The organism is Streptomyces sp. PA03-6a, assembly GCF_033792765.1.
Classification (GTDB): Bacteria; Actinomycetota; Actinomycetes; order Streptomycetales; family Streptomycetaceae; genus Actinacidiphila.
In genome coordinates this window covers 1-55,548 of sequence record NZ_JARAVK010000020.1, presented here as the reverse complement: position 1 = coordinate 55,548, position 55,548 = coordinate 1, and the positions used below count along the sequence as shown (strand labels likewise).

Below are 55,548 nucleotides of genomic sequence, written 5' to 3'. Positions count from 1 at the left end.
GTTCTCCGGCTCGGACGGCGACATCGTCAACGCGGCGATCAAGGCGCTGGGGATCGGGCCCGTGGTGGGCACCAGGACCTGGGGCGGCGTCATCGGCATCGACTCCCGCTACCACCTGGTCGACGGGACGCTGGTCACCCAGCCCAAGTACGCCACGTGGCTGGAGGGCGTGGGCTGGGACGTGGAGAACCACGGTGTCGACCCGGACGTGGAGGTCGTCCACACCCCGCAGGACTCGGCCGCAGGGCGCGACCCGCAGCTGGACGAGGCCGTGCGCATCGCCCTGGAGGCGCTGGAGGCCAACCCGGCCCGTACCGCGCCCCCGTTGCCGTAGCGGCGTGGGCGGGGCGGGGCCCGGCGCGACCCGGGCCCCGCGACGGCGCGCCGCCGCGAGGGGCACCGGTAGCATGCGGGACGTACTGATCAACCCCTGGACGGAGGCGTCAGGTGGCGGGAGAACCGCAGGCGGACTGCCTGTTCTGCAAGATCGTCGCGGGGAGCATCCCCGCGACCGTCGTGCGGGAGACCGAGACGACGGTCGCGTTCCGCGACATAAACCCCCAGGCACCGACGCACGTCCTGGTCATCCCCAAGGCGCACTACCCGGACGCCGCCTCACTGGCCGCCCAGGCGCCCCAGCTCGCCGCGGACGTGCTGCGGGAGGCGGGCGAGGTCGCGGCCGGGGACAAGGTGGACGGCACCGGCTACCGGGTCGTCTTCAACACCGGCGCGGGGGCGGGCCAGACCGTCTTCCACGCGCACGCCCACGTGCTGGGCGGCCGTGGCCTCGAGTGGCCTCCCGGATAACCACCGGTGTCCGCACGTGAATTGGTCGTGCTCGGCACGGCCAGCCAGGTCCCGACCCGGCACCGCAACCACAACGGCTACTTCCTGCGCTGGGACGCCGAGGGCATCCTCTTCGACCCGGGCGAGGGCACCCAGCGTCAGATGCTGCGGGCCGGTGTGGCGGCGCACGACCTCACCAGGCTGTGCGTGAGCCACTTCCACGGGGACCACAGCCTGGGCCTGGCCGGGGTGATCCAGCGGATCAACCTCGACCGGGTGCCCCACCCGATCACCGCCCACTACCCCGAGTCGGGCAGGCGGTTCTTCGACCGGCTGAGGTACGCCACCGCCTACCGCGAGACCGTGCGGCTGCGCGAGGAACCGGTGGCGGGCGAGGCCGCGGTGCTGGTCGACTCCGAGGCCTTCCTGCTGGAGGCGCGCCGGCTGTCGCACCCGGTGGAGGCGTACGGCTACCGGCTCGTCGAGCCCGACGGGCGCCGCATGCTGCCGGAGCGTCTGGCCGCGCACGGCATCACCGGCCCGGCGGTGGGCCGGCTGCAGCGCGAGGGCGAGGCGGACGGGGTGACGCTCGCCGAGGTGAGCGAGACGCGCCCGGGTCAGCGCTTCGCCTTCGTGATGGACACCCGGCTGTGCGACGCGGTGTACGCCCTCGCCGACGGCTGCGACCTGCTCGTCATCGAGTCGACCTTCCTGGACGAGGACGCCGCGCTCGCCGAGGAGCACGGCCACCTGACGGCCGGCCAGGCAGCCCGGGTGGCGGCCGAATCGGGCGTACGGCACCTGGTGCTCACGCACTTCTCGCAGCGCTACACCGACCCGGCGGACTTCGAGCGCCAGGCCCGGGACGCGGGTTTCCAGGGCGAGCTGACGGTCGCCCAGGACCTCGGCCGGGTCGCCGTGCCGAAGCGCCGCCAGGCCTAGCCGGAGCCGTCCGTACGCCTGTGACCTGTACGGTTGCGGGGTGAGCATCCCGAAGGCCGAACTCCATCTGCACATCGAAGGCACCCTCGAACCCGAGCTCGCCTTCACCCTCGCCGAGCGCAACGGGGTCGACCTGCCCCACGCCTCGACCGAGGAGCTGCGGCAGGCCTACTCCTTCAGCGACCTGCAGTCCTTCCTGGACCTGTACTACGCGCTCATGGCCGTGCTCCGCACCGAGCAGGACTTCGCGGACCTCGCCGACGCCTACCTCGCCCGGGCCGCCGCGCAGGGCGTGCGGCACGCCGAGGTCTTCTTCGACCCGCAGGCGCACACCGCGCGCGGCGTCCCGATCGGCACCGTCGTCGAGGGCCTGGCGCGGGCCCTGGACGGCAGCCGGGAGCGGCACGGCGTGAGCACGCGGCTGATCATGTGCTTCCTGCGGGACGAGCCGGCCGAGTCCGCGCTGGAGACCTTCGAGGCCGCCCGGCCCCACCTGCACCGGATCAGCGCCGTCGGCCTGGACTCCGCCGAGGTCGGCCACCCGCCGTCGAAGTTCCGCGCGGTCTACGAGGCCGCCGCCGCGGCGGGCCTGCGCCGGGTCGCGCACGCGGGTGAGGAGGGCCCTCCGGCGTACGTGTGGGAGGCGCTGGACGTGCTCGGCGTCGACCGGATCGACCACGGCATCCGCAGCATGGAGGACCCGGAGCTGGTGGCCCGGCTGGTCCGCGACCAGGTGCCGCTGACCGTCTGCCCGCTGTCCAACGTGCGGCTGCGCTGCGTGGACACCCTCGCCGACCATCCGCTGCCCGCCATGCTCGACGCGGGGCTGCTGGTCACCCTGAACTCCGACGACCCCGCCTACTTCGGCGGCTACGCGGGCGACACCTTCGACGCCGTGGCCGGTGCGCTCCCGCTCGGCGAGGACGCCCTGCGGCGGATGGCCCGCAACTCCTTCCTGGCCGCCTTCCTCGACGACGACGAGGAACTGCGCGCCCGGTACCTCGCCGAGGTGGACGCACACATCTTCTGAGCGCGTTCTGAGCGCGTTCTGAGTGCGTTCTGAGTGCGTGCGCGCGTGCCGGCATGAGTACGCGCACTCATGCGGGCCGCACCGCGCGGGCGGAGCATGGAGTCATGCGAAGGCACCTGATACGGCCCGCTGCGGCCGTCACGCTGATCGTGACCACGCCCGTCGCCACCTGGGGGCTTATGGGCCGGCAGGACGCGGCCGGCTTCGAACCCGCCGAACTGGACTACCTGGTACGGCCCTTCGCCATCCCGGAGGGGGCGGAGACCGCGATCGGCGTGGCCGCGGCCGTGCTGGCCGCCGGCGCGGCCGTGCTGCTGGGCCGGGCCTCCCGTCCCGGGCCGGACCGCTTCGACGGCCGGTGGTGGGAGGTCATCGGGCCGCTGCTCGCGGCCGGACTGCTGGCCGGAGCGATCTGGCGGACGGTGACCGCCGGGGTCATCGGCGCCAACATCGGCGCCGGGCTGGCGATCCTGCTCGGCGGGCCGGTGGTCGCCGGGCTGGTGCTGTGGTCGCTGGGCCGGGGCCTGTGGCTGGCCCGCTCGCGGCGCCGCGGCACCCGCCCCCCGCGCGGGGGGACGGGCACCGCGGGCTGGCGGCCCGCCGCCGGTCAGGGCACGTAGTACATCGGGTTGGGGAGCTTGAACGACTTGTCGGCGTGCCCGCCGTTCAGGTCGCTGTACTGGTCGCCGAAGTTGGCGACGATGTCGTACCCCTGCGCCTCGATGTGGGCCCGGGTGCCCGCCTTGTAGTCGACGGTGGAGCAGGTCCACGTCGGGGCGGAGCAGGGCAGGTAGCCGGTCGCGACCTTGTTCTTGAGGAAGAAGTGGGCCGGGTCGGCGGTGGAGGTGTAGCCGGCGGTCCCGAGGTTGCGGACGCTCGCGGCGCGCTGCGTCTCCGGGCGGCCGGTGATCCAGAAGACCGTCACGCCGTGGTCGGCGGCCCAGTTGGCCAGCTGGGGCATGCCGAAGACCGGGGCCATGTCCTTGTTCTGGATGTAGGCGTCGTTCGAGGCCGGCGTGTAGTTGAAGCCCACCTCGAGCTCGTAGTTGTACGTCAGCAGGGACGTGTCGTCGACGTCCAGGACGATCGCGGGCTTGCCGTGGCGGTGGTGCGCGGACTTCGCGAGGGCGTCCCGCAGGTAGTCCTGGGCCTTCTTCTCGATGCCGGCGACCTGCTTGGCGTAGTTGCCGTCGGTCGCGGCCTGGTGCTCACCGGAGGCGTCGACGGTGTCGCCGTAGTACGCCTTGATGTCGTTGACCACGTCGGTCAGGTTGGGGATCTGCTTGTCGCTGCGCGGCACGGAGGTGTCCGCGGTCGCCGCGCCGACCCCGTAGAGGGTGGCGGCCGCCGCCACCGCGGCGACGGCGGCGGCGAGGGTGCGGGTGCGCCCGCGGGTGAACACGGACGGTCTGGCAGCGGGCATCTGGGGGGCTCCTTCGATCCGGCCGGAGGGCACGCACGGCCGGGCCCACGCGCTTGGGGGGAACGCCCGGCCCTGCGGGGCTCGTTGACGCGGCGACGCTAAGGGCCCCGATCATGCTGGTCAAGGGCTGTCTACGCGCGATGACCCCGAATCGCCGCCCGAGGACGGATCAGCCCAGGTCGCCACGTGCGGAAAGGACCGGCAAAGCTTTGGTATGCCGCCGCGACCGGGCCCCGCGCCGCCGTGCCCGTACCCGTCCGAGGGTCAGTGGCGGTGCCGTCCCGGACGCCGCCGCCCCGACGTGGCGCCCCTCCTGCGGGTAGCCCTCGACAGGGCCGCGCCGCCCGCGAAGAGCACGACGCCCACCGCGAACGCGGTGAAGCCCAGCGGTGCCTTCGGCAGCCCCCACAGGGTCTCCGCGAAGGGGTCCGGCGGGGCCTGTGCGCTGCCCACGCCGCCCAGCAGGCTGAGGATCAGGGAGACCCAGACGGCGAACCCGGCGAGCGCCACCAGCACCCCGGCGGCCATGAGCACCCGGCCCGGCCCGCGCACCCGGAACAGCCCGCTGAAGGCCTCCTCGGCGGCCCCGGGGTCGTCCGCCTCCCGCCGGTCGCCGCCGGCCGCGTAGTGCCGGCGCCCGGCGAGGTACTGCGCGCGCCCGGACGGGTAGCGGCGGGTGGGGCCGGGCCCGGACCGGCCCCGGGTGTCCCCGAGGTCGTGGAGCACGGTCAGCGGCGGGGGAGTGCCACCCGTGGCATCCGCGGCTTCCGCGGCCTCTCCGGCTTCCGGGGGGTCCGCCCCGTGCCCGGGGTCCGCCTGCCGGGCCGACTCCACCGACAGCCGCAGCTCGACGTGGCCGATGCGGAGCAGATCACCGTCGTGGAGGGGGCGCGGTGCGTCGAGCAGGGTCCCGTTGAGGTAGGTGCCGTTGGTCGAGCCGAGGTCGCTGAGCACCACGTGGCTCCCGGCGCGGTTCATCGCGGCGTGCCGCCGGCTCACGCCCTCCGCGTCGAGCCGGATCCCGCTGCCGGCGAGCCTGCCGATCTCGCAGTAGCCGGCCGGTACGGGGTAGGCCCGTCCGGTGTCCGGCCCCGTGGTCACGATCAGTTGTGGCGGTGCGGCCGAGTGTCCGGGCATCTCCAGCCCCTGGGGGTCATCCGCTTTCCCTCAGGATCCGTCCGCGTCCCCGTGCGGACAAACGCTGGTCACGGCCCCGGGCGCGCGTACGATCGGTCGGAACGACACCAGGTCGGGAGGAGCCCGGGTGGAAGACCAGCCCGTCCTCGATCCGCTCGCGGCGGTGCGCGGGCCGGACGACCCGGAGACCGATGTGTACCTGACCGGCACGGTCTTCCTGGACATCATCTTCACCGGTCTCGACAGCGCGCCCGTGCGCGGCACCGAGTCCTGGGCACGCGGCATGGGATCGAGTCCCGGCGGCGTGGCCAACATGGCGACCGCCCTCGCCCGGCTGGGGCTGCGCACCTCGCTCGCGGCCGCCTTCGGCGACGACGTGTACGGGGACTACTGCTGGGACGCCCTCGCCGCGGGGGAGGGCATCGAGCTGGGGCTGTCCCGCAAGATCCCCGGCTGGCACTCGCCGGTCACGGTCTCCATGGCGTACGAGGGCGAGCGCACCATGGTCAGCCACGGCCACGAGGCGCCGCCGCCGGAGGAGCCCGCGCCGCCCTGCCCGCCGCCGAGCCGGGCGTGCGTGGCCTCGCTGGTGCCCGGGGTCCCGCAGCAGGAGTGGATCGGCACCGCCGCCGGGCGGGGCAGCCGGATCTTCGCCGACGTCGGCTGGGACGACAGCGGCCGCTGGGACATCGCGGACCTGGCGGACCTGGCGCACTGCGAGGCCTTCCTGCCGAACGCCGCCGAGGCCATGCGCTACACCCGCACCGACTGCCCCCGGGCCGCCGCCCGCAAGCTCGCCGAGCTGGTCCCGCTGGCGGTGGTGACGCTCGGCGCCGAGGGCGCGTACGCGGTCGACTCCGCCGCCGGCCAGGCCGCCGAGGTGCCGGCGCTCTCGGTGGAGGCCCTGGACCCCACGGGCGCCGGGGACGTCTTCGTCGCGGGCTTCCTGACCGGCACCCTGGCCGGCTGGTCGCTCGCCGACCGGCTGGCCTTCGCGTGCCTCACGGCCGCGCTGTCGGTGCAGGAGTTCGGGGGTTCGCTCTCGGCGCCCGGCTGGATCGAGATCGCGGCCTGGTGGCAGCACGCCAAGGCCTACGACGACCAGGACCGCTCGGCGCTGCGCCGCTACGCCTTCCTGGACGACCTGCTGCCCACCGGCACCCGCCGCTGGCCCCTGCGCCGCGCCGTGCCGACGATCGGCTTCCGTCCGCCGCCCTTCCGCTGACGCGGTGGCGCTCAGGAGGCCGGCGGTACGCCGTCGCGAACGGTGAGGTGCTCCACGGAGAACTCCGCCGGCGCCGGACGGCCCGTGCGGTCCCGGATGTCGTCCGCGGTCGGCGTGCGTGCCTCCTCGGTCAGCTGCCGCAACAGGTAGGCGTCGAGGGACAGGCCGGCTGCGGCCGCACGGCGCCGGAGCGTGCGGTCCACGTCATCGGGGACGTTCCGGATGCGGATGGAGGGCATGCCCCCGGCATGCCTCCGGCGTGCCGTCGTCAGACCCGGCGCTCCAGGATCCGGCCCGGCCAGGGGGCGCCCTCGGCCTGGGGCACGGTGAAGGGCTGGGCGAGGGTGAAGCCCAGGGCCTCGTACTGCCGGACGAGCCGGCCCTCGCCGCCCGCGTAGCAGTCGACCCGCAGCAGCGGGATGCCGCGGCGCCGCGTCTCGGCGACGGCGTCGTCCACCAGGGCCGCGCCGATGCCGCTGCCGGACAGCGCCCGGTCGGTGACGAGCAGCCGCAGGTACAGCTCGCGCCCGTCCACGGGCGGGGCGTAGTCGGGCTTCTCCTCGGCCAGCACGCACACGCCCACCACCCGGCCGTCGGCCACGGCCGCGCGCAGCAGGTACTCCTTCGCGTACCGGGCCACGCGCTCCACCGCCGGGGGCCGGGAGGACCAGGGGCGGGTGCCCCACTGGCCGGTGTGGCCGCGGGCGGTGAGCCAGGCGACGGCTCCGTCCAGCAGGGCGAGCGTCGCGGGCAGGTCCTCGGGTCCTCCGGTACGGATCTCCATCCCGCAGTTCTACCCGGTGCGTGACGCAGCGTAAAACCCCTCGGCACCCCAGCCGCACCGACGTACCCTTGAACCCCAAGCCCAGTGGCATGTCGAACAGCAGAAGGCGGGATGAGCAGGCCGTCGAGCCTGGCCCATGACTCAGACACCGACAACGCAGCAACCGCAGGCGAGCGCCCACTTCGTCGTACCGGCCAAGCACCCCATGGTGACGGTCCTGGGGTCCGGTGACTCGCTCCTGCGCGTGATAGAGCAGGCGTTCCCGGCCGTCGACATCCATGTACGAGGCAATGAGGTCAGCGCGAGCGGTGAATCCGCGGACGTCGCGCTGGTCCAGCGCCTTTTCGACGAGATGATGCTGGTACTGCGCACAGGCCAGCCGATGACGGAGGACGCAGTGGAGCGGTCGATCGCCATGCTCCGCCAGGACAGCGGAGCCGACGGCCTGGAGGAGACCCCCTCCCAGGTGCTCACCCAGAACATCCTGTCCAGCCGGGGCCGCACCATCCGCCCCAAGACCCTCAACCAGAAGCGCTACGTCGACGCGATCGACAAGCACACGATCGTGTTCGGCATCGGCCCTGCCGGTACCGGCAAGACCTACCTGGCCATGGCCAAGGCCGTCCAGGCGCTGCAGTCCAAGCAGGTCAACCGGATCATCCTGACCCGCCCCGCCGTCGAGGCGGGCGAGCGGCTCGGCTTCCTGCCGGGCACGCTCTACGAGAAGATCGACCCCTACCTGCGTCCGCTGTACGACGCGCTGCACGACATGATCGACCCCGACTCGATCCCGCGCCTCATGGCGAGCGGGACGATCGAGGTCGCTCCTCTGGCGTACATGCGCGGCCGCACGCTCAACGACGCCTTCATCATCCTCGACGAGGCGCAGAACACCAGCGCCGAGCAGATGAAGATGTTCCTCACCCGGCTCGGCTTCGACTCCAAGATCGTCATCACCGGTGACGTCACCCAGGTCGACCTCCCCGGTGGCACGAAGAGCGGACTGCGGCAGGTCGTGGACATCCTGGACGGCGTCGAGGACGTGCACTTCTCGCGCCTGACGAGCACGGATGTCGTACGCCATAAGCTGGTCGGGCGCATCGTGGACGCCTACGAGCGCTACGACGACCTCAACGGCAACCGAAAGTAGCCTCCGAAGCACTATGGCGATCGACGTCAACAACGAATCCGGCTGGGATTTCGACGAGGCGGCGGTGCTCGACATCAGCCGCTACGCCCTGCAGCACATGCGCATCCACCCGCTGTCCGAGCTCTCGGTCATCGCGGTCGACGCCGACGCCATGGAGCAGCTGCACATCCAGTGGATGGACGAACCGGGCCCCACCGACGTCATGTCCTTCCCGATGGACGAGCTGCGTCCCGGGAAGGAGGACGAGGAGCCCCCGCAGGGACTGCTCGGGGACATCGTCCTCTGCCCCGAGGTGGCGAAGAAGCAGGGCGACGAGGCCGTGACCAAGCACTCCATGGACGAGGAGCTGCAGCTGCTCACCGTCCACGGGGTGCTGCACCTGCTCGGTTACGACCACGAGGAGGCCGACGAGAAGGCCGAGATGTTCGGTCTGCAGAAGGCCATCCTCGACGGCTGGCGCGCCGAGCGCGGCATCCAGGGCCCGTCGCCGGCCCCGACGACCACCCACTGATCGCGATGGTGGTCTTCGCCGTCCTGCTGGTCGTCGTCGCCTGGCTCGCCGCCTGCGCCGAGGCCGGCATCGCCCGTACCTCGCGCTTCCGGGCGGAGGCCGCGGTGCGGGCCGGCCGGCGCGGCGCGGACAAGCTGCTGGCGGTGTCCTCGGACCCGACCCGCTACCTCAACGTCGCGCTGCTGGTCCGGGTGGCCTGCGAGATGGCGGCGGCGGTGCTGGTCACCGTCGTGTGCGTCCGGCACTTCGAGGAGACCTGGCAGGCGGTCCTGGTGGCGGTCGCCGTCATGATCGTGGTCTCGTACGTCGCGGTGGGCGTGTCGCCCCGCACCATCGGCCGCCAGCACCCGCTGAACACGGCCACCGCGGCGGCGTACGTGCTGCTGCCGCTGGCCCGGGTCATGGGGCCGATCCCGGCGCTGCTGATCCTGCTCGGCAACGCCCTCACCCCCGGCAAGGGCTTCCGCCAGGGCCCGTTCGCCTCCGAGGCGGAGCTGCGCGCGCTGGTGGACCTCGCGGAGAGCGAGTCCCTGATCGAGGACGAGGAGCGCCGCATGGTGCACTCCGTCTTCGAACTCGGCGACACCCTGGTGCGCGAGGTGATGGTGCCGCGCACCGAGCTCGTCGCCATCGAGCGCTTCAAGACGATCCGCCAGGCCATGACCCTCGCCCTGCGCAGCGGGTTCTCGCGCATCCCGGTCACGGGCGAGAGCGAGGACGACATCGTCGGCATCGTCTACCTCAAGGACCTCGCCCGCCGGGTGCACATCAACCGGGACGCCGAGACCGACCCGGTCTCCTCGCTGATGCGCCCGGCCTTCTTCGTCCCCGACACCAAGAACGCCGGCGACCTGCTGCGCGAGATGCAGCGCGAGCGCAACCACGTCGCCGTCGTCATCGACGAGTACGGCGGCACGGCCGGCGTCGTCACCATCGAGGACATCCTGGAGGAGATCGTCGGCGAGATCACCGACGAGTACGACCGCGAGGTGCCGCCCGTGGAGGAGCTGGGCGGGGGGCGTTACCGCGTCACCTCCCGCCTCGACCTCGGAGACCTGGGCGAGCTCTACGGCGTGGACCTGGACGACGAGGACGTCGAGACCGTCGGCGGCCTGCTCGCCAAGACCCTCGGCCGGGTGCCGATCCCCGGCGCCTCCGCCGTCGTCGGGCTCCCCGAAACCGCCTCGGCCCCGCACGCCCCCGCCGCGCTCCGGCTCACCGCGGAGGCCCCGTCGGGCCGCCGCAACCGCATCGGGGCGGTCCTCGTCGAGCCGGTCCCGGTCGTCGCGGAGGACCCCTCGGGCCCGGAGCCGGACGGGGCGATGCACGGCGGGTAGCGCCGGTCAGCCCTGGTCGACGAGTGGGACGCCGGGGGCGAAGTGTTCCAGCGCGGCGGCCAGGCGTCGCCGGTCGAGCCGCCAGCCGTTCACCTGGCGGGACGCCATGAGCAGGTCGAACGGTACGGGGGCCAGGGCCCCCGCGGCGGCGCGTGCCAGCGCGCCCTGCCCGGCACCGGGCAGGGGTGGAGCGCCCTCGCGGCGTGTCACCCCGATCCAGGGCAGCCGGTGGCCGTGAGGGACCGGCTGCTTCCACAGCACCACGGCGGTGACGTCCTCCCACGGCACGTGCACGGTGGTGGCCCGGTGGCGCAGGGGTGTCCCGCCGAGGAGCACGCCCGTCGCGTCGACGCGCAGGGCGACCTTGCGGGTCAGCGAGTTCGCGGCGATGAGGAGCCCGCCGCCGCCGAAGAGGACGCCTCCCGCGATCCGCATCGCGGGCGGGGCACCCGTGCCCGGCATCACGAGGACCGAGGTGAACACGACCGCCGCCAGCAGCACGGCGACCGTTCGGCGGTCGAAGCCGTAGCGCGCCTCGTAGGCCGGCGCCGCGTTGTCATCCATGCCGAGATCATGACAATGCCCTGCCCCGGAGGGGAACCATCGAGGACGGATACGCTGACCGCATGAGCGACGAGCTGCACCCGGAAGACCGCAAGATCATCACCCTGGCCCGCTCCGCCCGCGCCCGCAACGGCGTCGCCGAGGGGGCGGCCGTGCGCGACGAGACGGGGCGCACCTACGTGGCGGGGACCGTGGCCCTTCGGTCGTTGTCGCTCAGCGCGCTGCGGACGGCGGTGGCCATGGCGGTCGCCAGCGGTGCCACGTCCCTGGAGGCGGCGGCCGTGGTCTCCGAGGCGGACGCGGTGCCGGACGAGGACCGTGCGGCCGTGCGCGACCTGGGCGGCGCGGACACGCCGGTGCTGCTGGCCGGCCCCGACGGCGTCGTCCGGGCGACGGTCGAAGCGGGCTGAGCCGGCGCCGGCTCAGCCGCCGGGCCCCGCGGAACGGGCCGCGCGCAGGGCGTGCTCCCAGTCACCGACCAGGGCGCGTGCGGCGGGCAGCAGCGCCTCGCCCTGCACGGTGAGGCCGACGCCGCGCGGCCCGCGGTCGAAGAGGCGGAAGCCGAGCTGCCGTTCCAGGGCGCGGATCTGCTTGGAGAGCGCGGGCTGGGAGATGCGCAGCCGCTCGGCGGCCCGGGTGAAGTGCAGCTCGTCCGCGACCGTGACGAAGTAGCGGAGGTCACGCACGTGGACGTCCATATCCATCGGTTATAGCAGCGGATCGTGGCCTGCGCCGTGCCCGCGGGGGAACACCGGGCGACACCCGGGGGAACGGCCGCTCCGGTCCCCCGGGCGGCGCCGCCGCCCGGGGCGTCAGCGGGGCCCGGTGGATCAGGGACAATGGTCGCCATGAGCGTTCGCACCGAGACGACCCCCGCCCCCGCCCACCGGGCCGGCTTCGCCTGCTTCGTGGGCCGCCCCAACGCGGGCAAGTCCACCCTGACCAACGCTCTGGTCGGCACGAAGGTGGCCATCACCTCCAACCGGCCGCAGACCACCCGGCACACCGTGCGCGGCATCGTGCACCGCCCGGAGGCCCAGCTGGTCCTGGTCGACACCCCCGGTCTGCACAAGCCGCGCACCCTGCTCGGAGAGCGGCTCAACGACGTCGTCCGCACCACCTGGGCCGAGGTCGACGTGATCGGCTTCTGCCTGCCCGCCGACCAGAAGCTCGGCCCCGGTGACCGCTACATCGCCAAGGAGCTGGCCGAGGTCCGCAAGACCCCCAAGGTCGCCATCGTCACCAAGACCGACCTGGTGGACTCCAAGCGCCTCGCCGAGCAGTTGGTCGCCATCGACCTGCTCGGCACCGAACTGGGCATCGAGTGGGCCGAGATCATCCCGGTCTCCGCCGTCGGCGACAAGCAGGTCTCGCTCCTGGCCGACCTCCTCGTCCCGCTGCTCCCGGAGGGTCCGGCCCTCTACCCGGAGGGCGACCTCACCGACGAGCCCGAGCAGGTCATGGTCGCCGAGCTGATCCGCGAGGCCGCTCTCGAGGGCGTACGGGACGAGCTGCCGCACTCCATCGCCGTCGTGGTCGAGGAGATGCTGCCGCGCGAGGGCCGCCCGGCGGAGAAGCCGCTGCTGGACGTGCACGCCAACATCTACATCGAGCGCCCCAGCCAGAAGGGCATCATCATCGGCCCCAAGGGCTCCCGCCTGAAGGAGGTCGGCACCAAGTCCCGCCGCCACATCGAGGCGCTGCTCGGGACGCCGGTCTTCCTCGACCTGCACGTGAAGGTCGCCAAGGACTGGCAGCGCGACCCCAAGCAGCTGCGCAAGCTCGGCTTCTAGGACGACACGGCCCGGGCGACCGGGCCTAGGCCGTCGCACCCCCGGCGGCCCCGCCGCTGAAGATCCCGTGGAAGCCGAACGGCACCGCGTGCGGGACCTCGGCGCGGGCCAGCTCGCGGAACGTGACGGCGTCCAGGACCAGCAGGAAGGACGAGCCGGCCGCGGCGTCGAGGACGACGGAGAGCACCACGCCCTCGCCCTCCGCCCCGGCCTCCGGAGCAGCGACGAAGACGGGCTCCCCGGGATAGCAGTCCTCCTGCGACCAGGTCACGGTGCCGCCGTCGGCCGTGTCGAGCCGCACCAGCTGGTCGGTGAAGTGCTCGCCCCGCCCGTCGCGGCTGCCGACGCCGTACGCGAAGCGGTAGGGGCGTCCGTTGCACCGCCCGTAGTCGATGCGGGGGAGCTCCATCGGCTCCTCGCCGAGCCGCTCGCCCGTCACCGCGCCGTCCCCGCCGATCCGGTACCGCGTGGGCCGGGCCTGCGGGACGCCGCCGCCGTCGCGCAGCCGGTCGAGGTAGAGGGCGTCGATGACGGACGGGTCCTCGTAGGCGCACAGGTCCAGCACCAGCGCGTCGCCGTCCTCGAAGGCGTTGACGTGGTGGAAGGCGAAGAAGGCCGGGCCCTTGGCGACGCGGCGGACGGTGCCGTCCCTGCGGTCCATGACGATGAAGCGGGTGCCGCGCTCCGGGCGCCAGCGGTAGTTCTCGATGAAGGGCCGGCCGCTGAGCAGCAGTGCCGGCGGGTTGACGACGAGCGGGAACTCCACGAGCACCACATGGCGGTCGGTGATCGCGAAGCTGTGCATGTAGCCGGGCCGGGTGACGGGCAGGCTGCCCAGGAGCCTGCGGCGGGCCGTGCCGTCGGAGGACTGGCGGTAGACGCGGTACTCGCTGCGCCGCGCGAAGTGCGCCACGAAGTTGACCAGTTCGCCGGTGACCGGGTCCTGGTGCGGGTGCGCCGTGGTCCACTGACCGGCCAGCGCGTCCTCGTAGCCGACGACGCCGACCGTCTCCAGCGTCCTCGGGTCGAACTCCACCGGCATCGGGGTCTCGGTCAGCGCGACGAAGCGTTCGCCGAAGCGGGCGACGCTGACGTTGGCGTTCCCCGAGGGCTGGCGGAGGAACGGGGTGAGCACCCGGGCGAAGAGCGAGCGGCAGGGGTCGGTGGCGAACTCCTGGTAGCCGATGCGGCCCTCGTGCCGGGCGGTACGGCTGCTCGGGACGTCCAGGAAGCGGTTGGCGTAGGAGACCCGGCCGTCCTCGATCGCGAACCGGTGGAGCATCGCCTGGCCGTCGAACCAGTGCCGGTAGCGGCGCTCCCCGGCCTCGAAGAGGGCGGGGCCGTTGCGCAGCAGGACCCCGTCGAGCCACCGCGGCAGCCGTCCCCGCACCGGCAGTTCGGGGACGGTCACCTCGTCGGTCAGGCTGCGCAGCCCGGTCGTGTGCCCGCTCATCGGCTACGCGCCCTCCTTCAGCACCAGTTGGACCAGTTCGCGCTGTTCCTCCGTCAGCCGCGGGTCGGCGCAGTGCACCGTGCGGCCGTCCACCGTGATCTCGTACCGGAAACCGTCCGGTACGCCCTGCGGGGGCGCGGCCGGGCCCGCGGCGAGGACGTCGCGGGCCAGGGCGTGCAGACGGAAGGCGTCGGGCCGGCCGGCGGTCTCCAGCACGGCCCGGCGCTCGATCCCCGCGAAACCGCCGGAGCGGATCACCTGTATGCGCATGGCGGACGTCTACCCCTGTGCGGGCGGTCGCGCACCTTCCGGGACCGGCGACTGGCGCGGCACGTCGGTGCCGTTCACGGCGGTCGGGATGCCGACCTCCGACCACGCCTTCACCACCGCCGCGTGTTCCTCGCCCTCACCGAAGCGCCCGGCGGCCGAGGCGACCGTCGCCTGGGCGAACTCGGCGAACGTCGCCCTGGGCGACAGCGCGCCGCCGGTCAGCACGTCGTACCAGATCAGCCCGGCCCGCTCCCAGGCGTTGCCGCCCAGCGCGACGGCCAGCAGGTGGAACGCCCGGTTGGGGATGCCGGAGTTGATGTGCACGCCCCCGTTGTCCCGCGAGGTGCGGACGTAGGCGTCCATGTGGCCGGGCTGCGGGTCCTTGCCGAGGACGTCGTCGTCGTAGGCCGTGCCGGGGGCCTTCATGGAGCGCAGCGCCACGCCCGTGACGCGAGGGGCGAGCAGTCCGGCGCCGATCAGCCAGTCGGCCTGCTCGGCGGTCTGGCCGAGCGCGTGCTGCTTGATGAGCGAGCCGAAGACGTCCGACATCGACTCGTTGAGGGCGCCGGACTGGCCGAAGTAGTCGAGGTTGGCGGTGTACTGGGTGACGCCGTGGGTCAGTTCGTGGCCGATGACGTCGAGGGGGAGCGTGAAGTCGAGGAAGATCTCCCCGTCGCCGTCCCCGAAGACCATCTGCTCGCCGTTCCAGAAGGCGTTGTTGTAGTCGCGGTCGTAGTGGACGGTGGCGTCCAGCGGCAGCCCGGCGTCGTCGATGGAGTGGCGGCCGTACGCCGTCAGGAAGAGCTCGAAGGTCGCCCCCAGTCCGTCGTAGGCCCGGTTGACGGTGTCGTCGGCCGTGGCGGGGTCGCCCTCGCCGCGGACCTTCCGCCCCGGCAGGTCCGTGCGGTGCTGCGCGTCGCTGATCGTGCGGCGCGGCCGGTCCGACGGCTCCGCCCCGATCACCGGGAGGGCCCCGATGACGGTGGTCAGCCGGCGGCGGGTGCGCTCCGCGGCGTCGCGTTCCAGGGTGCGGCGGGCGGGCTCGGCGAGTGCGCGGTCCTCGTTGCGGGCGACCTTGTCGAGGACGTGCGGCGGCACGATCGTGCAGAAAACAGGTGTCTGCTCCATGCAGGGCAATGTGGCACGGTGCTCACTGTCTGTCACTAGGTGTGACCATGATCCACGAAAAGGGGGGAAGATGTACGTTTTTCATGTCATCACGGGCGGTCTTGCATACTGAGAAGAACGCCGCAGCGGCTGCAGGGTCCCCGGGGGCTCGGTTATGGTCGACAGCATCATGCGTTTCGGGCTGCTTCTTCTTAGCTGCCGCGGCGAGGGCCTGTAGTCCAGGTCGACTCCCTCCCCGCGGGGTTTGGCGTTGCACCAGCGCCGGTCGGCCGCCTCCACAGCCGCAACCGAGGAGCACCCCCGCAGATGTCCACCCCGAACGCCGTCGGCCGCCCCACGCCCATCACCGCCGCGACGGTGCGCCAGCGCCCGACCGCGATGCCGGTCCACAAGTACAAGCCGTACGAGGCCGTGGAGATCCCGGACCGCACCTGGCCGGACCGGCGGATCACCAAGGCGCCCCGCTGGCTGTCGACCGACCTGCGGGACGGCAACCAGGCGCTGATCGACCCGATGTCACCGGCCCGCAAGCGCGCGATGTTCGACCTGCTGGTGACGATGGGCTACAAGGAGATCGAGGTCGGCTTCCCCGCCTCGGGCGAGACCGACTTCGCCTTCGTGCGCTCCATCATCGAAGAGGGCGCGATCCCCGACGACGTCACCATCTCCGTACTGACCCAGGCCCGCGAGGAACTGATCGAGCGGACCGTGGAGTCCCTGCGCGGCGCGGCGCGCGCGACCGTGCACCTGTACAACGCGACCGCCCCGACCTTCCGCCGGGTGGTCTTCCGCGGCTCCAAGGAGCAGATCCGGCAGATCGCCGTGGACGGCACGCGGCTGGTCATGGAGTACGCGGACAAGATCCTGGGCGACGAGACCGTCTTCGGCTACCAGTACAGCCCGGAGATCTTCACCGACACCGAGCTGGACTTCGCGCTGGAGGTCTGCGAGTCGGTGATGGACGTCTGGCAGCCCGAGGAGGGCCGCGAGATCATCCTGAACCTGCCCGCGACCGTGGAGCGCTCCACGCCCTCCACCCACGCGGACCGCTTCGAGTGGATGTCGCGGAACCTGTCGCGCCGCGAGTACGTGTGCCTGTCGGTCCACCCGCACAACGACCGCGGCACGGCCGTGGCCGCCGCCGAACTGGCGCTGATGGCCGGCGCCGACCGCATCGAGGGCTGCCTGTTCGGCCAGGGCGAGCGCACCGGCAACGTCGACCTGGTCACCCTGGGCATGAACCTGTTCAGCCAGGGCGTGGACCCGATGATCGACTTCTCCCAGATCGACGAGGTCCGCCGCACCGCCGAGTACTGCAACCAGATGGAGGTCCACCCGCGCCACCCGTACGTGGGCGACCTGGTCTACACGTCCTTCTCCGGCTCCCACCAGGACGCCATCAAGAAGGGGTTCGACGCCATGGAGGCCGACGCGGCCGCCCAGGGCCCGGGTGTGACAGTCGACGATCTGGAGTGGGCGGTCCCGTACCTGCCGATCGACCCCAAGGACGTCGGCCGCTCCTACGAGGCCGTCATCCGCGTGAACTCGCAGTCCGGCAAGGGCGGCGTCGCGTACGTCCTGAAGAACGACCACAAGCTGGACCTGCCGCGCCGCATGCAGATCGAGTTCTCGAAGATCATCCAGGCGAAGACCGACGCCGAGGGCGGCGAGGTCACCCCGAAGGAGATCTGGGCGATCTTCGAGGACGAGTACCTGCCCACCCCGGAGAACGCCTGGGGCCGCGTCGCGCTGCGCTCGGCGCAGACCTCGACCAGCAGCGACGGCACCGACACCCTGACCGTCGAGGCGGTCGTGGACGGCGCGGAGACGGTCCTGACCGGTACCGGCAACGGCCCGATCTCCGCGTTCTTCGACGCGCTGGCCTCGGTCGGGGTCGACGCCCGCCTGCTGGACTACACCGAGCACACCATGAGCGAGGGCGCCAGCGCCCAGGCCGCCTCGTACATCGAGTGCGCCATCGACGGCCAGGTCCTGTGGGGCATCGGCATCGACGGCAACACCACCCGCGCCTCGCTGAAGGCGGTCGTCTCCGCCGTCAACCGCGCGGCCCGCTAGTCACAGCACGGTGAACCGGCCACGGCGCCCGAGCGGGCGCCGTGGCCGGTTCTCGTATTCGGCCCTCACGTGGTACTGACTACGCGCCGCTCATGTGGCTAACATCACGTCATTACGGCGCCGTTGCCGGAGCGTTACCCACGCGTACGGCGCGTAAAGGGACGAACCGGTGTAAATCGGGATGGCGGCCGGAGGGTGCGAAGTGCTCCACATCAAGGGCTTGTGCATCTTGGGCGTGCGGACGGTCTGGCACACCGAAGGTGACGGGGAGTTCTTCTGCGCCGGCTGCGGCGGCGACCGCGGCTACCGGCGGCGCACCGGCACCCGGCGGCTGACCCTGCTGGGCCTGCCCCTCCTGCCGCGCGGCTCGGCCGGCACGGTCGTGGAGTGCGTGGTGTGCCGCGCACACCGCGGGCCCGAGGCCCTGGAGCAGCCCACCACCACCGTCTTCTCCGCCATGCTCCGCGACGCCGTCCACACCGTCGCCCTCGCCGTGCTCACCGCGGGCGGCGCCATGGGGCGCGGCGCCCGCGAGGCCGCCGTCGGCGCGGTCCGTTCGGCCGGGTTCACCGACTGCACCGAGGACCAGCTGCTCGGCCTGCTCGCGGCCATCGTCGCCGACGAGGGCCGCTTCCCCGGCGCCTCCGACGCCCTGGACGCCGACGGGCTCGCGGACGCCCTCGACGGCTGCGGCAGCTGGCTGTCCATCGAGCTCCACGAGGCCCTGGGCCCCCTCTCCCGCCACCTCGCCCCCCAGGGCCGCGAGCACATCCTGGTCCAGGGCGCCCTCATCGCCCTCGCCGACGGCCCCTACCTGCCCGCCGAGCGGGAGGTCCTCGGCGCCGTCGGCCGCTGCCTCGGCCTCGTCGGCGAGGACACCGAACGCATCCTGGAGGCCGCGGCCCGCACGCCGTCCTGACGGGCCGCCCCTGACCGCCACCGCCGGGCGTACTCCCCGGGGAGTAACGGGGCCCGCACCGCACCCCGGGCAGTAACGCCGGGCTCGGTCCCGGGCCCGACGAAAAGGCGCCCCCGCGCCGGAAGTCTGGAAAGGACCAGACCACCGGCCCGGAGGGAGGCCCATGATGGGGGCCCCGACCACTGAGACCACACCGGCCGCCGCGCCGCCGCCGACCCGAGGACGGGGGCGGAGCCGGGGCGCCCGCGCGCTCCCCTGGGCGGTGCTCGCGCTGTGGATCGCCGTACTGGCGCTGGCCGGCCCGCTGGCCGGCAAGCTCGCCGACGCGCAGCAGAACCGGGCGGTGGACTACCTCCCGGTCAGCGCCGACTCCACGCAGGTCGCCCGGCTCCAGGACGCGCTGCCCGGCGGCGAGGCCACCGAACTCGTGGTCGTCTACCACCGCGACGGCGGGCTGACCGCCGCCGACCGCGACAAGGCGGCCGCCCAGATCGCCGGCATCGCGCGGGCGCACCGGCTCACGGGTGGCACGCCGCACGCCGTCCTGTCGCACGGCGACACGCTGATGTACCCCGTGGCGAGCACCGGGCCGGGCCAGGACGACGCGGCCAGGAACGCCTTCGTCACCGACGTCCGCGACCGGGCCGAGGGCGGCGACGGGCTGACCGCCCACGTGGGCGGCCCCGGCGCGCTCAACACCGACATGAAGGAGGTGTACTCCTCCCTCGACGGGCCGCTGCTCTACACCACGGTGGCCGTCGTCGCCGTCCTGCTGATCCTCATCTACCGCAGCCCGCTGCTGTGGCTGCTGCCCCTGCTCGTCGCGGGCGTGGCCGACGCCGCCGCGATGGCCGGGGTCTACGGACTCCACCAGGCCTTCGGCGTCACCGTCACCGGCCAGAGCCAGGGTGTGATGACCATCCTGGTCTTCGGCGCCGGCACCGACTACGCGCTGCTGCTGGTCTCCCGCTACCGCGAGGAACTGCGGCGCGTGCCGCGCCCGTACGACGCCATGCGCGCCGCGCTGCGCGGCTGCGGGCCCGCGATCCTGGCCTCCTCCGGGACCGTCGCCGCGGGGCTGCTGTGCCTGCTCGCCGCCGACCTCAACAGCAGCCGGGGCATGGGCCCGATCGCCGCGGTCGGGGTGCTGTGCGCGCTCCTGGCGATGACGACCCTGCTGCCCGCGCTGCTGGTGCTGCTGGGCCGCCGGGTCTTCTGGCCGCTGGTCCCGGCGTACGGCAGTGAAGTGCCGCGTCCGCGCGGCCTGTTCGCGGCGATGGGCGGCTCGGCCGCACGCCGTCCGCTGGCCGTGCTCGCGGGTGGCGCGGTGCTGCTCGGGGCGCTGGCGCTCGGGACCCTGGCCCTGCCCGGCAGCCTGAAGAACGACGACGCCTTCACCAGCGCCCCGGAGTCGGTCGCCGCCATGCGCATCCTCGCCGAGGCCGACCCCGGCCGCTCCGCCCAGCCGATCACCGTCATGGCACCCACCGGCCGGGCCGGCGAGGTGCTGGCCGCGGTCCGGGGCACCGAAGGGGTCGCGTCCGCCGAACGCGGGCGCAGCGGCGGCGGCTGGACGGAGGTGTCGGTGACCGCGCAGGCGCCGCCCGAGTCGCCCGGCGAGACCGCGACCATCCACGCCCTGCGCGCGGAGCTGGACGGCCCCTACGGCGCCCACGTCGGCGGGCCCGGTGCCCAGCAGGCCGACCTGGCCGCCACCAGTTCCCGCGACCGCCGGGTCGTCGTGCCGCTCGTCCTGGCGGCCGTGCTGCTGATCCTCGTGGTGCTGCTGCGCAGCCTGGTCGGGCCGCTGCTGCTCGTGGTGGCCGTGATCGCGGTGTGGGGCGCCGCGCTGGGCATCGGCGGGCTGGTCTTCGGGCCGCTGTTCGGCTTCGAGGGCACGGACCCGGGGCTGCCGCTGCTGTCGTTCGTCTTCCTCGTGGCGCTCGGCGTCGACTACGGCATCTTCCTCATGCACCGGATGCGCGAGGAGTCGCTGGCGGGGGCCGCGCCGGCCGCCGCGGCCGTCACCGCGCTGCGCACCACGGGCGGGGTGATCGCCTCGGCCGGGCTGGTGCTGGCGGCCACGTTCTCGGTCCTGGTCAACATGCCGCTGGTGTCGCTGGTCGAGATGGGCTTCGTCATCGCCGTGGGCGTCCTGCTGGACACCTTCCTCGTCCGCACCTACCTGGTGACCTCCGCGAGCGTGGCGCTGCGCGAGCGGCTCTGGTGGCCGGGCCGGCTGAGCCGGCCGCGTACGGGCCCGTGAGCCGGCCCGTGAACCGGTCTGTCACGCCGCCGACCCCGTAACGGAAGATGGAGCCGTGCCGAAGCCGCCGCCCCTCCCGCCCGCCGTCCGTGCGCACAAGGACGCCGCCCTCGCCGTGGGCGTGCTCGCGCTCCAGAGCGCCATGGGCGCCCTCCTGCCGTCCGGGCAGGGGCACCGCCCGGACGCGGCGGGCTGGGCGCTGCTGGTGGTCACCGCGCTGGTGCTGGCCGTCCGGCGGCGGTGGCCGATGACCGTGATGCTCGTCACGGTCGCGGCCGTCGCCCCGTACCACGCCATGGACAACCTCCACCTGGCCGTGGTCCCGGCGAGCATGGTGGCGATCTACTCGCTGGCGGTCGCCGGGCCGCCGCCGCGGACGTACCTCACCGTGGCGGCGGTCGTCGCGATCATGGTCGGGGTGATGTCGGCGACACCCGACCGGCACGCGGCGACCGACATGCTGCGCAGCGGCGGCTGGGTGGTGGCGGTGGCGCTGACCGGCGAGGCGGTGCGCATCCACCGCAAGTACGTGGCCGCCATCGTCGGGCGCGCCGAACGCGCCGAACGCACCCGCGAGGAGGAGGCGGCCCGGCGCGTCGCCGAGGAGCGGCTGCGGATCGCCCGCGACCTGCACGACCTGCTCGCTCACAGCATCACCCTCATCGGCGTGCAGACCTCGGTCGCCGCGCACGTCCTGCTCGCCGACCCCGACCGGCTGGACCGCACGGCCGTCGCCGGCGCCCTCGACAGCATCGCCGGCACCTGCCGCGACGCCCGCGCCGAACTGCGCGCCACCCTCCAGGTGCTGCGCGGCGACGACGAGCGCGGCCCGCTGCCGGGCCTGGCGGCCGTGGCCGACCTGGCCCGCTCCGCCGAGGCCGCCGGCGCCCGGGTGGAACTGGCCGTCGCGGCCGGCGCGGACGGGGTGCCCCCGGCGATCGGGGCGGCCGCCTACCGCATCGTGCAGGAGGCCCTCACCAACGCCGTACGGCACGCCGGGGGCACCTCGGTCCGGGTCGGGGTGGAACTCGGCACCGACCCGGACCGCGGCGCCGCCCTGCGGATCGCCGTCACCGACGACGGCCCCTGCCCGGGGACGGAGGCCGAGCACGAACCGGACCGCCCCGACGCCCGATGGCGGCCCTGGCGCGCCGTGGCACCCCCGAGGCCCCCCGCGGACGCCGGCCCGGCGGAGACCGTGCCCGCCGCCGGCTACGGCCTCATCGGCATGCGCGAGCGCGCCCGCAGCGTCGGCGGCACGCTGACCGCCGGGCCCCGGCCCGAGGGCGGTTTCCAGGTGGCCGCCGTTCTGCCGTTCGCGGGGGGCACGGCATGATCCGCGTCCTGCTCGCCGACGACCAGACCCTGGTCCGTGAGGCCTTCGCGATGCTCGTCGAGTCCGCCCCCGACATGCAGGTCGTCGGGCACGCGGCCACCGGGCGCGAAGCCGTGGCGGCGGCCCGCGCCGGCCGCGCCGACGTGGTGATCATGGACATCCGCATGCCCGACCTCGACGGCATCGAGGCCACCCGGCTGATCGCCGCCGACGACGACCTGGCCGGGGTCCGGGTGCTGGTGCTCACCACCTACGACAGCGACGACCACGTCGTCCCCGCACTGCGCGCCGGGGCCAGTGGCTTCCTCGTCAAGGACACCCGTCCCGCCGACCTCCTCGACGCCATCCGCACGGTCGCCGCGGGCGAGGCGCTGCTCTCGCCGGGGCCGACCGCGCGGCTCATCGCCCGGGTGCTGCGCCTCCCGGAGGGCCCGCCGCCGGGCGGGCCGGCCCCGGAACGTCTCGCCGCGCTGTCCGCACGGGAGCGGCAGGTGCTCACCCTCGTCGCGCGGGGCCTGAACAACACGGAGGTCGCCGAGGCGCTGGGCCTCAGCCCGCTCACCGCCAAGACGCACGTCAGCCGGATCATGGGCAAGCTCGGCGCCCGCGACCGCGCCCAGTTGGTGATTACGGCCTACGAGTCGGGGCTGGTCGCGCCCGGCGGGACGGCGGGGCTCAGCGGCTGACCGCCCGGACCAGGATCGCGGCGGCGACGGCGAAGCAGGCGAGCACGGTCCGCACCGTCGCGCCCAGCGTCCGCCGCCCGCGGTCCGCGTAGCCGTGCAGCACCTCCAGGGCGGTGCCGTCGGGGCCGGCCGCGGTGATGCGGTGGGTGACGGAGTCCATCAGCGGGCCACCAGCACCAGGGCCAGGGCGACGAGGGCCGGCACGGTCTGCACGAAGAGGATGCGGCGGCTCGCGGTCGCGGCGCCGTACAGCCCGGCGACCGCCACGCAGACGAGGAAGAACACCGTGGCCTGGAAGCCCACCGGGTCGGCGGCCACGGCGCCCCACACCAGCCCGGCGGCCAGGAAACCGTTGTAGAGCCCCTGGTTGGCCGCGAGTGCCTTGCTCGCCTGCGCGAACTCCGCGGTGGTCCCGAAGGCCCCCCTGGCGCGGGGGGTGGTCCACAGGAACATCTCCAGGACCAGGATGTAGAGGTGGAGGGCCGCTATGAGCAGCACGGCGACGGTGGCTGTGATCGACATGGGCCGTAGCGTACGACCCGGGCCGGTCCGGTCGCCGCGTACGGAACAATGGGCGCATGAGTCTGTTCCGCGACGACGGCATCGTGCTGCGCACCCAGAAGCTGGGCGAGGCGGACCGGATCATCACCCTGCTCACCCGCCGGCACGGCCGGGTGCGGGCGGTGGCCCGCGGCGTGCGGCGGACGAAGTCCAAGTTCGGCGCGCGGCTGGAACCGTTCTCCCACGTGGACGTGCAGCTCTTCGCGCGCGGGGGCGAACTGATCGGCCGCGGCCTGCCGCTGTGCACCCAGGGCGAGACGATCGCCCCCTACGGCAGCCGCATCGTCACCGACTACGCCCGCTACACCGCGGGCACGGCGATGCTGGAGACCGCCGAGCGCTTCACCGACCACGAGGGCGAACCGGCGGTGCAGCAGTACCTGCTGCTGGTCGGCGGCCTGCGCACGCTCGCCGACGGTGAGCACGACCCGCGTCTGGTGCTCGACGCCTTCCTGCTGCGCTCGCTGGCGGTCAACGGCTACGCGCCCAGCTTCGGGGACTGCGCGAAGTGCGGGATGCCGGGCCCGAATCGGTTCTTTTCGGTCGGTGCGGGAGGAGTCGTATGCGGCGAGTGCCGCCCGGCCGGAAGCGTCGTACCCTCACTGGAGTCACTGGAACTCCTCGGCGCGTTGCTCGGAGGGGACTGGGAGACCGCCGACGCGTGCGAACCGCGCCACTGCCGGGAGGGCAGCGGACTGGTCGCGGCGTATCTGCAGTGGCATCTGGAGCGCGGCTTGCGCAGTCTGCGTTTCATCGAGAAGTAGCGGTACCCGGCGGGCCCGGCAGCACCAACTCGTGAGGCACAGGAAGTGGAGAGCAAGGTCATGGCAGTACGCGGGATTCTGAGCCGTCCCCGGCGCGAGTACCGGGCTCCCGACCCGCACCCATCCGGCGCGCAGCCCCCCAAGATCCCAGGTGAGCTGGTCCCCCAGCACGTGGCCATCGTGATGGACGGCAACGGCCGCTGGGCCAAGGAGCGCGGCCTGCCCCGCACCGAGGGGCACAAGGTCGGCGAGACCGTCGTGCTGGACGTCCTCAAGGGCTGCCTGGAGCTGGGGGTCAAGAACCTCTCCCTGTACGCCTTCTCGACCGAGAACTGGAAGCGCTCGCCCGACGAGGTCCGCTTCCTGATGAACTTCAACCGGGACGTCATCCACCGCCGCCGCGACGAGATGCACGAGATGGGCATCCGGATCCGCTGGGCCGGGCGCATGCCCCGGCTGTGGAAGTCGGTCGTCAAGGAGCTCCAGGTCGCGGAGGAGATGACCCGCGACAACGACGCGATGACGCTGTACATGTGCGTCAACTACGGCGGCCGCGCCGAGATCGCCGACGCGGCGGCGCGCCTGGCCGAGGACATAAAGGCGGGTCGCCTCGATCCCTCCAAGGTCAACGAGAAGACCCTCGCCAAGTACATGTACCACCCGGACATGCCGGACGTGGACCTGTTCGTCCGCCCCTCCGGCGAGCAGCGCACCTCCAACTTCCTGATCTGGCAGTCCGCCTACGCCGAGATGGTCTTCCAGGACGTCCTCTGGCCGGACTTCGACCGCCGCGACCTGTGGCGCGCGTGCCTGGAGTACGCCTCCCGCGACCGCCGTTTCGGCGGCGCGCTGCCCAACGAGCAGCCGCCGGCGGCGGCGGGCGACGCGGACACGGAGTAGTCGGCAGTCACCCCGCGGTCGTCCACGGACGACCGCGGGGCGGGAGGAGCACGACGGCGGGCGGGGCCCGGTTCAGTTCGCGGCGGGGCCGCCGCAGCCGGCGCAGTCGGCGCAGGTCCCGAAGATCTCCACGGTGTGGGCGACGTCGACGAAGCCGTGCTCCTCGGCGATGGTGTCGGCCCACTTCTCGACCGCGGGACCCTCGACCTCGACCGCCTTGCCGCACACGCGGCAGACCAGGTGGTGGTGGTGGCCGCTGCTGCAGCGCCGGTAGACGGACTCGCCCTCCCCGGTGCGCAGGACGTCGATCTCGCCGGCGTCGGCGAGGGACTGCAGCGTGCGGTAGACCGTGGTGAGGCCGACCGAGTCACCCCGGTGCTTGAGGAGGTCGTGCAGTTCCTGGGCGCTGCGGAACTCGTCGACCTCGGCGAGGGCCGCGGCGACGGCGGCACGCTGCCGGGTCGATCGTCCGCGGACGGGGGGCTTGGCGGTCGTCACCGGTGGCCTCCTACTCGGTCGGTTCGGTCGGTCATTCTGCCAGGCCTGGAGCTCATACCCGGACGTCGTCCTCGGTGGGACGCGCCGCGGGTACCTCCAGGGTGCACCGTGTCCCGTCCTCCGCGGCACGGCGTGCACGCTTTTTCGCCAGCGGCGCGGCCAGCAGCGTCAGCGTGACGAAGACACCGATGGCCAGCAGCACGATGGTCGCTCCGGAGGGCACGTCGGCGTAGTACGAGGTGACCGTGCCGGAGAAGGCGACCGCCACGCCGATCACGACCGACAGCGCGAAGGCCGTGGCGAAGCTGCGGGCGATCTGCTGGGAGGCGGCGACCGGGATCACCATCAGCGCGCTGACCAGCAGCAGTCCGACGACCCGCATGGCGACCGTGACCGTGACCGCCGCGGTGACGGCGACCAGCAGGTTGAGCAGCCGCACCGGCAGACCGGTCACCCGGGCGAACTCCTCGTCCTGGGAGACCGCGAACAGCTGCCGTCGCAGGCCCACGGTGACCAGCACCACGAAGCCGGCCAGCAGGCAGATCGCGGTGATGTCCTCGGGGGAGACGGTGGTGATGGAGCCGAACAGGTAGGTGAGCAGGTTGGCGTTGGAGCCGTTCGGCGCGAGCGAGGTGAACAGCACGCCGGCCGCCATGCCGCCGTAGAAGAGCATGGCGAGCGCGATGTCGCCGCGCGTCCTGCCGTACCAGCGGATGAGTTCCATGACGATCGCGCCCGCGACCGACACGGCCGTCGCCATCCACACCGGGTTGGTGCTGAGCAGGAAGCCGAGGCCGACACCGGTGAGGGCGACGTGGCCGATGCCGTCGCCCATGAGGGCCTGGCGGCGCTGGACGAGGTAGATGCCGATCGCGGGGGCGGTGATGCCGACGAGGACGGCGGCGATCAGCGCCCGCTGCATGAAGGCGTAGGAGAACAGCTCCATCAGAACAGCCCCGTCCGGATCGGCTCGGCCACGTGGCCGGCGTGCGGGTGGACATGGTCGTGGCCGGGCAGCGCGTGCTGCCCCTGGGCCTTCGGCGGGGGCCCGTCGTGGACGACGCAGCCGTCGCGCAGCACCACCGCGCGGTCGATCAGCGGCTCCAGCGGTCCGAGTTCGTGCAGGACCAGGAGCACGGTGGTGCCCACCGAGACCTGTTCGCGCAGCGTCCCGGCGAGCACCTCCTGGCTGGCGAGGTCGACGCCCGCCATCGGCTCGTCCATGATCAGCAGTTCGGGCTCGACGGACAGCGCGCGGGCGATGAGCACCCGCTGGTGCTGGCCGCCGGAGAGCGCCTCGACCGGATCTCCGGCCCGGTCGGCCATCCCGACCAGCTCCAGGGCGCGCTCCACGGCCCGGCGGTCCGCCTTGCGGGGCAGGCCCAGCCTCGTTCGGGCCAGCCGCCCGGCGGAGACGACCTCGCGCACGGTGGCGGGGACGCCGGAGGCCGCCGTGGTGCGCTGCGGCACGTAGCCGATCCGGGCCCAGTCGCGGAACCGGTTCAGCGGGGTGCCGAAGAGCTCCAGACCGCCCGCGGTGAGCGGCACCTGGCCGACCACGGCGCGGATCGCGGTGGACTTGCCCGAGCCGTTGGCGCCGAGCAGCGCGACGACCTCCCCGCGCCGCACGGTCAGGTCGACGCCGCGCAGCACCGGCCGTGAGCCGAGGGTGGCGGTCGCCCCCCGCATCGATATGACCGTGTCCATTCCAGCCTCCGTACCGGGCTCCGTCATCGTTGCCTCACTTCGCGCCGAGCGCCGAGCGCAGGGCCTGAAGGTTGCTGTGCTGGACCTCGAAGTAGTCGCGGCCCGCGGACCTGTCGGTGATGCCCTCGATGGGGTCGAGCACCGCGGTCTTCAGGCCGAGGTCGCCCGCGAGGGTCCTGGCGGTCCGGTCGCTGGCGAGCGTCTCGAAGAATACGGTGCTGACGCCCTTGTCCTCGGCGAGGGTGTGCAGCGTCTTCATCCGGGCGGCGCTGGGCTCGGACTCCGGGTCGATGCCGCTGATCGCCTCCTCGACCAGCCCGTAGCGCTCGGCGAGGTAGCCGAAGGCCGCGTGGGTGGTGATGAAGGTGTCCGAGGTGCGGTTCCCCAGCCCGTCCTGGAAGTCGGTGTTCAGCGCGTCGAGCTTCTTCACCAGCGCGGCGGTGTTCTTCCCGTAGGTCGCCTCGTGGTCCGGGTCGGCCTTGGCGAGGGCCTTGCCGACGCCTTCGGCGACCTGGGCGTAGCGGACCGGGTCGAGCCAGACGTGCGGGTCGGCGCCCGCGTCCTCTCCGTCCTCGTGCCCGGTGTGGTTGTCCCCGGTGCTGTGGTCGTGGCCGTCGACCTCGGTGCCGTGGTCCTCCAGCGGGGTCAGCGCGGCGGCGTCGACGGTGTTCGCCACGCCGGACTGGGCTATCGCGTCGTCGACGGCGGGCTGCAGGCCCTTGAGGTAGACGATGACGTCCGACTCGCCCAGCTCGCCGGTCTGCCGGGGGGTGAGCTCCAGGTCGTGCGGTTCGGTCCCGGGCTTGGTCAGTCCGGTCACGTCGACGTGCCCGCCGCCGATCTGCTCGGCCAGGAACTGCATCGGGTAGAAGGAGGCGGTGACCTTGACCCTGCCGTCGGCCCCGCCCCCACCCGCGGTGGAACAGGCGGAGAGGGCGACCAGCCCGGCGACGGCGGCGAGGGGGACCAGAGCACGACCTATGTTCATGACACCCATTTTCAACAAAATTGGAAACGATTGTCAATTGGCTCAGTAGTGACCTGACCCGGCGCCCCCGGACTGCGGAACCGATTTGATACGGGCCCCGCACCCGCCGGTAATCTGAGGTATTCGCCGGACCGCACGCGACCCGGCGGATCCCACCGACCGCTTCGTCGTCTGAAGAGAGCACCGTGGCCGCCGACAAGATCGACACCATCGTCAGCCTGAGCAAGCGCCGTGGCTTCGTTTTCCCCTGCAGCGAGATCTACGGCGGCCAGAAGGCCGCCTGGGACTACGGGCCGCTGGGCGTCGAACTGAAGGAGAACATCAAGCGCCAGTGGTGGCGTGCGATGGTCACCTCCCGGGAGGACGTGGTCGGCCTGGACTCCTCGGTGATCCTGGCCCGCGAGGTCTGGGAGGCCTCCGGTCACGTCGCCACGTTCACCGACCCGCTCACCGAGTGCACCTCCTGTCACAAGCGTTACCGTGCCGACCACCTGGAGGAGGCGTACGAGGCCAAGCACGGCCACCTGCCGGCCAACGGCCTGACCGACCTCAACTGCCCCAACTGCGGCAACAAGGGCACCTTCACCGAGCCCAAGCAGTTCTCCGGGCTGCTCTCCACCCACCTGGGCCCGACCCAGGACTCGGGCGCCGTGGCCTACCTGCGCCCGGAGACGGCACAGGGCATCTTCACCAACTTCTCCCAGGTGCAGACGACCTCGCGCCGCAAGCCGCCGTTCGGCATCGCCCAGACCGGCAAGTCCTTCCGCAACGAGATCACGCCCGGCAACTTCATCTTCCGGACCCGCGAGTTCGAGCAGATGGAGATGGAGTTCTTCGTCAAGCCGGGCGAGGACGAGACCTGGCACGAGTACTGGATGCAGCAGCGCTGGGACTGGTACCGGGGCCTCGGCATGCGCGAGGAGAACATGCGCTGGTACGAGCACGCCAAGGAGAAGCTGTCCCACTACTCCAAGCGCACCGTCGACATCGAGTACCGCTTCAACTTCGGCGGCACCGAATACTCCGAGCTCGAGGGCATCGCCAACCGCACGGACTACGACCTCAAGGCCCACAGCCAGGCCAGCGGCCAGGACCTGTCGTACTTCGACCAGGAGGCCGGTGAGCGCTACTTCCCGTACGTCATCGAGCCCGCGGCGGGTCTCAACCGCGCCATGCTCGCCTTCATGCTCGACGCGTACAACGAGGACGAGGCCCCGAACGCCAAGGGCGTGATGGAGAAGCGCACCGTCATGCGCCTCGACCCGCGCCTGGCGCCGGTCAAGGTCGCCGTCCTGCCGCTGTCGCGCAACCCGCAGCTCTCGCCGAAGGCCAAGGGCCTCGCGGCCGACCTGCGCCGCCACTGGAACATCGAGTTCGACGACGCCGGCGCCATCGGCCGCCGCTACCGCCGCCAGGACGAGATCGGCACCCCGTTCTGCGTGACCGTCGACTTCGACACCCTCGAGGACAACGCGGTCACCGTGCGCGAGCGCGACACCATGAAGCAGGAGCGCGTCTCGCTCGACCAGGTCGAGGCCTACCTCGGCGGCCGGCTGCTCGGCTGCTAGGTCCGGACCCGGACGTACGCGAAAGGCGCCCGGTCACCCCCAGAGGGGTGGCCGGGCGCCTTCGTGCGTCCGCGCGGCGGGGCGCTCAGGCCTCCAGGCCGCGCAGGATCAGGTCGTTGACCGCGGAGAACGCGGCGTCGATGCCCGGGGCGAACCACTCGGCGGCGTACGCCGGGTCGTGGAAGCGGACGGTGGCGTCCCACACCGCCTGCGCGGCGGCGTCGGGGTCACCGGCGGCGAACTCGCCGGCGGTCACACCGTCCCGGACGATCCGCGCGAGGAGCCCGACCATGACGGCGACGTGCTGGGCGACCACCGAGCTGTGCTCGACGGTGAGCGCCATGTACGTGGCGAACAGCTCGGGATCGCCGCCCGCCTTGCGCCGTTTGGCCGCGAACAGCGCCTCCAGCCAGGCGCGCAGCCGCTGCGGCCCAGGGCGGCCGTCGTCCTGCGCTATCGCCGTCAGCTCCGCGTGCGCCTGGTCCAGCCACCGCTGGGTGACCGCCTCCCGCAGCGCGGCCTTGGTGCGGAAGTGCCGGTAGACGCTGCCGTGGCTGACCCCGAGGGCCCGCGCCACGTCGACCACGGTCGCCTTGGCCGGGCCGTAACGGCGCAGCACCTCCTCCGTGGTCTCCAGGATGCGTTCGGCGGTCAGCGTCTCGGGTGGCATGGTCGTCATTCTCCCAGGGCCGGGCGGGTGCCGGTCAGTGCCGCTGCTCACTGTCCAGGTGTGCCATCTGGGACTCCGGGTAGCGCTCGCCCGCGGCCGCGTCGGCCGGGACCGCGGTCTCGATCGCCGCCAGGTCGGCCGCGTCGAGGGTCACGTCCAGCGCGCCCAGGGCCTCGGCCAGCCGCTCGCGGGTGCGGGCGCCGACCAGCGGGACGATGTCCTCGCCGCGGGCCAGCACCCAGGCGATGGCGGTCTGGGCGACCGTGACGCCCTTCTGCTCCGCGATCTTGCGCAGCGCCTCCACCAGCCCGAGGTTGTGCTCCAGATTCTCGCCCCGGAAGCGGGGGCTCATCGCGCGGAAGTCGTTGCCGGCCAGCTGCCGGTCACGGGTGAAGTGGCCGCTGATCAGACCGCGGGACAGCACGCCGTACGCCGTGACGCCGATGCCCAGCTCGCGGGCGGTGGGCAGGATCTCGTCCTCGATGCCGCGGGAGATCAGCGAGTACTCGATCTGCAGGTCGCTGATCGGGGCCACGGCCGCGGCCCGGCGCAGGGTGGCGGCGCCGACCTCGGACAGGCCGATGTGGCGCACGTAACCGGCCTGGACGAGCTCCGCGATGGCGCCGACGGTCTCCTCGATCGGGACGGCGGGGTCGACCCGGGCGATGCGGTAGACGTCGATGTGGTCGGTGCCCAGGCGCTGCAGCGAGTACGAGGCGAAGTTCCTGACGGCCTGGGGGCGGCCGTCGTAGCCCAGCCACGTGCCGTCGGGGCCGCGCAGGGCGCCGAACTTGACGCTGATCAGCGCCTTCTCGCGGTCGGCAGGGGAGGCCGCGCGCAGGGCCTCGCCGATGAGCATCTCGTTGTGGCCCATGCCGTAGAAGTCGCCGGTGTCGATCAGCGTGACGCCCGCGTCGAGGGCGGCGTGGATCGTGGCGATCGACTCGCCGCGGTCGGCGTCGCCGTACAGGGCGGACATGCCCATGGCGCCGAGGCCGAGCGCGGAGACGGAGGGGCCGGTGGAACCGAGGGTGCGGTTCTGCAAGGGGACTCCTTGGTCGGGATGAGGAGGTCGTGCGGGGATGCTGACAACAGTGACACATGCACTGACAGATTTCAATATCTGTCAGTGCATGGCTGTCATGCGGTCTCCTCGGTACGGGCCGGTCCGGCCCCGCGGCCCCTCAGGCCACCTGGCGCGGCAGCCGCAGGCTGGCGAGCGCCGTCACGACCACTGCGGCGAGCTGCACGACCAGCACCGTGACCAGTGCCTCCCGCGTCCCGTGCGAGGGGACCAGGGCGAGGAAGAGCGTGCCGAGGGTGGCCACGCCCAGGGCCAGCGCCGACTGCTGGGTGGTGACCATGACCCCGCTGCCCACGCCGGCCCGCTCGGCCGGTACGTCCGCGAGCACCAGCCGGAACAGCACCGGCAGTTGCAACCCCTGGCCGAGGCCGGCGATCGCCACACCCGGCAGCAGGGCCCACGCCGTCATCCCGGGTTCCCAGCTGCGGGCCACGGTCAGCGCCAGCACCGCGACGCCGACGCCCTGCAGCACGCCTCCCGCGGTGACCACGCGCCCGCCGTACCGGCCCACCAGGCGTGGCCCGGCCAGCGAGGCCAGGAAGAACGCCACGGCCATCGGCACGAGCGTGGTGCCCGCCTCCACCGGTCCGTACCGCAGGCCCTGCTGCAGGGCGACCGCGATCACGAACATGAAGCCGCCGAAGCCGATGGAGAACGGCACCAGCAGCGGCAGCGCCCGGCGCATCCCGGTGAGCGCGAACAGGCTCGGCGGCACGAGCGGGATCCGCCCGGCCCGGTCGGCCCGCCGCTCGACCAGGAAGAACGCCAGGGCCGCGAACGGGAAGACGGCCAGCGACACCCACGTCCACGCCGGCCAGCCGGCCGCCCGGCCCTCGGTCAGCGGCACCAGCAGGGTCACCAGCGACACCGCCAGCAGCAGGGTGCCCGGCCGGTCGACCGGCGCGGGGCGGTCGGAACGGGTCTCCGGCACCGAGCGCACCGCGAGCAGCAGCCCGGCCGCCGCGACCGGCACGTTGACCAGGAAGACCGCGCGCCAGCCGGTGCCCGCGATGTCCGCGGCGACCAGGACGCCGCCGAGGATCTGGCCCGCGACCATGGACAGGCCCGCGGTCGCGCCGTACAGGCTCAGCGCCTTGGCCCTGCGGTGGCCGGTGGTCGCGGAGTGGATGGTGGCCAGCACCTGGGGCAGCATCAGCGCGGCCGCCGCACCCTGCGCGACGCGGGCGCCCACCAGCACCCAGGCGTCGGGCGCCAGGCCGCAGGCGAGCGAGGTCAGGCCGAAGGCCGCCATGCCGGCGAGGAAGAGCCGGCGGCGGCCGAAGGAGTCGCCGAGCCGGCCGCCGAGCACCAGCAGCACGGCGTACGCCACGCCGTAGCCGGCCACGACCAGCTCCAGCACGGCGGCCCCCGCGTCGAGGTCGGTCTCGATGGCGGGCAGGGCAACGTTGACGATGAAGAAGTCGATGAGCGGCAGTGCCGCGCCCAGCAGCACGGTGAACAGGCCCAGCGGGCCGAGCGCCGGCGCGGTGGGGCCGGGCGGTGCCTCGGCGGCCGGTGGCGTGGTTCTCGCGGCCGGTGCCGGGTCGCCGGTGCCGACCCGGATGACGCGGGGTCGCACCTGGGCGCGGGAACGGAGGTCGGCGGAGACGGGGGCTTCGATGTGATCGGTCACGTATGCCACGATGACCTTGTTCCCAGGGGGGTACCAGAGAGCGTTTATCCAGGTATCGCGACCACCTGGCAATGGTTTGGGACGTCAGGCACCCTGGAGGTATGACGTCTCCCAGCGCCGCCGCGCGGAGCGAGCTCGCTTCCTTCCTCCGCAGCCGCCGTGAACGGATCTCCCCCGAGCAGGTCGGACTCCCGCCCGGCCGCCGCCGCCGCACCCCCGGGCTGCGGCGCGAGGAGGTGGCGCAGCTCGCCGCGGTAGGGGTGACCTGGTACACCTGGCTCGAGCAGGCCCGGGAGATCCAGATCTCCGCGCAGGTGGCCGACTCCATCGCCCGGGCCCTGATGCTGGACCCGAACGAGCGCACCCACCTCTTCCTGCTCGCCGGGGTGCCGGACCCCAACCCGCGCGCCCAGTGCCCGGGGATGTCGGACCAGATCCGGGAGATGCTGGCGAAGCTGGAGCCGCTGCCGGCCGCGGTCCTCAACAGCCGTACCGACGTCATCGCCCACAACCGCACCTACGCGCGGCTGGTCGACGACCTCGACCGGCTCCCCTTCGAGGACCGCAACATCATGTGGCTGGTCTTCACCGACCCCGCCTGGCGCGAGGGCCTGCCGGACTGGCACGAGACCAGCCGGCAACTGGTCGCCAAGTACCGTGCGGCGATGGCCGAGCATCTCGCGGAGCCCGCGTGGAAGTCCCTGGTCAAGCGGCTGGAGCAGGCCTCCCCGGAGTTCTGCGAGCTGTGGGAGCGGCATGAGGTGCAGGAACCGGAGAACCGCACCAAGCGCTTCCTCAACCCCCGGGTCGGCCTGCTGACCTTCCACTTCACGCACCTGTGGCTCGGTCCCAGCCAGGGCCCCCGGCTGGTCACCTACTCCCCGGCGGACGCCGCCACCCGCGAACGGCTGGACCGGCTGTACGAGATCGCCGGTTCCGCGCCCAGCGCTATGCCGATGCCGGTGTGAGCAGCCGCTGCCGCGCCTCCATCAGGGCGAAGCCCAGCAGGTTCAGGCCGCGCCACCGCACGGGATGGGCGGCGTGCTCGTCGTCGGCGGCCAGGCCGATGCCCCATATCCGGTCCACGGGGCTGGCCTCCACCAGCACGCGCGAGCCGGTGCCCAGCAGGTAGTCCCGCAGGGCCGGGTCCTGGCCGAACTTGGCGACGTTGCCCGCCACGACCAGTTCCTCGCGGTGCCGCTCCCAGGTCGCGTTGTCGAAGCCGCGCACCTGCCGTCCCAGCTTCTTCGCGGCGTGCGGGTGCGGGGCGGCGAGGATCCCGGCGAGGGTCCGGTCGTCGTCGAAGAGCCGGGCCTTGCCGGCCATCATCCAGTGCTCCGCCGTGGCGTAGCCGATGCCGTCGACGGTGAACTCCGAGGGCCACCACTGGCTCAGGCAGCCCGCGCCCACGCTGCCGTCGCGCTGCGGCTGATGGCCCCAGAAGAACAGGTACTTCGGCCGGACGCCACGCGCGGTCAGTGCCGTCAGCGCAGCCCGGGAACGGGCGTCGCGGGGCTCGGTGATCTGCGTCGTCATGTCACCGACCGTAGCGCCGGGCACCGACAACGGCCCCCGGTTTTCCCGGCTCACCCCGGGGCCGACCCCAGCAGCTTGGTCACCACCCGGTCCAGCGCCGCGAGCTCCTCCGCGTCCAACTCCACCAGGCCCGGTGGGGGAGTGCCCAGGATGCGGTCGGCCTCCTGCGCCGCCGCGGCGCCGTCGGGTGTGAGGCTCAGGAGCTTGCGGCGCCGGTCCCGCGGGTGCGGTGTGCGTTCCACCAGCCCGCGCCGGACGAGGTCGTCGACGACCAGGGTGACGTACGGGCGGTCCGTCATGAGGTCGGCGGCGAGGTCGCCCGGCGTCACGGGGGCCGCCGCGATCCGGCGCAGCGCCTTGACGCGGAAGAAGCTCATGCCGAGGGCGTCTGCGACCTCGCGGCGCCGTTCGTTGCGTTCGAGGACGAGCGTGCGCAGGTCGCGCCACACCCGGGTGGCCGTGGCCTCGTTCACCGGGCGCCCACCGGCTCGCGGGCGGCGTCCGCGCCGAGCCGCTTCGCGGCGCGTTCCGCGGTGCCCGCCGCCCAGTGGCCCGAGGTCAGCCAGCCCAGCGCCAGGATCGCCACACCGCAGCCCGTGATGATCCACCACGCCGTGAGGTCGAGCCCGGCGGCGAGCGCGGCGCCGATGACGGCCACGCCCAGGGACTGCCCGACCTGCCGGCTGGTGGAGGCCACCGCCGCGGCGACCCCGGCCTGGGTCCGCGGCATGCCGGAGACGGCGGTGTTGGTGATCGGGGCGTTGACGAAGCCGAAGCCGACGCCGAACAGGACGTACGCGGTGAACAGCTTCGCGTCCGAGGCGGTCGCGTCCAGCGCGGCGAACATCACGCCGCTCGCCGTGGTGGCCAGGCCCGCCAGCAGCAGCGGCAACCGTGGGCCGCGGCTGCCGACCATGCGCCCGGACAGCGGGGCGCAGACCAGGGCCATGGCCGCCATCGGCAGCAGGTGCAGACCGGCGTCCAGGGCGGACATGCCGCGCTGGTCCTGCAGGTACAGGGTGTTGAGGAAGAGGAAGCCGGCGAGGGCCGCGAAGGCGCTCACCGCTATCACCGTCGCCCCGCTGAAGGGCGCGCTGCGGAAGAAGCGCGGATCGATCAGCGGTTCCGTGCGCCGCCGTTCGTAGGGGAACAGGGCCACCGCGGAGCACAGGGCGAGCACGAGGCAGCCGACGATGACCGGGGAGCCCCAGCCCGCCGCGGGCGCCTCGATGATGGCGTACGTCAGCGAGCCGAGCAGCGCGATGACCATCAGCTGTCCGACCGGGTCGATCCGGCGTGGCCGGGGGGCACGGGACTCGGGCACGTACAGCGCGGTGAGCACCAGGGCGAGCAGGCCGATGGGCAGGTTGATCCAGAACACCGAGCGCCAGCCGACCGACTCCACCAGCGCGCCGCCGATGATCGGCCCGGCGGCCATGCTGATGCCGACGACACCGCCCCACGCCCCGATCGCCCGCGCGCGCTCGCGCGGATCGGTGAAGACGTTGGTGATGATCGACATCGCGACGGGGTTGAGCATCGAGCCGCCGACCGCCTGCAGCATGCGGAAGACCACCAGCCACTCCAGGCTGGGGGCGATGCTGCACAGCCCGGAGGCCACGGTGAAGATCACCAGGCCGACGCGGAAGATCCGGCGGCGGCCGATCCGGTCGGCGGTCGAGCCGGAGAGCATGAGCAGCGAGGCCAGCACGAGCGTGTAGGCGTCGATGGTCCACTGCAGTCCGGAGATGGAGGTGTGCAGGTCCCGGCGCATTGCGGGCAGCGCGACGTTGAGGATGGTGTTGTCGAGGCTGACGATCAGCAGGCTCATGCAGCAGACGGCCAGCACCAGCAGACGTCTGCGCCGGCTCAGCTCGGGCATCGGCCGTTCCCGTCTCCGTGGTCGGTGCTATCGGTGGATTGATTGTACTTGTGTAACCATTTCACGCTACACCCAGTCCCTCCCGGGTGATACGGGAGAATGGTCCGCATGACTGCTGACGCCACCGCTCCCGCACTCCGCATCGGCCCGCACACCGTGTGGCCCCCGGTGGTGCTGGCACCGATGGCCGGGATCACCAACGCGCCGTTCCGCACGCTGTGCCGCGAGTTCTCCGGCGGCAAGGGGCTCTTCGTCTCGGAGATGATCACCACCCGGGCCCTCGTCGAGCGCAACGACAAGACCATGCAGCTGATCCACTTCGACGGCACCGAGAAGCCGCGTTCGATCCAGCTGTACGGGGTGGACCCGGTCACCGTCGGCAAGGCGGTCCGGATGATCGTCGACGAGGACCTCGCCGACCACATCGACCTGAACTTCGGCTGCCCGGTCCCCAAGGTGACCCGCAAGGGCGGCGGCTCGGCCCTGCCCTACAAGCGCAACCTGCTCCGCTCGATCCTGCGCGAGGCGGTCGGCAACGCGGGCGACCTGCCGGTCACCATCAAGATGCGCAAGGGCATCGACGACGACCACACCACCTACCTGGACGCCGGCCGGATCGCCGTAGAGGAGGGTGTCACCGCCGTCGCGCTGCACGGCAGGACCGCCGCCCAGCACTACGGCGGCACGGCCGACTGGGAGGCGATCGCCCGCCTCAAGGAGCACGTCCCGGAGATCCCGGTGCTGGGCAACGGCGACATCTGGAGCGCCGCGGACGCGGTCCGGATGATGAGGGAGACCGGTTGCGACGGTGTCGTCGTCGGCCGCGGCTGCCTCGGCCGCCCGTGGCTCTTCGGCGACCTCGTGGCCGCCTTCGAGGGCGGCGGCGCCCCCGCCGCCCCGACGCTGCGCGAGGTCGCCGGCGTCATGCGGCGGCACGCCGGGCTGCTGGGGGAGTGGCTGGGCGACGAGGAGCGCGGCGTCATCGACTTCCGCAAGCACGTCGCCTGGTACACCAAGGGCTTCTCGGTCGGCTCGGAGATGCGCCGCAAGCTCGCGATGGCCTCCTCCCTCGCCGAGCTCGACGCCCACCTCGCCGACCTCGACCTGGACCAGGAATGGCCGGATGGCGCCGAGGGGCCGCGCGGCCGGACGGCCGGGAGCAAGCGCGTGGTGCTCCCGGACGGCTGGCTGGAGGACCCGTACGACTGCTCGGTGGTCGTCGGCGCCGACGCCGAGCTGGACACTTCGGGCGGCTGAGGACGTTTCGGCGGTCCGCGGGGACGTCCGGACTGTAAGACGAACCGCGGCCAGGGCGAGTGATTCTCGCCACGCCTGATAGGGGTGTCGCTCAAATGAGCAGCCCGAGTGTCACCACACCTCTCCAATGAGTGGCACTGAGTGTCATCGTTGTCGTGGCCACATGGTCAAGTCATCCCTCACGTGGAGTGACCGGCTCCGACCGTGGCGATCACGTGGCGAGAGCATGTGTTCGACGGTTGAACGCATCGCCCGTTCACCCGGAGGGACGCCATGACTTTCGATCTCTCGGCGGATGGGTGGTTACGACCGTGTGACCTGGTGATTGACGTACTGCAGCGCCTTCGAGATGGGTACGCTCCCCGCCGTCAGGGCATCCCGGCCGCGAGGAGCGAGTCCCGTGTCGGAAGAACAAGTAATCCAGAAGTTCGTCTACGACTTCACTGAGGGCAACAAGGACCTCAAGGACCTGCTCGGCGGCAAGGGCGCGAACCTCGCCGAGATGACCAACCTCGGCCTGCCCGTCCCTCCGGGCTTCACGATCACCACCGAGGCGTGCAAGGTCTACCTGGAGTCGGGCGCCGCACCCGCGGCGCTGCGCGACGAGGTGAGTGCGCACCTCGAGGCGCTCGAGCAGAAGATGGGCAAGAAGCTCGGTCAGGCGGACGACCCGTTGCTCGTCTCCGTCCGCTCGGGGGCGAAGTTCAGCATGCCGGGCATGATGGACACGGTCCTCAACATCGGCCTGTCCGACGCCTCGGTCGCGGGCCTGGCCGCGCAGGCCGGCAACGAGCGCTTCGCGTGGGACTCCTACCGGCGCCTCATCCAGATGTTCGGCAAGACCGTGCTGGGTGTCGACGGCGAACTCTTCGAGGACGCGCTGGAGGACGCCAAGCGGGCCAAGGGCACCCACGACGACCTTGACCTGGACGCGGCCGACCTGCAGGGCCTGGTCGAGCAGTTCAAGGCCGTCGTGGCCAAGGAGACCGGGCGGGACTTCCCCCAGGAGCCGCGCGAGCAGATGGACCTGGCCGTCCGCGCCGTCTTCGACTCGTGGAACGGCGAGCGCGCCAAGCTCTACCGCCGCCAGGAGCGCATCCCCGGCGACCTCGGCACGGCCGTCAACGTCTGCTCCATGGTCTTCGGCAACCTCGGCTCCGACTCCGGCACCGGCGTCGCCTTCACCCGCGACCCGGCCACCGGCCACCAGGGCGTGTACGGCGACTACCTGAGCAACGCGCAGGGCGAGGATGTCGTGGCGGGCATCCGCAACACCGTGCCGCTCGCCGAGCTGGAGCAGCTGGACAAGACCTCCTACGACCAGCTGATGCAGATCATGGAGACCCTCGAGACGCACTACAAGGACCTGTGCGACATCGAGTTCACCATCGAGCGCGGCAAGCTGTGGATGCTGCAGACCCGCGTCGGCAAGCGCACCGCCGCCGCCGCCTTCCGCATCGCCACCCAGCTGGTCGACCAGGGCCTGATCGACGAGGCCGAGGCGCTGCAGCGGGTCAACGGCGCGCAACTGGCGCAGCTGATGTTCCCCCGCTTCGACGAGAAGGCGAAGGCCGAGCGGATCGGCTGGGGCATCGCCGCCTCCCCGGGCGCGGCCGTCGGCAAGGCCGTCTTCGACTCGTACACCGCCGTGAAGTGGTCGCGCTCCGGCGAGAAGGTCATCCTCATCCGCCGCGAGACCAACCCCGACGACCTCAACGGCATGATCGCGGCCGAGGGCATCCTCACCTCGCGCGGCGGCAAGACCTCGCACGCGGCCGTCGTCGCCCGCGGCATGGGCAAGACCTGCGTCTGCGGCGCCGAGGAGCTCGAGGTCGACACCAAACGGCGCCGGATGACCGCGCCCGGCGGGATCGTCGTCGAGGAGGGCGACGTCCTGTCCATCGACGGCTCCTCGGGCAAGGTCTACCTCGGCAAGGTGCCGGTCGTGCCGTCCCCGGTCGTGGAGTACTTCGAGGGCCGCATGCACGCCGGCGCCGACGACGCCGACGAGCTGGTGCGGGCCGTGCACCGGATCATGGCGTACGCGGACCGGGTCCGCCGGCTGCGGGTTCGCGCCAACGCCGACAACGCCGAGGACGCCTCCCGCGCCCGCCGCTTCGGCGCCCAGGGCATCGGCCTGTGCCGCACCGAGCACATGTTCCTCGGCGAGCGCCGCGAGATGGTGGAGCGGCTGATCCTCGCCGACACCGACTCCGAACGCGACAAGGCGCTCTCCGCGCTGCTGCCGCTGCAGCGGTCCGACTTCATCGAGCTCTTCGAGGCGATGGACGGGTTGCCGGTGACCGTGCGCCTGCTGGACCCGCCGCTGCACGAGTTCCTGCCCGACATCACCGAACTGTCGGTGCGGGTCGCGCTCGCCGAGTCCCGCAAGGACGCCAACGAGAACGACCTGCGCCTGCTGCAGGCCGTCCACAAGCTCCACGAGCAGAACCCGATGCTCGGCCTGCGCGGTGTCCGCCTCGGCCTGGTCATCCCCGGTCTGTTCGCGATGCAGGTGCGGGCGATCGCCGAGGCCGCCGCGGAGCGCAGGAACGCCAAGGGCGACCCGCGGGCCGAGATCATGATCCCGCTGGTGGGCACCGTCCAGGAGCTGGAGATCGTCCGCGAGGAGGCCGAGGGCGTCATCGCCGAGGTCGAGGCCGCCACGGGCACCGAGCTCAGCCTCACCCTGGGCACGATGATCGAGCTGCCCCGCGCCGCCCTGACGGCCGGTCAGATCGCGGAGGCCGCCGAGTTCTTCTCCTTCGGCACGAACGACCTGACCCAGACGGTCTGGGGCTTCAGCCGCGACGACGTCGAGGCGAGCTTCTTCACCGCCTACCTGGAGAAGGGCATCTTCGGCGTCTCCCCGTTCGAGACCATCGACAAGGAGGGCGTCGGCGCCCTCGTCCGCTCCGCCGCCGAGGCCGGCCGCGCCACCCGGCCCGACCTCAAGCTCGGCGTGTGCGGCGAGCACGGCGGCGACCCCGAGTCCGTCCACTTCTTCCACGAGGTGGGCCTGGACTACGTCTCCTGCTCCCCGTTCCGCATCCCCGTCGCCCGCCTGGAGGCGGGCCGCGCGGCGGCGCAGAGCAAGGGCAGCGACTGCCGGTAGCCCGGCCCGGAAGACCATCTCCCACCCTCACCGGGGGCGGCACCTTTGTGCGAAGGTGCCGCCCCCGCTTCCGTTCCGCCCGGCTACGAACGGAACGGGCCGCGCACCTCGTAGGTGATGCCGCCCGACGAACTGCCGCTCGTGCCGCGCTGCGAGGAGAAGTACAGCCGGGTGCCGTCGGGGGAGAAGGCGGGACCGGTGATCTCGGAGGCGGACTGGCCGCTGACCCGCAGGAACGGCGAGACGACGTCGTCCGGGGTGATCAGGCAGATCTCCATGGTGCCGCCGTCCTCGGCGACGTAGAGGTCACCCGAGGAACTGCCGGTGACGTTGTCCACGCCCGTCAGCGGGGCGCTGCCGGAGACGAGGGAGTCGTCGTACGCCAGCGCGTAGGTGCCGGCGGCCAGGTCGAGCCGCCAGACGCGGTTGTCGCCCTTGGTGGTGAACCAGACGGTGTCGTCGGCGTAGTGGCAGCCCTCGCCGCCGTTGAACCTCTTCGCGCCGGACACCTGGCTGCGGGTGGCGGTCGGGGAGCCATCGGGGTCGGGCACGTCCGCCCAGGTGAAGGAGCCCGCGGCGGCGGTGCCGGCGACCAGCACCTGCAGGGCCCCGGCCGACAGGTCGCCCCAGGTGGCCGGGACGAACCGGTAGAAGCAGCCGTTGGTCTCGTCCTCGGTCAGGTAGACCACCTTGCGCACGGGGTCGGCGGCGGCCGCCTCGTGCTTGAACCTGCCCATGGCGGCGCGGCGGACGGCCGCCTCCACGCCCCGGGGGTCGGTCTCGTACACGTGGCCGAGGCTGACCTCCTCGCAGGACGGCCAGCTGTTCCAGGGCGTCCTGCCGCCCGCGCAGTTCTGCCGGGTGCCGGAGAGGATGCGGTAGGCGCCCGTGACGCTGCCCGAGGCGTCGAACCGCACCGCGCTCGCACCACCGTTCGGGTCGATCTCCGAGTTGGAGACGTAGATCCAGCCGCTGCCGTCGGCGAAGCACGCGCCGCCGTCGGGCGCGCTGTGCCAGGTGTACGACGTGCCCGCGACCTTCTGGCCGGAGCGGGCGACGACACGGCTGGTGAAACCGCCGGGCAGGGCGATGCCGTTGGCGTCGGGCGCCTGCAGCGCGCCGTAGAGGCCGGTACCGGGCTGGGCGGGTGCGGCGTGGACCGCCCCGCGCATGAGGGTGCTGCCGAAGGCGGCCGCCGAGCTGCCGACCACCGCTCCGCGCAGGAAGGTTCGACGTTCCACGATCACTCCAGGGACGACGGGGTGGCCCGCCCGGACCCATCGCCGCGGGCGGGTCGCGCACCGGAAGGCTAGGGTGCGCCCCTCGACGTCTTCGCCAACACAGCGTGAACCCCCTGCCACGGTCTGCCGGATTCACCGTCATGGCAGAGGGCGCGGAACGCGGCGGCTCACCCCGCCGCGGGCAGCTCGTAGCGGACGCCCGTCAGTTGTTCGGAGGCCGCCCACAGCAGCTCGCCCGCCCGGTCGTCGCGGGTCCACGGGGCACGCCAGGAGGGGGCCGGGGAGCCGCGCCAGCCCTGGAAGCGAGGGCCGGTGAAGGAGTCGGGGAGCACGCCGGGGGCCGTGGCGGCGTACAGCAGCGGGAGCGCGCCGGCGTCCGCGGACTGGGCGATCACCCGGTTGCCGAGGTTCACCACGCGTTCGACGGTCCGGCGGATCTCCATGCGTGCGGCGCGGGTCTGCAAACCGGTGCTCGCGTAGCCGGGGTGCGCCGCCGCGACGACGGTGCCGGCGCCCGCGGCCGCCAGCCGCCGGGACAGCTCGTGGACGAAGAGCAGGTTGGCGCTCTTGGAACGGGCGTAGGCGACCCAACGGCGGTAGCGCCGCTCGCTGTTGAGGTCACCGGGGTCGATGGTGGCTACCGCGTGCATGCTGCTGGAGACGGAGACGACCCGCGCTCCGGGGGTGGCCAGCAGGCGCGGCAGCAGCAGCCCGGTGAGGGCGAAGTGGCCGAGGTGGTTCACGCCCATCTGGGTCTCGAAGCCGTCGGCGGTGGTGCCGTGCGGCAAGGCCATCACACCGGCGTTGTTGACCAGCAGGTCCAGCCCGGTGCCGTCGTACCCGGCGGCGAAGGCGCGCACCGAGGACAGGTCGCCCAGGTCGAGGTGGCGGTATCCGGCGCGGGCGTCGGGCACCTCGGCCTTCAGGCGGTCGACGGCTTCCTTGCCGCGCGTCTCGCTGCGGCAGGCGAGCAGCACCCTGGCGCCCCTGCGGGCGAGCTCGCGGGCGGTGCAGTAGCCGATGCCGCTGTTCGCACCGGTGACGACGGCCGTGCGGCCGCTCTGGTCGGGGATGTCGTGCGCGCTCCAAGCCATGCGGGCCAGCGTAGGGCCGCCGCGCCGCCCTCCACACGGGTGCGCGACGGCCCGTCGGCGTCAGGAGTGCGGGGGACGGTCCTCGCCGGTGCCGCCGGTGCCGCCGGTGCCGAACTCGTCGCCCAGCTTGTCCTGAGCGGTGTCGACCTGGCGCTGGTACTTCCCGCCGGTCTTCTCGTCCAGCATGTCGCCGCCCTTGTCGATGCCCTTCTGGGACTGGCTCTCGTGGCCCTTCAGCTTGGCCTTGATCTTGTCGAACATGGACATCGCTGTCCTCCTCGCCGTGAGTGGCACTTCTCTCAGCATCACCGCCCCGCCGAAGATCCGCATCCGGAACCCGTGAGTGGTCGAAGCCGCAGGTCAGGGCGGTGAAGCGAGGTGCGGCGCGCGGCGTGACCGGGGCCTGGCGCCGTGCCCGGACCCTGGGGGCCCCGGCCACGGGGACCACCGGCCGGCGCGTCCCGTGGCGGCGGCGCACCGGCGGCTCAGGCGCCGTCCTGCGTACGGTCGTTGCCGCCGCGTCCGTCTGGAGCCGCGGGGCTGCGGGCCCCGGGCGGCCGACGCGAGGTGCGGCGGTGCCCGGACCCCGGGGTGCCGGCCACGGGGACCACCGGCCTGGGGCCTCCCGTGCGGCGGCGCACCGGCGGCGCGGCCCGCCGTCCGAAGCCCCCGGGCGGGGGTGGCGGGGTGGTGGCACACGCGCCGTCCAGCGCACGGTGGTTGCCGCCGGGGCCACGGGCCGAGGGCGGCCGACGCGAGGTGCGGCCGCGGTGGGAGCTCGTGCGGTTGCGCATGCCTGCGGGCTGGGCCGCGGTGCGAGAGGCGGATTGCGGGCGCTCGCGTGGTGGTCTCTGCCGGGGTGCGGGTCGGCAGCGATCCGGGGTGACCCGCATGCCGGTGCGGCCGCCTGCCCCGACGGGGGGCCTCGCGGGTCCGCCGTTTCGCTCCGGGAGGGGGGACGCGGCAGTGGCGACGGAGGGCGACCGGAATCCGGGTCTGGGTGCGGGGCGTCGCGCAAGGCGGGGCGACCGGCGGGTTCGCCGTCGCGCCGGACCCATCGGGACGCGTGCCGGATGGGTGGCCGGTCAGGGGGCGAGGGACACCCGGCCGCCGATGTCGACGGTGCCGTCGGGGTGGACCCGGGTCAGGATCTGCGAGCCCACGCCCTGGCGGACGTCCAGCGGGCGTCCCAGCTCGCGGGTGAGCACGAGCGCCGCGGCGCCCGTCGCCTCGTCCTCCACGATCCCGTCGCCGCGTCGCGGGAAGGCCCGTGCGCGGACGCGTCCGGCCGCCTCGTCCGCCCAGGCCCAGGCGTAGAGCCAGCCCTCCCCGGGCGGTGGCGCGGGCAGCGCGTCCACCTCCTCGGGTGAGCCGAACCGCTGGGTGCGACGCCCCGACGCCCACTCCGCTCGCCCGCGCACCCAGGTGAAGGCGCCCTCCGTCCAGGCCTTCACCTCGCCGGCCGGCGGCCGCAGCACCTCGGCCCCGAGCAGCCACGCCGTCCCCACCGTCGGATGGCCCGCGAAGGGCAGCCGCACGCTCGGCGTCCAGATGTCGACGACGCCGCGCGCGGTGTCGTCGACGAACACGGTCTCGCTGTAGCCGAGCCCCGCGGCGAACCGCTGCCGCGCCTGCGTCCCGGGCACGGACGCGCCGTCGCGTACCACCCCGAGCAGGTTCCCGCCCCGCCCCTCGGGACCGATGAACACGCGCAGCACCTCGACCTCGGCCATGGACCGATTCAAGCAGGCGCCCGGCCCGTCACCGCACCCGCACCGGGAAGGCCGGCACCGAGACCGCCTCGTCGTCGAGGCAGCGGCCGTTCTCCAGGTCGAAGCGCTGCTTGAGCAGCGGGGAGGCGACGAAGGCCCGGCCCTCGGCGGTGGAGCCGAGCAGGCCGCGGGACAGGACGTAGGCGCCGGTGAAGGGGTCGCGGTTGTCGATGGCGTACGGGCGCCCGTGCCGGTCGGTGAAGAGGGCTGCCTGCCGGCCGTCGGGGAGGAGGGCGGCGACGCCGCGGCCGGGGGTGAGGGCGTCGTGGTCGCAGACGGCGAACCAGCCCGCGGTGCCGGGGAGGAGGACTTCGACGGTCATGCGGTGGTGGTCCCTTCGAGGGTGCGGACGGGGAGCACGGGGCCGGCGAGCAGGTCGAGGTCGGGCTTGACCTGGTCGCGCTCGGGGACGAAGCGGACCGAGGGGTCGGGCACGCCGGGGGCGTTGACGAAGGAGACGAAGCGCCGCAGCCGCTCCGGGTCCCCCAGCGTCTGCGCCCACTCGTCGCGGTAGTGGGCGACGTGGTCGGCCATCAGCCGCTCCAGCTCCCCGCAGATGCCGAGCGAGTCGTGGACGACGACGTCCCGTACGTGGCCGAGCCCGCCCTCGATCCGCTCCAGCCAGGCGGAGGTGCGCTCCAGGCGGTCGGCGGTGCGGATGTAGAACATCAGGAAGCGGTCGACCAGCCGGACCAGTTCGGTGTCGCTCAGGTCCTGGGCGAGCAGGTCCGCGTGACGCGGGGTGGCGCCGCCGTTGCCGCCGACGTACAGGTTCCAGCCGCTCGCGGTGGCGATGACGCCGAAGTCCTTGCTCCGCGCCTCCGCGCACTCGCGCTGGCAGCCGGAGACGGCGGACTTGAGCTTGTGCGGGGACCGCAGGCCCCGGTAGCGCAGTTCCAGCTCGATGGCCATGCGGACGCTGTCCTGCACGCCGTAGCGGCACCAGGTCTGCCCGACGCAGGACTTCACGGTGCGCAGCGCCTTGCCGTACGCGTGCCCGGACTCGAAGCCGGCGTCCACCAGCCGGGTCCAGATCATCGGGAGCTGGTCGACCCGGGCGCCGAACAGGTCGATCCGCTGCCCCCCGGTGATCTTGGTGTAGAGGCCGAAGTCGCGGGCCACCTCGCCGATGACGATCAGCTTCTCCGGGGTGATCTCCCCGCCCGGGATGCGGGGCACGATCGAGTACGACCCGTTCCTCTGCAGGTTGGCCAGGAAGTGGTCGTTGGTGTCCTGCAGCGCGGCCTGCTCGCCGTCCAGGACGTAGCCGGAGGCGCCGATCGCCGGGGCGAGCGAGGCGATGATCGAGCCGACGGCCGGCTTGCAGACCTCGCAGCCCTCGCCGCCGCGGGCGCCGTCGCGGCCGTGCCGGTCGAGCAGCTCGCGGAAACCGGTGATCCGCAGCGCCCGCACGATCTCGTAGAGCTCCTGGCGGGTCTGGGCGAAGCAACCGCACAGCCCCTTGTCGACCTCGACGCCCGAGGCCTCCAGCTCCGCGGTGACCAACTGGCCCAGCACCTTCACGCAACTGCCGCAGCCGGTACCGGCCTTGGTGCACTTCTTCACCTCGGGGACCGTCGTGCAGCCGTGCTCGGTGACCGCGCCGCGGATCGTGCCCTTGGTGACGTTGTGGCAGGAGCAGATCACCGCCTCGTCCGGCAGCGCCGACGGGCCCAGTGCCACGGGGGCGCCCGCGCCCGCCGGGAGCACCAGCTGCTCCGCGGGGACGGGGGGCACCGAGCCGGTGAGCGGGCGCAGCATGCCGTACTGCTCGGCGTCGCCGACGAGGATGCCGCCCAGCAGCACGCCGTCCGGCGAGACGACCAGCTTCTTGTAGACCCCGGAGCGGGAGTCGGAGTAGACCACGTCGAGGCAGCCCGCGGTCGCGCCGTGGGCGTCGCCGAAGGAGGCCACGTCCACGCCGAGCAGCTTCAGCTTGGTGGAGGTGTCGGCGCCGGTGAAGGAGCCCTCCTGGCCGGCGATGGCCTTCGCCGCGGTCTCCGCCATGTCGTAGCCCGGCGCCACCAGGCCGTAGACCCGGCCGTCCGGGGCCAGGGCGCACTCGCCGATCGCGTAGACCCGCGGGTCCTCGGTGCGGCAGGTCGCGTCGACGACGATCCCGCCGCGCTCGCCGACCGGCAGTCCGCACTCACGGGCCAGCTGGTCGCGCGGCCGTACGCCCGCGGAGAAGACCACCAGGTCGACGTCGAGCGACGAGCCGTCCGACAGCGCCATGGCCCGGACCGAGCCGTCGGCGGTCGTGACGACCTCCTGCGTGCCCACCCCCGTGTGGACGGTCACGCCCATGCCCTCGACCGTGCGCCGCAGCGCCTCGCCGCCGCCCTCGTCGACCTGCACCGGCATCAGCCGGGGCGCGAACTCCACGACGTGCGTGTCCAGTCCGAGCCCCTTGAGCGCGCCTGCCGCCTCCAGCCCGAGCAGCCCCCCGCCGACGACCGCGCCGGTGCACGAGGTCATCGCGTACTCCTCGATCGCCAGCAGGTCCTCGATGGTGCGGTAGACGAAGCACCCCGTCGCGTCCTTGCCGGGGACCGGCGGCACGAAGGGGTACGAGCCGGTGGCGAGCACCAGGGTGTCGTAGTCGACCGTGAGCCCGGAGCGGGCGGTGACGGTCCGGGCCGGGCGGTCCACGGCGACCGCCGGGTCGCCCAGGTGGAGTTCGATGCCGTGCTCCGCCATGAAGCCGGCTTCCACCAGGGACAGCCCCTCCGGGCCGGTGCCGGCGAAGTACGAGCTGAGGTGGACGCGGTCGTACGCCGGGCGGGGCTCCTCGCAGAGCACCACCACCCGGGCACGGGAGGTCAGGCCGCGGTCGGCCAGCGCCTCCAGGAACCGCTGTCCGACCATCCCGTGGCCGACGAGCACGATGGTAGGCGTGGTCATGTCAGGACCCTCCGTTGTCGGTGAGCAGGTGGAGCGGGGCGACGGGCAGCGGCTCGTCGCCCTCCCAGGTGCGGGCGAGCGCGCCCACGGTGCCGAGGTCGCCGAGGAGGATGCCGCCGACGAGGCGGTCACCGCGCAGGACGACCTTCCGGTACGCGCCGCGCGTGGCGTCGGCGAGGCGGAGCACGTCGTCTCCCGGGGCGGGCGTGGTCTCGCCGAAGGAGGCGATGTCCAGGGCCGCCGGGCCGTTGAGGGTGAGCCGGGTCAGCGAACGGGTGCCGCCGTACCGGGGCGCGGGGCCGGCCGTCAGGACGTCCGCCAGCGCGTCCGCCTGCTCGGTGGCCGCGCCCGCGAGGCCGTAGACGACGCCGCCGTGCTGGGCGCAGTCGCCGATCGCGTGGACCGACGGGTCCGAGGTGCGCAGCGCGTCGTCCACCACCACCCCCTTGGCGACCGCCAGCCCCGCCGCCTGGGCGAGCCCGACGCGCGGCCGCACGCCGCAGGCCAGCACGACCAGGTCGGTGCCGAGGCAGTAGCCGTCGGCGAGTTCGACCGCGGTGACCACGGACGGCCGCGGCCGCCGGGAGGGCCGCGCGACCCCGGCCCCGTCTTCGTCCCGGGTCAGCAGACCACGCACCCGGCACTGGGTGTGCACCTCGACGCCCAGCCCCTCCAGGTGCACGCGCAGCAACTCCGAGGCGGCCCCGTCGAGATGGCGCTCCATCAGATGCTCGCCCTGGGTGGCGACCACCACCTGCGCCCCGCGCGCCGCCAGCGCCCGCGCCGCCGACACCCCGAGCAGCCCGCCGCCGACGACCACCGCACGCGCCCCGGGACGCACCGCCGCCGAGAGCGCCAGGCAGTCGTCCATCGTGCGGAAGGCGTGCACCCCCTCCGGGAACGTGCCGCCGTCCTGCGTGAACAGCCCGCGCAGCGGCGGCAGCACCGGATTGGAGCCGGTCGCCAGCACCAGCCGGTCGTACCGGGCCACGCCACCGTCGTCGCAGACCACGGCCCGCTCGTCGCGGTCGATCCGCACTGCCCGGACACCCCGGCGCACCACCGCACCGGGTACCCCCGGCAGCGCGACCACCTCCGGCGCGTACCGGCCCGCCAGCACCTCCGCGAGCAGCACCCGGTTGTACGGGGCGTGCTGCTCCTCGCCGATCACCGTGACGTCCGCGCCGGAGGGCGCCAGACGCTGCGCGAGGCGCGCCCCCGCCATTCCGCCGCCGACCACCACCATCCTCATGGCACGAGCCTGCGGCGCCGCTGTTACCCGGCCGCATCCCCGTCGTTTCCCCCGGGGAACAGTGCCCTCAGCGCCCGCCCGGCCCCACTGTGAGCCCGAAGCGGCCTCCGGCTACGACCGGTCGACCCTGATCACGGCGATCCCGGGCCGGACCTCGGCCACCGACGCGAAGTCCTCGACGCGCTCCTGCTCCGCCAGGTAGCCGAAGTCCAGGACGTCCTCGGCGTGCTCCTGGAGCCCACCGTCAGGTCGATCGTCTCGCGCTTCGTCCTGGTGCCGAGCTGCCGCCGGGCGAGGGCGAGCATCGCGTCGTCCAGATCGATGACCGTGCGTTTCCATGACGGCCTCCCGGTTGACATGAGACAGCATCAGGCAGGATGCCAGCACATCAACAGCGATATCAGGCCTCGATGTACCGCGGCTGCGCCCGCTCGACGCGGACCGCGCACACCTTGAACTCCGGCATGCGGGACGTCGGGTCGAGCGCCGGGTTGGTGAGGGTGTTCGCCCGGCCCTCGCCCGCCCAGTGGAAGGGCATGAACACCGTGTCCGGACGGATGGAGCGGTCCACCCGGGCCGGTGCCACCGCGCGGCCGCGGCGCGACGTGACGGCGACCGGGTCGCCCTCGGCGACACCGATGCGCTCGGCGAGGCGCGGATGGAGCTGCACGAACGGACCGGGCGCGGCGGCGTTCAGCTCCGCCACCCGCCGGGTCTGGGCGCCCGACTGGTACTGCGCCAGCACCCGTCCGGTCGTCAGGTACAGCGGGAAGTCCCCGTCCGGCTCCTCGGCCGCCGGACGGTGCAGCACTGGCACGAACCTGGCCCGGCCGTCCGGCGTCGCGAACCGGTCGAGGAACAACCGGGGCGTGCCCGGGTGCGCCCCGGCGTCCCCGGCCGGGACGTCCGGGCACGGCCAGAACACCCCGTCCTCCGCCTCGATGCGGCGGTAGGTGATCCCCGAGTAGTCCGCGGGCCCGCCCGCCGACGCACGGCGCAGTTCCTCGAAGACCTCCTCCGGGTCGGCAGGGAAGCCCTTCTCCCGGCCCAGGCGTGCGGCCAGCCCGTTCAGCACGTACAGGTCGCTGCGCACGCCCTCCGGCGGGTCCAGGGCCTTGCGCCGCAGCAGCACCCTGCCCTCCAGGTTCGTCGTGGTCCCCGTCTCCTCGGCCCACTGCGTCACGGGCAGCACCACGTCGGCCATCGCCGCCGTCTCCGACAGCACCACGTCGCACACGGCGAAGAAGTCCAGCGCCGCGATGCGCTCCGTGACGTGCGCCGCCCGCGGCGCGGAGACCACCGGGTTGGAGCCCATCAGCAGCAGGCCCTTCACGTCCCGGCCCAGCGCGTCCAGCAGCTCGTACGCGCTGCGCCCCGGCCCCGGCAGGTCGTCCGGGTCGACCCCCCACACCCGGGCCACGTGGGCGCGCGCCGCCGGGTCGTCCAGCTTGCGGTAGCCGGGCAGCTGGTCGGCCTTCTGGCCGTGCTCCCGGCCGCCCTGGCCGTTGCCCTGCCCGGTGAGACAGCCGTACCCCGACAGCGGGCGCCCCGCGCGCCCCGTCGCCAGGCACAGGTTGATCCACGCGCTCACCGTGTCCGTGCCCTTCGACTGCTGCTCCGGGCCGCGCGCGGTCAGCACCATCGCCTCCGGCACGCCGCAGAAGAGTTCCACCGCCTCCCGGAGCCTGGGCACCGGCACCCCGGTGATCCGCTCGACCAGCTCCGGCCAGAGCGCCATCGCCGAGGCCCGCGCCTCCGGCCAGCCGGTCGTCCGCTCCGCGACGAAGTCCTCGTCCACGCGGCCCTCCGCGACCACCAGGTGCAGCAGGCCGAGCGCCAGCGCGAGGTCGGTGCCGGGGCGCGGCTGCAGGTGCAGGTCGGCGTGCTCGGCGGTGCGCGTACGGCGCGGGTCAACGACGATCAGACGGCCGCCGTTCTCCTTCAGCTCCGTGAAGTAGCGCAGCGCGGGCGGCATCGTCTCGGCGAGGTTCGAGCCGACCAGGATCACGCAGCCCGTCCGCGCGACGTCCGCCAGCGGGAACGGCAGGCCCCGGTCCAGGCCGAAGGCCCTGGTGTGGGCGGCCGCGGCGGAGGACATGCAGAAGCGGCCGTTGTAGTCGATCTGGGACGTCCGCAGCACGACCCGGGCGAACTTGCCGAGGGCGTACGCCTTCTCGTTGGTCAGGCCCCCGCCGCCGAACACACCGACCGCGTCGGGGCCGTGGGCGGCCCGCACCCGCAACAGGCCTTCCGCGACCCGGTCCAGGGCCTCCTCCCAGGGGGCCGGCTCCAGCCTCCCCGAGGCGCGGTCCCTGACCAGGGGCCCGGTCAGCCGTGCCTCCGGGGCCAGCACGGCGGGCGCGGTGCGGCCCTTGCCGCACAGGGCGCCCTTGTTCACGGGGAAGTCGCGCTCCACCACGTCCGGGATGCGGCTGCCTCCGGCGGTGCGGCGGAGGCCCATTCCGCACTGCAGGGCGCAGTAGGGGCAGTGGGTGTCGACCGTTCCGCTGGCGCTCATGCCGCCCACGATGCGGCGCCGGTGTTTCGCCCCCCGGGCGGGGGCGTTACGCCCGGCGTACGGTGCGCTCCCTGCGGGGCTGTGCCGGGTGTGAGGGTGCGGGTCGTTTGTCGTGTGCGGGTTGTTTGCGCCTGCGGCGGGGCAACCGCCCTCCGCAACCACAACGCACCCGCACGCGGCGACACGGTCACCCCGGTCCGGGCCGGGTCACCCCAGGGCGCGCTGGACGCCGGCCTCGCGGGGGCCGAGGAAACGGGGGTCCGGGGTGAACGCGGCGTCGAACGCGGCTTTCACGGCTCCGGCGACCTCGCGGGTCCCCCCGTAGTACCAGGTCGCGTCGTGCCGCTCGTCGACCCCGATCCCGTACGCCTCGATCCCGGCCGCCCCGCACAGCGCCAGCGCCCGCCGTATGTGGAAGCCCTGGCTCACCAGCAGCGCCCGGTCGACGCCGAAGACGCGCCGGGCCCGGGCGCAGGAGTCCCACGTGTCGAAGCCGGCGTAGTCGAGGACGACCTTGTCGCGGGGCACGCCGTGCGCGGCCAGGTAGTCCCGCATCGCGGTCGGCTCGTCGTAGTCGGTGCGGCTGTTGTCGCCCGTGACGAGGACCGCCCGCACCTTGTGCGCCGCCCACAGTTGGGCGGCCGCGTCGAGGCGGTGGGCCAGGTAGGGGGAGGGCTCGCCGTTCCACAGGCCCGCGCCGAAGACGACGGCGACGGGCTCCGCGGGGGCGTCCGCCACCGTACGGACCCGGTCGTCCGCGGTGACCTGGAGCCACGTCGCGGGCAGCAGCGCGAGCACGCCCAGGGCCACGGCGGCCCGCAGCAGGTGCCGCCGCCCCCGCCTGGACCGCGGTAGCCGTGGCAGCCGCCGCAGCCGCGCGAGCCGCCGCAGACGCGGCAGCACGGCCCCCACGCGTACCCCTGGCGTCTTCCGGTTCGGGCTTCGTTCCACGTCCGAGTCGACGTCCCGTACGTCCCTGCGGTTCCATGAGGGTGATGCGTGACGACCATTCCCGCCTCCCGTTCTTCGTGTACGGGACCCTGCGGCCCGGCGAGATCAACCACTCCTGGCTGCTGCGCGGCCGGACGACGTCCGAGACGCCCGCCGTGCTGCACGGGGCGCTGCTCTTCGACGGTCCGGGCTACCCGTACGCCGTGGGCGACGACCGCGGCCGCATCCACGGCGACGTCATCCATCCGGTCGAAGACCTGTACCAGGAGGTGCTCGCGGACCTGGACCGCCTGGAGGAGTACAGCCCGGGCGCCGCCGGGAACCTGTACGAGCGGGTGGTCCGCGACGTGCGCACCTACGCCGGGCGGACGCTGCCCGCATGGGTGTACCTGGCGGCCGCGGACCACGAACGGGAGCTGCGCGAGAAGGGGCGCCCCATCGAGGGCGGGGACTGGAAGCGCCGCTGACGCACGCTCCGCGGGCGCCCCTCACACCCGCCCGCACGGAGTGTGAAGTGGCGGAAACCAGTCGTCATCTCGGTGCAACGGCGTGGCAACCCCCGCTCGCCACACTCGGTGCATGACGGCCGAGGAACCCGCGCCGCACGGCGTGCCAGGACCGGACCACTTCGACAGCACGGCGCAGCTCATGTCCCGGATCACCACGCAGCTCAGCAGCCAGCTCTCGCGGGTGACGCTGCGCTCCGCGGCTCCCCGCCGCCCGGTCCTGGTCGCCGTCGCGCACGGCAGCCGCGACCCGGAGGCGCTGCGCACCGCGCACGCCCTGCTGGAACGGATCAGGGACCTGCGCCCGGGGTTGTCGGTGCGGCTCGGCCACATCGAGATCGACGAGCCGTCGCTGGACGACACCCTCGCGGCCCTGCGCGGCGAGGCCGTCCTGGTGCCGCTGATGCTGACCCGCGGCCACCACGTCAAGCGCGACGTCCCCGGGGCGCTGGCCAGCGCCCCGCACCTGCGGGGGCGGGTCGCGGCGCCGCTCGGCCCGCACCCGCTGCTCGCCGAGGCGCTGTACGACCGCCTGGCCGAGGCGGGCTGGCGCACCGGCCCCCCACGGGCCGCGCGGCGGGCCGGGATCGTGCTGGCCGCCGCAGGGTCCCGGGACCCGCAGTCGGCCCGGGACACCGAGGCGACGGCCGCGCTGCTGCAGGCCCGGCTGGGCGGCGGGGTGCCGGTGGTGCCCGCGTACGCGTCGGCGGGGCCGGACGTCGCCGCGGCGGTGCGGCAGCTGTCGGCCGACGGCCGGGACCGGGTCGCGGTGGCCTCCTGCTTCGCGGCGCCGGGCCGCTTCGCGACGGCGACGGCAGCCGCGGCGCCGTGGATCGCCGCAGCCCCGCTCGGCGCGCACCCGGCGATGGCGGCGCTGGTGCTGCACCGCTACGACCGGGCGCTGGCCGGCACGGCGGGTCCCGCCGCCGCGGCGCAGCTGGCCACGGCGTAGCCGCCGGGACCGGGGCGCGCCCGCTACCGTCGCGGTATGGACGCGAACCACCCTGCGGCGACCGAATACGCCCCCTACAGCGAAGCCGACACCGAGCGCTACGTGCCCGAGCCCGACAAGCGGCCCGGCCGCACGTCGTTCCAGCGGGACCGGGCCCGCATGCTGCACTCCGCGGGGCTGCGCAGGCTGGCCGGGAAGACGCAGGTGGTGGACCCGGTCGACGACGCCCGGGCGCTCAACAGCAGCCCGCGGACGCGGCTGACGCACAGCCTGGAGTGCGCCCAGGTCGGCCGGGAGCTCGGGGCGGCCCTCGGCTGCGACCCGGACCTGGTGGAGACCGCCTGCCTGGCCCACGACATCGGCCATCCGCCCTTCGGGCACAACGGGGAGATGGTGCTCGCCGAGGTCGCGGCCGGCTGCGGCGGCTTCGAGGGCAACGCCCAGAGCCTGCGCATCCTGACGCGGCTGGAGCCGAAGCGTTTCGCCCACGCCGACGACGGCACCCTGACCAGCGTGGGTCTCAACCTGACCCGGGCGGCGCTGGACGCGGCGACGAAGTACCCCTGGCCGCGCGGCGGGCACCCCACCGACCCCACCAGCCCCAAGTTCGGTGTGTACGAGGACGACCTGCCGGTCTTCGCGTGGCTGCGCCGCACCGCCCCCGCCGACCGCCCGTACGTGCAGTGCTTCGAGGCTCAGGTCATGGACTGGGCCGACGACGTGGCGTACTCCGTCCACGACGTCGAGGACGGGCTGCACGCCGGCCATCTGGACCCGGCGGTGCTGCTCGCCGAGCCCGAGCGCCGCGAGATCTTCGCCGTCGCCGCCGGCCGCTACGCCCTCGGGGCGGCCGAGGACGAGCTGGCGCAGGCCCTGGACCGGCTGCTGGACATGGAGTGGTGGCCGCACGGCTACGACGGTTCCGCCATCGCCCAGGCCCGGCTGAAGGACGCCACCTCGCAGCTGATCGGCCGCTTCTGCCTGGCCGCCGAGCGCGCCACCCGGGACGCCTACGGCACCGGCCGGCTCACCCGTCACCGCGCCCAGCTGGTCGTCCCGCGCGACCAGCGGCTGGAGTGCGCCGTCCTGAAGGCGGTCGCCGACCGGTACGTGATGCAGCGCGAGGCGCAGGAGCGGCGGCGTGCCCAGCAGCGCGTGGTCATCGGGGAGCTCGCCGAGGCCCTGCTGGCCCGGGCGCCGGAGGGGCTGGACCCGCAGTTCCGCGGCATCTTCGACGAGGCCAAGGACGACCGGGCCCGGCAGCGGGCCGTCGTCGACCAGATCGCCTCGCTCACCGACGCGGCCGCGACCGCCCTGCACGCCCGGCTCACCGCCCCCCGGTGAGCCGGGCGTGCAGGGCGGTCGCGGCCGCGTCGGTG

The 55,548-nt window shown here is 73.2% G+C and carries 55 protein-coding genes and 1 pseudogene (1 of these 56 only partly in view); 25 read left to right on the top strand and 31 right to left on the bottom strand.

Features of this window, described 5'->3' with window-relative positions; genetic code table 11:
* The 5 genes from PV350_RS07855 to PV350_RS07835 form a co-directional block, all read left to right on the top strand.
* On the top strand, nt 1–334 hold the final stretch of the coding sequence (locus tag PV350_RS07855) for a S41 family peptidase (RefSeq protein WP_500333217.1). 2,942 nt of this gene lie to the left of the window's left edge; 334 of the gene's 3,276 nt are visible here — the last part of the coding sequence; its start codon lies off the left edge, out of view; its stop codon occupies nt 332–334.
* Between the two features lie 113 nt (nt 335–447).
* Nucleotides 448–807 carry a histidine triad nucleotide-binding protein gene (locus PV350_RS07850; protein ID WP_499511824.1) on the top strand — a complete coding sequence of 120 codons (360 nt, stop codon included), beginning with the start codon at nt 448–450 and terminating at the stop codon, nt 805–807.
* A gap of 6 nt (nt 808–813) precedes the next feature.
* Nucleotides 814–1,728, top strand: coding sequence for a ribonuclease Z (locus PV350_RS07845; protein ID WP_499511823.1), 915 nt, complete (start codon nt 814–816; stop codon nt 1,726–1,728).
* Between the two features lie 40 nt (nt 1,729–1,768).
* Nucleotides 1,769–2,758, top strand: coding sequence for an adenosine deaminase (locus PV350_RS07840; protein WP_499511822.1), 990 nt, complete (start codon nt 1,769–1,771; stop codon nt 2,756–2,758).
* A gap of 104 nt (nt 2,759–2,862) precedes the next feature.
* Complete coding sequence (locus tag PV350_RS07835; RefSeq protein ID WP_500333216.1) at nt 2,863–3,378, top strand: hypothetical protein; 516 nt, start codon at nt 2,863–2,865, stop codon at nt 3,376–3,378.
* Here PV350_RS07835 and PV350_RS07830 read toward each other — a convergent pair.
* The gene (locus tag PV350_RS07830) at nt 3,366–4,181 is read right to left on the bottom strand and encodes an HAD family acid phosphatase (RefSeq protein ID WP_499511820.1); all 816 of its coding nucleotides are present in this window, start codon (nt 4,179–4,181) and stop codon (nt 3,366–3,368) included. The genes PV350_RS07835 and PV350_RS07830 overlap by 13 nt on opposite strands.
* A gap of 264 nt (nt 4,182–4,445) precedes the next feature.
* Nucleotides 4,446–5,318 (bottom strand): FHA domain-containing protein, encoded by an 873-nt coding sequence (locus PV350_RS07825; RefSeq protein WP_499511819.1) that lies wholly within the window; start codon nt 5,316–5,318, stop codon nt 4,446–4,448.
* 127 nt (nt 5,319–5,445) lie between these two features.
* On the opposite strand from PV350_RS07825, the gene PV350_RS07820 reads away from it, so the two are divergent.
* Nucleotides 5,446–6,543: a carbohydrate kinase family protein gene (locus PV350_RS07820; RefSeq protein WP_499511818.1), complete on the top strand. Its 1,098-nt coding sequence runs from the start codon at nt 5,446–5,448 to the stop codon at nt 6,541–6,543.
* Nucleotides 6,544–6,554: 11 nt separating this feature from the next.
* Here PV350_RS07820 and PV350_RS07815 read toward each other — a convergent pair whose 3' ends face one another.
* Nucleotides 6,555–6,782 carry a FitA-like ribbon-helix-helix domain-containing protein gene (locus PV350_RS07815; protein ID WP_499511817.1) on the bottom strand — a complete coding sequence of 76 codons (228 nt, stop codon included), beginning with the start codon at nt 6,780–6,782 and terminating at the stop codon, nt 6,555–6,557.
* A gap of 29 nt (nt 6,783–6,811) precedes the next feature.
* A complete protein-coding gene (locus PV350_RS07810) occupies nt 6,812–7,327 on the bottom strand; it encodes a GNAT family N-acetyltransferase (RefSeq protein ID WP_499511816.1) in 516 nt (171 codons plus the stop codon).
* 136 nt (nt 7,328–7,463) lie between these two features.
* On the opposite strand from PV350_RS07810, the gene PV350_RS07805 reads away from it, so the two are divergent.
* The 3 genes from PV350_RS07805 to PV350_RS07795 are packed head-to-tail and all read left to right on the top strand — an operon-like array spanning nt 7,464 to nt 10,325.
* Nucleotides 7,464–8,477 carry a PhoH family protein gene (locus PV350_RS07805; protein ID WP_499511815.1) on the top strand — a complete coding sequence of 338 codons (1,014 nt, stop codon included), beginning with the start codon at nt 7,464–7,466 and terminating at the stop codon, nt 8,475–8,477.
* A gap of 13 nt (nt 8,478–8,490) precedes the next feature.
* Nucleotides 8,491–8,988 carry an rRNA maturation RNAse YbeY gene (gene ybeY / locus PV350_RS07800; RefSeq protein WP_499511814.1) on the top strand — a complete coding sequence of 166 codons (498 nt, stop codon included), beginning with the start codon at nt 8,491–8,493 and terminating at the stop codon, nt 8,986–8,988.
* A 5-nt stretch (nt 8,989–8,993) separates the two neighbouring features.
* A complete protein-coding gene (locus PV350_RS07795; protein ID WP_499511813.1) occupies nt 8,994–10,325 on the top strand; it encodes a hemolysin family protein in 1,332 nt (443 codons plus the stop codon).
* A 6-nt stretch (nt 10,326–10,331) separates the two neighbouring features.
* On the opposite strand, the gene PV350_RS07790 is transcribed toward PV350_RS07795, so the two are convergent.
* Nucleotides 10,332–10,889 carry a hypothetical protein gene (locus PV350_RS07790; RefSeq protein WP_499511812.1) on the bottom strand — a complete coding sequence of 186 codons (558 nt, stop codon included), beginning with the start codon at nt 10,887–10,889 and terminating at the stop codon, nt 10,332–10,334.
* A gap of 62 nt (nt 10,890–10,951) precedes the next feature.
* On the opposite strand from PV350_RS07790, the gene PV350_RS07785 reads away from it, so the two are divergent.
* Nucleotides 10,952–11,299 carry a cytidine deaminase-like protein gene (locus PV350_RS07785; protein WP_499511811.1) on the top strand — a complete coding sequence of 116 codons (348 nt, stop codon included), beginning with the start codon at nt 10,952–10,954 and terminating at the stop codon, nt 11,297–11,299.
* Between the two features lie 21 nt (nt 11,300–11,320).
* Here PV350_RS07785 and PV350_RS07780 read toward each other — a convergent pair.
* A pseudogene (locus tag PV350_RS07780) lies at nt 11,321–11,587 on the bottom strand (LysR family transcriptional regulator); the annotation flags it as partial.
* 141 nt (nt 11,588–11,728) lie between these two features.
* On the opposite strand from PV350_RS07780, the gene era reads away from it, so the two are divergent.
* On the top strand, nt 11,729–12,682 hold the full coding sequence (gene era, locus PV350_RS07775; protein ID WP_499511810.1) for a GTPase Era: 954 nt from the start codon (nt 11,729–11,731) through the stop codon (nt 12,680–12,682).
* Nucleotides 12,683–12,707: 25 nt separating this feature from the next.
* Here era and PV350_RS07770 read toward each other — a convergent pair whose 3' ends face one another.
* From PV350_RS07770 to PV350_RS07760, 3 genes are read right to left on the bottom strand one after another with little or no spacing between them, the layout of a single operon-like run.
* Nucleotides 12,708–14,135, bottom strand: coding sequence for a carotenoid oxygenase family protein (locus PV350_RS07770; protein WP_500333215.1), 1,428 nt, complete (start codon nt 14,133–14,135; stop codon nt 12,708–12,710).
* Nucleotides 14,136–14,138: 3 nt separating this feature from the next.
* Complete coding sequence (locus tag PV350_RS07765) at nt 14,139–14,405, bottom strand: protealysin inhibitor emfourin (protein WP_499511808.1); 267 nt, start codon at nt 14,403–14,405, stop codon at nt 14,139–14,141.
* Between the two features lie 9 nt (nt 14,406–14,414).
* Nucleotides 14,415–15,533, bottom strand: a complete 1,119-nt coding sequence (locus tag PV350_RS07760; protein ID WP_500333214.1) for a M4 family metallopeptidase — start codon at nt 15,531–15,533, stop codon at nt 14,415–14,417.
* 306 nt (nt 15,534–15,839) lie between these two features.
* Here PV350_RS07760 and leuA point away from each other — a divergent pair, with 306 nt between their 5' ends.
* From leuA to PV350_RS07735, 5 genes are all read left to right on the top strand, one after another.
* Nucleotides 15,840–17,609 (top strand): 2-isopropylmalate synthase, encoded by a 1,770-nt coding sequence (gene leuA / locus PV350_RS07755; RefSeq protein ID WP_499511806.1) that lies wholly within the window; start codon nt 15,840–15,842, stop codon nt 17,607–17,609.
* Between the two features lie 181 nt (nt 17,610–17,790).
* Nucleotides 17,791–18,528 (top strand): TerB family tellurite resistance protein, encoded by a 738-nt coding sequence (locus PV350_RS07750; protein ID WP_499511805.1) that lies wholly within the window; start codon nt 17,791–17,793, stop codon nt 18,526–18,528.
* Nucleotides 18,529–18,694: 166 nt separating this feature from the next.
* Nucleotides 18,695–20,794, top strand: a complete 2,100-nt coding sequence (locus PV350_RS07745; protein ID WP_499516828.1) for an MMPL family transporter — start codon at nt 18,695–18,697, stop codon at nt 20,792–20,794.
* A gap of 55 nt (nt 20,795–20,849) precedes the next feature.
* Nucleotides 20,850–22,130 carry a sensor histidine kinase gene (locus PV350_RS07740; protein ID WP_500333213.1) on the top strand — a complete coding sequence of 427 codons (1,281 nt, stop codon included), beginning with the start codon at nt 20,850–20,852 and terminating at the stop codon, nt 22,128–22,130.
* Nucleotides 22,127–22,816: a response regulator transcription factor gene (locus tag PV350_RS07735; RefSeq protein WP_500333212.1), complete on the top strand. Its 690-nt coding sequence runs from the start codon at nt 22,127–22,129 to the stop codon at nt 22,814–22,816. Before PV350_RS07740 ends, PV350_RS07735 begins: the two co-directional genes overlap by 4 nt.
* Here the strand turns inward: PV350_RS07735 and PV350_RS07730 are convergent.
* Entirely contained in the window at nt 22,806–22,976 is a 171-nt protein-coding gene (locus tag PV350_RS07730) for a hypothetical protein (protein ID WP_500333211.1), read from the bottom strand. The genes PV350_RS07735 and PV350_RS07730 overlap by 11 nt on opposite strands.
* Entirely contained in the window at nt 22,976–23,338 is a 363-nt protein-coding gene (locus tag PV350_RS07725; RefSeq protein ID WP_499511801.1) for a DUF1304 domain-containing protein, read from the bottom strand. The genes PV350_RS07730 and PV350_RS07725 overlap by 1 nt, the downstream gene beginning before the upstream one ends.
* A 56-nt stretch (nt 23,339–23,394) precedes the next feature.
* Here PV350_RS07725 and recO point away from each other — a divergent pair, with 56 nt between their 5' ends.
* Nucleotides 23,395–24,141, top strand: a complete 747-nt coding sequence (gene recO / locus PV350_RS07720) for a DNA repair protein RecO (RefSeq protein ID WP_499511800.1) — start codon at nt 23,395–23,397, stop codon at nt 24,139–24,141.
* A gap of 60 nt (nt 24,142–24,201) precedes the next feature.
* A complete protein-coding gene (locus tag PV350_RS07715; RefSeq protein WP_499511799.1) occupies nt 24,202–25,041 on the top strand; it encodes an isoprenyl transferase in 840 nt (279 codons plus the stop codon).
* A gap of 72 nt (nt 25,042–25,113) precedes the next feature.
* Here PV350_RS07715 and PV350_RS07710 read toward each other — a convergent pair whose 3' ends face one another.
* Genes PV350_RS07710 through PV350_RS07695 form a run of 4 tightly spaced genes read right to left on the bottom strand, consistent with a single transcriptional unit; the run spans nt 25,114 to nt 28,234 of the window.
* A complete protein-coding gene (locus PV350_RS07710; RefSeq protein ID WP_499511798.1) occupies nt 25,114–25,539 on the bottom strand; it encodes a Fur family transcriptional regulator in 426 nt (141 codons plus the stop codon).
* A gap of 52 nt (nt 25,540–25,591) precedes the next feature.
* Nucleotides 25,592–26,485, bottom strand: coding sequence for a metal ABC transporter permease (locus PV350_RS07705; protein WP_499511797.1), 894 nt, complete (start codon nt 26,483–26,485; stop codon nt 25,592–25,594).
* The gene (locus tag PV350_RS07700) at nt 26,485–27,246 is read right to left on the bottom strand and encodes a metal ABC transporter ATP-binding protein (RefSeq protein WP_499511796.1); all 762 of its coding nucleotides are present in this window, start codon (nt 27,244–27,246) and stop codon (nt 26,485–26,487) included. The genes PV350_RS07705 and PV350_RS07700 overlap by 1 nt, the downstream gene beginning before the upstream one ends.
* 34 nt (nt 27,247–27,280) lie before the next feature.
* Nucleotides 27,281–28,234, bottom strand: coding sequence for a metal ABC transporter solute-binding protein, Zn/Mn family (locus PV350_RS07695; RefSeq protein WP_499511795.1), 954 nt, complete (start codon nt 28,232–28,234; stop codon nt 27,281–27,283).
* A gap of 185 nt (nt 28,235–28,419) precedes the next feature.
* Between PV350_RS07695 and PV350_RS07690 the strand changes: the two genes are divergently transcribed.
* Nucleotides 28,420–29,802, top strand: a complete 1,383-nt coding sequence (locus PV350_RS07690; RefSeq protein ID WP_500333210.1) for a glycine--tRNA ligase — start codon at nt 28,420–28,422, stop codon at nt 29,800–29,802.
* 85 nt (nt 29,803–29,887) lie between these two features.
* Here the strand turns inward: PV350_RS07690 and PV350_RS07685 are convergent, their stop codons facing one another.
* The 3 genes from PV350_RS07685 to PV350_RS07675 form a co-directional block, all read right to left on the bottom strand.
* Nucleotides 29,888–30,472, bottom strand: coding sequence for a TetR/AcrR family transcriptional regulator (locus PV350_RS07685; protein WP_499511793.1), 585 nt, complete (start codon nt 30,470–30,472; stop codon nt 29,888–29,890).
* Between the two features lie 34 nt (nt 30,473–30,506).
* On the bottom strand, nt 30,507–31,517 hold the full coding sequence (locus PV350_RS07680; protein WP_499511792.1) for an aldo/keto reductase: 1,011 nt from the start codon (nt 31,515–31,517) through the stop codon (nt 30,507–30,509).
* Between the two features lie 139 nt (nt 31,518–31,656).
* Nucleotides 31,657–33,009: an MFS transporter gene (locus tag PV350_RS07675; protein WP_499516827.1), complete on the bottom strand. Its 1,353-nt coding sequence runs from the start codon at nt 33,007–33,009 to the stop codon at nt 31,657–31,659.
* A 281-nt stretch (nt 33,010–33,290) separates the two neighbouring features.
* Between PV350_RS07675 and PV350_RS07670 the strand changes: the two genes are divergently transcribed.
* Nucleotides 33,291–34,157 (top strand): helix-turn-helix transcriptional regulator, encoded by an 867-nt coding sequence (locus PV350_RS07670; RefSeq protein WP_499511791.1) that lies wholly within the window; start codon nt 33,291–33,293, stop codon nt 34,155–34,157.
* Here the strand turns inward: PV350_RS07670 and ybiA are convergent.
* From ybiA to PV350_RS07655, 3 genes are read right to left on the bottom strand one after another with little or no spacing between them, the layout of a single operon-like run.
* Complete coding sequence (ybiA, locus tag PV350_RS07665; protein WP_499511790.1) at nt 34,138–34,725, bottom strand: riboflavin biosynthesis intermediates N-glycosidase; 588 nt, start codon at nt 34,723–34,725, stop codon at nt 34,138–34,140. The two genes, PV350_RS07670 and ybiA, sit on opposite strands and share 20 nt — an antisense overlap.
* Before the next feature lie 50 nt (nt 34,726–34,775).
* A complete protein-coding gene (locus tag PV350_RS07660) occupies nt 34,776–35,198 on the bottom strand; it encodes a MarR family winged helix-turn-helix transcriptional regulator (protein ID WP_499511789.1) in 423 nt (140 codons plus the stop codon).
* Nucleotides 35,195–36,607 carry an MFS transporter gene (locus PV350_RS07655; protein WP_500333209.1) on the bottom strand — a complete coding sequence of 471 codons (1,413 nt, stop codon included), beginning with the start codon at nt 36,605–36,607 and terminating at the stop codon, nt 35,195–35,197. The genes PV350_RS07660 and PV350_RS07655 overlap by 4 nt, the downstream gene beginning before the upstream one ends.
* Before the next feature lie 108 nt (nt 36,608–36,715).
* Between PV350_RS07655 and dusB the strand changes: the two genes are divergently transcribed.
* Nucleotides 36,716–37,864 (top strand): tRNA dihydrouridine synthase DusB, encoded by a 1,149-nt coding sequence (gene dusB, locus PV350_RS07650; RefSeq protein ID WP_499511787.1) that lies wholly within the window; start codon nt 36,716–36,718, stop codon nt 37,862–37,864.
* 349 nt (nt 37,865–38,213) lie between these two features.
* Complete coding sequence (ppdK, locus tag PV350_RS07645) at nt 38,214–40,979, top strand: pyruvate, phosphate dikinase (protein ID WP_499511786.1); 2,766 nt, start codon at nt 38,214–38,216, stop codon at nt 40,977–40,979.
* 83 nt (nt 40,980–41,062) lie between these two features.
* On the opposite strand, the gene PV350_RS07640 is transcribed toward ppdK, so the two are convergent.
* The 10 genes from PV350_RS07640 to PV350_RS07595 all read right to left on the bottom strand — a co-directional run bounded on the left by PV350_RS07640 (nt 41,063) and on the right by PV350_RS07595 (nt 52,672).
* Nucleotides 41,063–42,220, bottom strand: coding sequence for an alkaline phosphatase PhoX (locus tag PV350_RS07640; RefSeq protein WP_500333208.1), 1,158 nt, complete (start codon nt 42,218–42,220; stop codon nt 41,063–41,065).
* A 167-nt stretch (nt 42,221–42,387) separates the two neighbouring features.
* On the bottom strand, nt 42,388–43,314 hold the full coding sequence (locus tag PV350_RS07635) for an oxidoreductase (RefSeq protein WP_500333207.1): 927 nt from the start codon (nt 43,312–43,314) through the stop codon (nt 42,388–42,390).
* Nucleotides 43,315–43,374: 60 nt separating this feature from the next.
* The gene (locus PV350_RS07630; RefSeq protein ID WP_499511783.1) at nt 43,375–43,581 is read right to left on the bottom strand and encodes an antitoxin; all 207 of its coding nucleotides are present in this window, start codon (nt 43,579–43,581) and stop codon (nt 43,375–43,377) included.
* An 818-nt stretch (nt 43,582–44,399) separates the two neighbouring features.
* Nucleotides 44,400–45,047 carry a PhzF family phenazine biosynthesis protein gene (locus tag PV350_RS07625; RefSeq protein ID WP_499511782.1) on the bottom strand — a complete coding sequence of 216 codons (648 nt, stop codon included), beginning with the start codon at nt 45,045–45,047 and terminating at the stop codon, nt 44,400–44,402.
* Between the two features lie 28 nt (nt 45,048–45,075).
* Nucleotides 45,076–45,408, bottom strand: coding sequence for a nitrite reductase small subunit NirD (gene nirD, locus PV350_RS07620; RefSeq protein ID WP_499511781.1), 333 nt, complete (start codon nt 45,406–45,408; stop codon nt 45,076–45,078).
* Nucleotides 45,405–47,990 (bottom strand): nitrite reductase large subunit NirB, encoded by a 2,586-nt coding sequence (nirB, locus tag PV350_RS07615; protein ID WP_500333206.1) that lies wholly within the window; start codon nt 47,988–47,990, stop codon nt 45,405–45,407. The genes nirD and nirB overlap by 4 nt, the downstream gene beginning before the upstream one ends.
* 1 nt (nt 47,991) lies before the next feature.
* Nucleotides 47,992–49,236, bottom strand: coding sequence for an NAD(P)/FAD-dependent oxidoreductase (locus PV350_RS07610; protein ID WP_500333219.1), 1,245 nt, complete (start codon nt 49,234–49,236; stop codon nt 47,992–47,994).
* Between the two features lie 137 nt (nt 49,237–49,373).
* On the bottom strand, nt 49,374–49,547 hold the full coding sequence (locus PV350_RS07605) for a hypothetical protein (RefSeq protein ID WP_499516825.1): 174 nt from the start codon (nt 49,545–49,547) through the stop codon (nt 49,374–49,376).
* 95 nt (nt 49,548–49,642) lie between these two features.
* A complete protein-coding gene (locus tag PV350_RS07600; protein WP_500333205.1) occupies nt 49,643–51,760 on the bottom strand; it encodes a molybdopterin oxidoreductase family protein in 2,118 nt (705 codons plus the stop codon).
* Nucleotides 51,761–51,967: 207 nt separating this feature from the next.
* A complete protein-coding gene (locus PV350_RS07595; RefSeq protein ID WP_500333204.1) occupies nt 51,968–52,672 on the bottom strand; it encodes a SanA/YdcF family protein in 705 nt (234 codons plus the stop codon).
* A gap of 83 nt (nt 52,673–52,755) precedes the next feature.
* On the opposite strand from PV350_RS07595, the gene PV350_RS07590 reads away from it, so the two are divergent.
* The 3 genes from PV350_RS07590 to PV350_RS07580 all read left to right on the top strand — a co-directional run bounded on the left by PV350_RS07590 (nt 52,756) and on the right by PV350_RS07580 (nt 55,513).
* Nucleotides 52,756–53,178, top strand: coding sequence for a gamma-glutamylcyclotransferase family protein (locus tag PV350_RS07590; protein ID WP_499511777.1), 423 nt, complete (start codon nt 52,756–52,758; stop codon nt 53,176–53,178).
* Nucleotides 53,179–53,290: 112 nt separating this feature from the next.
* Nucleotides 53,291–54,169, top strand: a complete 879-nt coding sequence (locus tag PV350_RS07585) for a sirohydrochlorin chelatase (RefSeq protein WP_499511776.1) — start codon at nt 53,291–53,293, stop codon at nt 54,167–54,169.
* Nucleotides 54,170–54,205: 36 nt separating this feature from the next.
* Nucleotides 54,206–55,513 (top strand): deoxyguanosinetriphosphate triphosphohydrolase, encoded by a 1,308-nt coding sequence (locus PV350_RS07580; RefSeq protein WP_500333203.1) that lies wholly within the window; start codon nt 54,206–54,208, stop codon nt 55,511–55,513.
* The last annotated feature ends 35 nt before the right edge of the window (nt 55,514–55,548 follow it).

Coding starts and splice junctions, on each gene's coding strand:
- PV350_RS07835 (WP_500333216.1), top strand. CDS start 2,863: ATGCGAAGGCACCTGATACGGCCCGCTGCGGCCGTCACGCTGATCGTG.
- dusB (WP_499511787.1), top strand. CDS start 36,716: ATGACTGCTGACGCCACCGCTCCCGCACTCCGCATCGGCCCGCACACC.
- PV350_RS07790 (WP_499511812.1), bottom strand. CDS start 10,889: ATGGATGACAACGCGGCGCCGGCCTACGAGGCGCGCTACGGCTTCGAC.
- ybeY (WP_499511814.1), top strand. CDS start 8,491: ATGGCGATCGACGTCAACAACGAATCCGGCTGGGATTTCGACGAGGCG.
- PV350_RS07810 (WP_499511816.1), bottom strand. CDS start 7,327: ATGGAGATCCGTACCGGAGGACCCGAGGACCTGCCCGCGACGCTCGCC.
- PV350_RS07815 (WP_499511817.1), bottom strand. CDS start 6,782: ATGCCCTCCATCCGCATCCGGAACGTCCCCGATGACGTGGACCGCACG.
- PV350_RS07730 (WP_500333211.1), bottom strand. CDS start 22,976: ATGGACTCCGTCACCCACCGCATCACCGCGGCCGGCCCCGACGGCACC.
- PV350_RS07685 (WP_499511793.1), bottom strand. CDS start 30,472: ATGCCACCCGAGACGCTGACCGCCGAACGCATCCTGGAGACCACGGAG.
- PV350_RS07700 (WP_499511796.1), bottom strand. CDS start 27,246: ATGGACACGGTCATATCGATGCGGGGGGCGACCGCCACCCTCGGCTCA.
- PV350_RS07625 (WP_499511782.1), bottom strand. CDS start 45,047: ATGGCCGAGGTCGAGGTGCTGCGCGTGTTCATCGGTCCCGAGGGGCGG.
- PV350_RS07830 (WP_499511820.1), bottom strand. CDS start 4,181: ATGCCCGCTGCCAGACCGTCCGTGTTCACCCGCGGGCGCACCCGCACC.
- PV350_RS07600 (WP_500333205.1), bottom strand. CDS start 51,760: ATGAGCGCCAGCGGAACGGTCGACACCCACTGCCCCTACTGCGCCCTG.
- PV350_RS07590 (WP_499511777.1), top strand. CDS start 52,756: ATGCGTGACGACCATTCCCGCCTCCCGTTCTTCGTGTACGGGACCCTG.
- PV350_RS07785 (WP_499511811.1), top strand. CDS start 10,952: ATGAGCGACGAGCTGCACCCGGAAGACCGCAAGATCATCACCCTGGCC.
- PV350_RS07655 (WP_500333209.1), bottom strand. CDS start 36,607: ATGCCCGAGCTGAGCCGGCGCAGACGTCTGCTGGTGCTGGCCGTCTGC.
- PV350_RS07805 (WP_499511815.1), top strand. CDS start 7,464: ATGACTCAGACACCGACAACGCAGCAACCGCAGGCGAGCGCCCACTTC.
- PV350_RS07795 (WP_499511813.1), top strand. CDS start 8,994: ATGGTGGTCTTCGCCGTCCTGCTGGTCGTCGTCGCCTGGCTCGCCGCC.
- PV350_RS07760 (WP_500333214.1), bottom strand. CDS start 15,533: ATGGAGCAGACACCTGTTTTCTGCACGATCGTGCCGCCGCACGTCCTC.
- nirD (WP_499511781.1), bottom strand. CDS start 45,408: ATGACCGTCGAAGTCCTCCTCCCCGGCACCGCGGGCTGGTTCGCCGTC.
- PV350_RS07750 (WP_499511805.1), top strand. CDS start 17,791: ATGGCGGCCGGAGGGTGCGAAGTGCTCCACATCAAGGGCTTGTGCATC.
- PV350_RS07765 (WP_499511808.1), bottom strand. CDS start 14,405: ATGCGCATACAGGTGATCCGCTCCGGCGGTTTCGCGGGGATCGAGCGC.
- PV350_RS07580 (WP_500333203.1), top strand. CDS start 54,206: ATGGACGCGAACCACCCTGCGGCGACCGAATACGCCCCCTACAGCGAA.
- PV350_RS07735 (WP_500333212.1), top strand. CDS start 22,127: ATGATCCGCGTCCTGCTCGCCGACGACCAGACCCTGGTCCGTGAGGCC.
- recO (WP_499511800.1), top strand. CDS start 23,395: ATGAGTCTGTTCCGCGACGACGGCATCGTGCTGCGCACCCAGAAGCTG.
- PV350_RS07610 (WP_500333219.1), bottom strand. CDS start 49,236: ATGGTGGTGGTCGGCGGCGGAATGGCGGGGGCGCGCCTCGCGCAGCGT.
- era (WP_499511810.1), top strand. CDS start 11,729: ATGGTCGCCATGAGCGTTCGCACCGAGACGACCCCCGCCCCCGCCCAC.
- PV350_RS07695 (WP_499511795.1), bottom strand. CDS start 28,234: ATGAACATAGGTCGTGCTCTGGTCCCCCTCGCCGCCGTCGCCGGGCTG.
- PV350_RS07635 (WP_500333207.1), bottom strand. CDS start 43,314: ATGGCTTGGAGCGCGCACGACATCCCCGACCAGAGCGGCCGCACGGCC.
- PV350_RS07705 (WP_499511797.1), bottom strand. CDS start 26,485: ATGGAGCTGTTCTCCTACGCCTTCATGCAGCGGGCGCTGATCGCCGCC.
- leuA (WP_499511806.1), top strand. CDS start 15,840: ATGTCCACCCCGAACGCCGTCGGCCGCCCCACGCCCATCACCGCCGCG.
- PV350_RS07630 (WP_499511783.1), bottom strand. CDS start 43,581: ATGTCCATGTTCGACAAGATCAAGGCCAAGCTGAAGGGCCACGAGAGC.
- PV350_RS07825 (WP_499511819.1), bottom strand. CDS start 5,318: ATGCCCGGACACTCGGCCGCACCGCCACAACTGATCGTGACCACGGGG.
- ybiA (WP_499511790.1), bottom strand. CDS start 34,725: ATGACGACGCAGATCACCGAGCCCCGCGACGCCCGTTCCCGGGCTGCG.
- PV350_RS07725 (WP_499511801.1), bottom strand. CDS start 23,338: ATGTCGATCACAGCCACCGTCGCCGTGCTGCTCATAGCGGCCCTCCAC.
- nirB (WP_500333206.1), bottom strand. CDS start 47,990: ATGACCACGCCTACCATCGTGCTCGTCGGCCACGGGATGGTCGGACAG.
- PV350_RS07670 (WP_499511791.1), top strand. CDS start 33,291: ATGACGTCTCCCAGCGCCGCCGCGCGGAGCGAGCTCGCTTCCTTCCTC.
- PV350_RS07605 (WP_499516825.1), bottom strand. CDS start 49,547: ATGCTCGCCCTCGCCCGGCGGCAGCTCGGCACCAGGACGAAGCGCGAG.
- PV350_RS07715 (WP_499511799.1), top strand. CDS start 24,202: ATGGCAGTACGCGGGATTCTGAGCCGTCCCCGGCGCGAGTACCGGGCT.
- PV350_RS07745 (WP_499516828.1), top strand. CDS start 18,695: ATGGGGGCCCCGACCACTGAGACCACACCGGCCGCCGCGCCGCCGCCG.
- ppdK (WP_499511786.1), top strand. CDS start 38,214: ATGGGTACGCTCCCCGCCGTCAGGGCATCCCGGCCGCGAGGAGCGAGT.
- PV350_RS07585 (WP_499511776.1), top strand. CDS start 53,291: ATGACGGCCGAGGAACCCGCGCCGCACGGCGTGCCAGGACCGGACCAC.
- PV350_RS07770 (WP_500333215.1), bottom strand. CDS start 14,135: ATGAGCGGGCACACGACCGGGCTGCGCAGCCTGACCGACGAGGTGACC.